This is a genomic window from Amycolatopsis tolypomycina, assembly GCF_900105945.1.
GTDB lineage: Bacteria > Actinomycetota > Actinomycetes > Mycobacteriales > Pseudonocardiaceae > Amycolatopsis > Amycolatopsis tolypomycina.
On sequence record NZ_FNSO01000004.1, the window covers coordinates 171,053 to 226,154 of the forward strand.

Sequence of the window (55,102 nt, forward strand, 5' to 3'; positions counted from 1 at the left end):
TGCACGGGCGCGTGACGCGCAAGATGTTCTCGCGGCTGTGGCCCGGCTTCGACCACGACGAGGTGCCGATCTCGTCGGTGACGAACGGCGTCCACGGCCCGACGTGGGTGGCGCGCGAGCTGAGCACGCTGCTGGGCCGCGAATGGGGGCTCGACGTCGGCGAAGGGCCGCTGCGCGACGGCGTGTCCGACGCCCAGCTGTGGGAGCTGCGGCGCGAGCTGCGCGAGAAGCTGGTGCACGAGGTGCGGCGCCGGGTGCGCGCGGCCTGGCTGCAGCGCGGCGCGTCACCGCTGGAGCTGGGCTGGGTCGACTCGGTCTTCGACCCGGACGTGCTGACGGTCGGCTTCGCCCGCCGCGTCCCGACGTACAAGCGGCTGACGCTGATGCTGCGCGACCCCGACCGGCTGCGGACGCTGCTGCTGCACGAGCAGCGCCCGATCCAGGTCGTCGTGGCCGGCAAGTCGCACCCGGCCGACGAGAACGGCAAGCAGCTGATCCAGCAGATCGTCCGGTTCGTCGACGGCGCGGACGTCCGGCACCGGATCGTCTTCCTGCCCGACTACGACATGTCGATGGCCCGCTACCTGTACCGCGGCTGCGACGTCTGGCTGAACAACCCGGTGCGGCCCCTGGAGGCGTGCGGGACGTCGGGGATGAAGTCGGCGCTGAACGGCGGCCTCAACCTGTCGATCCGCGACGGCTGGTGGGACGAGTGCTACGACGGCAGCAACGGCTGGGCGATCCCGACCGCGGACGGCGTCGCCGACCCCCTGCGCCGCGACGACCTCGAGGCGGCGGCGCTGTACGAGCTGCTCGGCCAGCAGATCGCGCCGCTGTTCTACGACCGTTCGGCCGACGGCGTGCCCACGGGCTGGCTGTCGATGGTCTGGCACACGCTGGAGACGCTGGGCCCGCGGGTCCAGGCGTCCCGCATGGTCCGCGAGTACGTCGACAACGGCTACCTCCCGGCGTCCCGCATGGTGACGGCGGCAACGGGCGACGGCTACCGCGGCGCCCTCTCGCTGGCGGACTACCGCACGAAACTCGAGGTGTCCTGGCCGCGCCTGCGCATCTTCGACTCGGAACTGCTGGTGGCGGCGACCGAGCCCCTGGTGGTGGGCACCGAGGTGACGATCAGGGCCCGCATCGACCTGGCCGGCCTCGACCCGTCCGAAGTGGACATCCAGGCGGTGGTCGGCCGGGTGGCCGACGACGACGAGCTCCGCGACGCCGTGACGGTCCCGATGACGGCCGACGGCATCGGCGCGTTCGCGGCCCGCGTGAAGCTCCCCCGCCCGGGAGCGATCGGCTACACGGTCCGCGTGCTGCCGAAGCACGGCCTGCTGGCGACGCCGGCCGAGCTGGCACGGGTGGTCCTGGCCTGACCTGGAGTGCGCTCCAGCCGGGAAATCACGCCGCGAACAACCCTGAGCGAAGCTAAGTTGTAGGCATGCGCTTCGGAATGTTCGTCCCGCAGGGCTGGCGGCTCGACCTGGCCGGCATCGACCCCGCGGACCACTGGAAGACCATGCTCGGCCTCGCGAAACACGCGGAGGCCGGCCCCTTCGAATCGATCTGGGTCTACGACCACTTCCACACCGTGCCGGTTCCGACCGAGGAGGCCACGCACGAGGCGTGGTCGCTGATCTCGGCGTTCGCCGCCGCCACCGAGACCGTCCGGCTCGGGCAGATGTGCACCTGCATGGGGTACCGCAACCCCGCCTACCTGGCGAAGGTCGCCGCGACCGCCGACCTCATCTCCGGCGGGCGGGTCGAAATGGGCATCGGCGCGGGCTGGTACGAGCACGAGTGGCGGGCCTACGGCTACGGCTTCCCGTCCGCCGGCGAGCGGCTCGGGCAGCTCGACGAAGGCGTCCGGATCATGCGGGACCTGTGGACGACCGGAACGTCCACACTGGACGGAAAGCACTACCAGACCGACGGTGCGATCCTGCGCCCGCTGCCCCCGCAGGAGGGCGGTATCCCGCTGTGGATCGCCGGCGGTGGCGAGAAGAAGACGCTCCGGATCGCGGCGAAGTACGCGCGGTACACGAACTTCTTCCCCGAGCCGGAGACCTTCACGCGCAAGTCGGAGATCCTGGCGGCGCACTGCAAGGACGTCGGCACCGACTTCGACGCGATCGTCCGCTCGGGCAACCTCAGCGTCGTCCTCGGCGAGACCGAGAGCGAAGTCCAGGAGAAGCAGGCCTGGCTGAAGGCGCACTACGCGAAGTACGTCCCGGCCGAAGAGGCCGAGCGGGCGGTCGCCACCTTCGCGAGCGGCCCGACCGCCGGCACGCCGGAGCAGGTCGCCGAGCACCTCGCCGCGCTGGGCAAGCGGGGCATGTCGTACGCGATCCTGAACTTCCCGGACGCCGCGTACGACCGGACCGGCATCGACCTGTTCACAAAACACGTCGCGCCGGCCCTGGCGGACTAAAACTGTCGGTCCCCTCCGGTAGCGTGGAAAACGGGGGCTGCTAAGGCACCGCCGGGCTGCCGCCGTCCTGCACGGGCAGCCCGGCGGCAGCCCACGCGCGGAACCCGCCCTCGAGGTCGGTCGCCCGCGGCAGCCCCAGCCGCTGCAGGTCGGCGGCGGCCAGGCTCGACGAGTAGCCCTCGTTGCACACCACGATCACCGTCGAATCCGGGCCGACCGAGGGCAGCCGCCACTCGCTGTCCGGCGCCAGCCGCCACTCCAGGTGGATCCGCTCGACGATCACCGCGCCCGGGATCTCGCCCTCCGCCGCGCGGTTCGCCAGCGGCCGGATGTCGACCACCAGCGCCCCCGCCTCCTGCAGCTCGCGGGCGCGGGCCGGGCCGACCCGAACCAAAGAAGACCGCGCGGCGGCCAGCAGCGAATCGACAGCGCTCATGACCGGACGATACTGGGCAGCGGCGGGATTTCCGCCGGAACGTCGGCCAGCGACGCGTACTCCCGCGTCGCCACCAGCGGCGGCGAGTACGCGTGGACGCTGGCCGCCGGCTGGTCGCCGATACCCGTCACCTGGTGGGCGCGGCCGGCGCCGAAGCCCAGGCCTTCGCCGGCGACGTGCGTCCGCCGCCGGACCTGGCCGCCCGGGTAGCGGTACTCCTCGCCGAGCTCGCCCTGCAGGACGGTGAACGAGCCGGACGCGCCGCCGTGGTCGTGCGGCTTCGTGTGCTGGCCGGGCAGCCACGACAGCAGCCACAGCTCGACGCCGTCGGTCAGGGCCAGCCGGGCCCACCAGCGGCGGTCCTCGTCGAACCGCAGGATGCCGCGCAGGCCCGCGGTCAGCTCGGTGGTGACGGTGGCGGTCAGCTCGGCCAGCTCCCGCGGCGTCCAGAGCAGCCGCGAGGGGTGCAGCAGCTCGGGCAGCAGCGGGTCGGTCAGCTGCGGGTGGATCTCGACGGGCGGACGAACCAGGGACGTGGTCATCGCGGGTGCTCCTCGCAACGCGCAGGGTGATCGGACACGGGGGCAGCGCGGCACCGCACGAGACAGGTCAGCGAAGCCGCGCCCGCGTACACCCGGCCGAAGCGACGAGCAGCAGGTCGATCGCGCGACGGCGCCAGAACGAGCCCCGGGTCACCGGGGTCACGGGCGCGTCGGCGGACATACGGCGATACTCCCACACGCGAGGCCGCCGGGCCCCGGCGTTCCATGTCGTGGAACACCCGGCGACCTGCGTGTTCACCATCTCACCCGGGCGGGTGCGCACGCGCGCGCGACGGCAGACAGAATGGGCCACGTGAGCGAGCCGATCCAGCCCAGCGAACTTGACGACCTCGTGGTCCGGATGGCCGGTGTCGGCGTCCGCCGGGGGACCAACGACCTCCTCGCCGGCCTCGACTGGACCGTCGAACTGGACGAGCGCTGGGTGGTGCTCGGCCCGAACGGCGCGGGCAAGACCACCCTGCTGCGCCTGGCCGCGGCCGAGCTGCACCCGACCACCGGCGAGGTCGACCTGCTCGGCGAGCGGATCGGCCGGGTCAACATCTTCGACCTGCGCCCCCGCATCGGCTTCACCTCGGCCGCCATCGCCCAGCGCGTGCCGGGCGAAGAGCTGGTCAAGGACGTCGTGGTCAGCGCCGGCTACGCGGTGCTCGGCCGCTGGCGTGAGGAATACGACACCCTCGACATGGCCCGCGCGACCGAGCTGCTCGAAGCGATGGGCATCGGGCACCTCGCCGAACGCACCTTCGGCACGCTGTCCGAGGGCGAGCGCAAGCGGGCGCTGATCGCCCGGTCGCTGATGACCGACCCCGAGATGCTGCTGCTCGACGAGCCCGCCGCGGGGCTCGACCTCGGCGGCCGCGAGGACCTGGTCGCGCGCCTCTCCGACCTGGCGATGGACCCCGACGCGCCCGCGTTGGTGCTGGTCACCCACCACGTCGAGGAGATCCCGCCGGGCTTCACCCACGCGCTGCTGCTGCGTGACGGCCACGCGGTGGTGTCCGGTCTCGTCGACGACGTCATCACCAGCGAAAACCTCTCGAAGACCTTCGACCAGGACCTCGTGCTGGAGCGCTCCGGGGATCGCTTCTTCGCCCGTCGTCGCTAGGCTGTCCCTACCGACCGGTAGCGTGCTGGCAGATCGTCAACGAGGAGGATGGGCGTGGGAGAGTTCGTAACACTGGAGGTCAAGGACGGGGTCGGCACGATCCGGCTCGACCGGCCGCCGGTCAACGCCCTGAACGCCCAGGTCACCGCCGAATTCGCCGAGCTGGCGAAGGAGACGGCCGAGCGTGACGACATCCGCGCGGTGATCCTCTACGGCGGCGAGAAGACCTTCGCCGGCGGCGCGGACATCAAGGAGATGGCCGCCCGCAGCTACCCGGAGATCGCGAAGTTCGGCGCCACCCTCACGGGCACGGTCGCGGCCATCGCGAACATCCCGAAGCCGGTCGTCGCCGCCATCACCGGGTACGCCCTCGGCGGCGGCCTCGAGCTGGCCCTGGCCGCCGACTGGCGGGTTGCGGGCGACAACGTCAAGGTCGGCCAGCCCGAGATCCAGCTCGGTGTCATCCCCGGCGCGGGCGGCACGCAGCGCCTGGCCCGGCTGATCGGGCCGAGCAAGACCAAGGACCTCGTCTACACGGGACGGTTCGTCAAGGCCGAAGAGGCGCTGCAGCTGGGGATCGTCGACCAGGTCGTCGCTCCGGACGACGTCTACGCGGCCGCGCACAAGTGGGCCGCCCAGTTCGCGAACGGTCCCGCGATCGCGCTGCGCGCGGCGAAGGCGGCCATCGACGGCGGCCTCGACATGGACCTGGAGAACGCGCTCAAGCTCGAATCGCACCTGTTCGCCGCCCTCTGGGCGACCGAAGACCAGCAGAACGGCATGAAGTCGTTCATCGAAAACGGGCCCGGCAAGGCCACTTTCGAAGGGAAATGACGCCTTGACCGACGTGAACGACCCGGCGCCGAACCCGCACGCCACCGCCGAGGAGGTCCAGGCGGCCTACGCCGACCCCAAGCTGGCGAACGTGCTCTACCACGACTGGGAAGCCGGCACCTACGACGAGAAGTGGTCGATCTCGTACGACGAGCGCTGCATCTCCTACGCCACCGACGTGTTCAACGCCGTCGCGGGCGAGGACGGCCAGCCCTACCAGCACGCGATGGAGCTGGGCAGCGGCACCGGCTTCTTCCTGCTGAACCTGATGCAGGGCGGCGTCGCCAAGAAGGGGTCGGTCACCGACCTCTCGCCCGGCATGGTCCAGGTCGCGCTGCGCAACGCCGAGAAGCTCGGCCTCGACGTCGACGGCCGGGTCGCCGACGCCGAGCGCATCCCGTACGACGACAACACGTTCGACCTGGTGGTCGGGCACGCGGTGCTGCACCACATCCCGGACGTCCAGGCGGCGTTCCGCGAGGTGCTGCGCGTGCTCAAGCCGGGCGGCCGGTTCGTCTTCGCCGGCGAGCCGACCAAGGTCGGCGACTTCTACGCCCGCAAGCTCGGCCAGTTCACCTGGTTCCTGACGACCCGCGTGACGAAGCTGCCGGCGCTGCGCGGCTGGCGGCGTCCGCAGTCCGAACTGGACGAGTCGTCGCGTGCCGCCGCCCTCGAAGCTGTCGTGGACATCCACACTTTCGACCCGTCGGAGCTGGAGTCGTGGGCCCGCGGGGCCGGCGCCCAGGACGTCCGCGCGGTCACCGAGGAGTTCGCCGCGGCGCTCGCGGGCTGGCCGATCCGGACGTTCGAAGCCGCGGTGCCGTCGGAGAAGCTGACCGTGCGCTGGCGGCTGTTCGCCTACCACCTGTGGCTGCGGCTGTCCGCCGTGGACAAGAAGGTGCTCTCGAAGATCCTGCCGCGGGAGCTGTTCTACAACGTCATGATCACCGGGACCAAGCGGCCGTCCTGAGTTGGGTTATTCGTTCAGCCTCGGCGACGTCGCCTACCTGCGTTCCGGCGCGGGGACGGCGGCGCTCGCCGAGGTTTCGGCGCTGCCGCTGACCGACCCGATCGCGTCGGTCGCGGCCGTCCGCCGTCTCGTGGGCTCGGAGCACGCGGCCGCTGTCCTGGAAACCGTGCTGCTGCGGCGGAAAGCCGTCGGCAAGCTGTCCGGTGTGGACTGGCTGTTCACCTCCGACGCGCTCCAGCAGGCGAGCGCGTCGGTCGTCGCGCGGCACCGGGCGGCCCGGCTGGCGGGTCTCGACGTCCACGACGTCACCTGCTCGGTGGGCGCGGACCTCGTCGAAATCGCGCGGGTGGCGCGGCTCGCGGTGGGGTCCGATGTGGACCCGGTGCGGCTGGAAATGGCCCGGCACAACGGGACTTTGTCGGGTGTCGCGTTCGGACTCGCGCGCGCCGACGCCCTGCGTCCGGTCAGCCGGTCCGGGGTCGTCGTCGCGGACCCGGCCCGGCGCGACTCCGCCGGCCGCCGGGCGTGGAAACCCGCCGACTTCGCCCCGCCGCTGGACGGATTGGTCGAGGCCTATCCGGGGCGGCCCTTGTCCGTGAAGTGCGCGCCCGGCCTCGACTTCGCGCTCACGCCGTGGGCCGAGGAAGTCGAACTGGTGTCCCTGGACGGCCAGGTCCGCGAATCCTGCCTCTGGCGGGGCCTGGGCACCGGCGTCACCCGCCGGGCGACCGTGCTGCGCTCGGACGGGACACAGTGGACGGTCACCGACGCCGAACCGGACGAACTGCCCACCCGGGACCCGGGGGAGTGGATCGTCGACCCCGACGGCGCCGTCATCCGGGCCGGGCTGGTCCGCCACTACGCGGCGCGCCACGGGTTGTGGCAGCTCGACGAACGCATCGCGTACTTGACCGGGGACACGCCGCCGCCGGGCGTGCGGGCGTTCCGCGTCCTGGAGCACGGGCCGTACACCGAGAAGGCCCTGAAGGCCGTCCTCAAGCGACACGACGTCGGACGGCTGGAAATCCTGGTGCGCGGCCTGGACATCGACCCGGACGCGCTGCGGCGGCGGCTGAAACCGCGTGGCGGCGCGGAGGCGTCGGTGGTGCTGACGCGGATCGGCCGGTCGCCCGTCGCGTTCCTGTGCCGCGCGGAAAGAATCAACTGAACGGAAACTTTCGAGGGGTGGAACTCCGGGTGAACGTGACGTAGGTTCCCCGGGTCGTCAAGTTCCACTGGAGGGTTCGCCGTGTCCGGAAAATGGTCAAGTCTCGTCAAGCTCGCCGCCGCCGCGGCCATCGGCGCCACCGTCGCCTCCGGGGCCACCGCGCTGGCCGGATCCGACGAGTCCACCGCCGCCCGCTCGAAGGAGCCGGCCAACATCGGCCAGGTCAAGCTGGACGTCAAGGCGTACTACGGCGACTACCTCGACGCCGCGGGCAAACACCACTATTCGGACACCAGCCAGTTCGTGAAGGACACCACCCGGATCGTCGCGGACGCGAAGCGCTACCTGCAGCAGTCGCTGGGCCGGGTGAAGAACCCGGCGGTCGTGCTGGACGTCGACGACACGTCCGAGGTCACCTACGGCTGGGAGGCCGACAACGACTTCGGCTTCGACCCGGTCAAGCAGCAGCAGGCCATCGACAACGGCACGTTCGTGGCGAACAAGCCGGTGCTGGAGCTGGCCAACTGGGCGGCGCAGCACGGCGTCAAGGTGTACTTCCTGACCGGCCGCAACGAGTTCCAGGGCCCGCAGTCGCTGAAGAACCTGGCCAACGAGGGCTTCCCGGCCCCGGCGGGCGCGTTCTTCAAGCCGAAGACGACCGCGCCGGACTACCTGCCGTGCGGCCTGACCTGCACCACCGTCCAGTACAAGTCGGGCACGCGGGCGCACATCGAGGCGACCGGCGCGAAGATCGTGCTGAACCTCGGTGACCAGTTCAGCGACCTCGAAGGCGGCTACGCGCTGCGACCGGTCAAGCTGCCGAACCCGATGTACTACCTGCCCTGACTTCGCGCGGGCGGAATATCGGGCGGGCCCGGCTTGCTGCTCCTGGTACACAGGAGTCTGAGGGAGCTGACATGGCGAAGAAGGTTCTGCAGCCGGGCCCGGACCACCCGATCACCGTCGAGCCGACCAAGGCGCGCGTGGTGGTCAAGGCGGGTGGGCGCGTCATCGCGGACAGCCGCAATGCGTTCACCCTGCAGGAATCCACGTACCCGGCGGTCCAGTACATCCCCCTGGCGGACGTCGACGCGGCCGTGCTCGAACGGACCGACCACGAGACGTACTGCCCGTACAAGGGCGAGGCGAGCTACTACTCGCTCGACGCGGGCGAGGTGCGGGCCGAGAACGCGGTCTGGACGTACGAGAAGCCGTACGACGCGGTCGCGCCGATCAAGGACCACGTCGCGTTCTACCCGGACGTCGTCGATTCGATCGAGCTGGTCGAAGACTGAGGGAACCGCCGGCGTCACTAGACTGGCGGCGGTGTTGATCACCACGGAGAGGCTCACGCTGCACGCGTGGTCCGAAGATTTCTTCGACGACCTGTTCGCCATGGCCCAGCTCCCCGAGACGGTCCGTTACGTGGGAACCGGCGAGCCGTGGAGCCACGAGTACGCGCTGGCCAAGCACCGCGCAACGCTGGCGCACTGGGCAGAGCACGGCTACGGCTGGTTCGCGGTCTCGGCGGCGCCGGGCACGTTCGACGGAGTGGTGTCACTGGTCCGGCGCACCGCCACGGAATCGGGTCTCGGCCTCCCGGCGGTGGAGATGGGCTGGTGGATCGCACCATCGGGCTGGGGCCGCGGCTACGCAACGGAAGCAACGACGGCGGTGCGGGACAAGGCATTCGAGTCAGGCTGGGCAGACCGGCTACTGGCGGTGTACGAGCCGGTCAACGAACCGTCGGGCCGGGTGGTGGAGAAACTCGGGTTCACACCGCACAGCAGGTTCGTGCTGGACGGCCGGGTGGAGCAGCGAGCGGTCCTGGAGCGCCCCAGCTGACCGGAGTTGCCCACAGCCGGCACCGGTTGTGGGCAACTCCGGCCGCGACCACCGGCAGCGCCGGAAACTGTCAGTGGTCGCCGGTAGCGTGGAAGACGGGGGGCGCCCCCGCGGCCGGGGTGGATTGCGGCGAAGTCGTCACCCGCGGCCGGGGTGGATTGCGGCGAAGTCGTCATCCGCGGCCGGGGCGGGTGGCGGCGAAGTCGTCACCCGCGGCCGGGGTAGGTTTCGGTGAAGTCGTCACGCCGAGGCGGGCACCGGAACATCGCCGACCCACCGGTGCACCGCCTCGGCCAGCCCCGTGTCACCGGAGTCGCGCGTGCCCACCCAGGCGACGTGCCCGTCCGGCCGCAGCAGCACCGCGTCGATGCCCGAAGTGTCCGCAGTATCCAAAGTGGACGCCATCACCACCGCAACCCCCGCCGACCACGCGCCGAACGCTCCCGAGGAAGTCAGGTCCACCAGCACCGGCCGCCCGGCGTGCAGCAGCTTCGCCAGGTGCGTCTCCGCTCCCGACACCCGCAGCGGCACGTCCGGCGCCAGCCGGCCCAGCCACGCGTGCCCGCCCGGCTCGTAACACGCGTCCAGCCCCGTGATGATCTCCGCCAGCGCCCGGTTGCCCGCCGGGTGCGCGGCCACGCGGCGCATCAGGTCCGCCCACGGCTCCGCGCCCGCTTCCTCCAATGCCACCTGCGCCTGCGTGTTCGCCAGGATCCGGGCGCCCGCTGCGTGGCGCTCGTCGTGGTAGGTGTCCAGGAGGCCATCTGGGGCCGTTCCGTGCACCGTGGCCGCCAGTTTCCAGCCGAGGTTGAACGCGTCGTCGAGGGCGACGTTCACGCCGATCGCGCCGGCCGGCGGGTGGATGTGGGCCGCGTCGCCCGCCAGCAGCACCCGGTCTTCGCGGTACCGCGCGGCCAGGCGCGCGGCGTTGCCGAACCGGGTCAGCCAGCGCGGTGCGCGCAGCTCGACGTGCCCGCCGAGCGCCGTGTCCACCTGCTCCTGCAGGCGTTCCAGCGTGACAGGCGTGTCCTTGTCCGACGGCGGGTCGTCCTCGCGGACCACGATCCGGACGTACCCGGGCCGCGGGATGACGAACACGCTCCGCCCGTCCGGCCCGGCCGAAGGCCCGTACGGCAGCTCGCATTCGACGTCCCCGAGCAGCGCGTACCAGCGCGCGTCCACCCCGGGGAACTCGATGCCCGCCTGCTTGCGCACCGTGCTGCGGCCGCCGTCGCAGCCCACCAGGTACCGCGCGCGAATGTCTAGTCCATTGTGGATGGACGCCGTCACGCCGTCGCCGTCCTGCCTGAACGACCGCAGTTCGTGCCCGTGCAGGATTTCCACGCCGAGCTCCCGCGCACGCGCCTCCAGCACCTCCTCGACGCGGGTTTGCGGGATGCCCAGCGAGAACGGGTGGTCGGTCGCCGTGCCGTCGAGCAGGAGCGGGTCGGGCAGGCCGGTGACCGGCGCGATCGGCACCCGGTGGCCCTCGGCCACGAGCCCTTCCGCCAGGCCGCGGCGGGCCAGCAGATCCAGTGAACGCGAGTTGAGGTTGAAGCCGCGGCAGTACGGCGGCCGCTCCGGCAGGCGTTCGACGATCGTGGTGCGGACGCCAGCCAGCGCGAGCTCCGCGGCGAGCAGCAGGCCGGCCGGACCGGCGCCGGCGACGAGGACGTCGGGATCGGACATGGTTTCCCCTCAGGAGTTTTCGGGCCACGGCAGGGAGCCGGACCGGATTTCGGCGGCCGTGCGGCGCGCCCAGTCGAGCTCCGCGCGCCAGGCGTGCTGGGCGAACTCGACCTCGATCATGAACAGCCGCGGCATGCCCTTGCCGACGGTTTCGGCTAGCGCGGTGTCGGCGCCGTCGATGCGTTCGGCGAGGTGGCGGGCGCGTTCCTCCAGCGCGTCGGCGGCCCGCTCCGGGCCGAGCGCGCCGAGGTAGCTCACCGCCGCGACGAACTTCGCGTACTCCGCGACCGGTTCGCGGACGAGCTCGTCGAGCCAGGCGACGAACTCCTGGTGCCCGAGTTCGGTGTGCGCGTAGACGGTCCGCTCCGGCCGGTTGCCGTCCCTGACCGTCTCGACGGGCTCGATCCAGCGGTGCTTCGCCAGCGCCTCCACGGTGTCGTAGAGCGAGCCCGGGTTGATCTTGAACGTCGAGTCCTTGTAGCGCTCGCGCAGCGTGGACGCCATTTCGTACGGGTGCATCGGGCGTTCCAGCAGCAGCCCGAGCAGGGCCAGCGCGAGGGTGTTGCGGATCTTGCGTGACGGCACTAGTCGCTCCCTATTAGTCGGAACCGACTATACGACCGCCGTCAAGCCGGCTAGAAGCGCGTGTGCTCCAGCCAGTGGGTGAAGAGCGCCGCGTCGCCGGACACGGTGAGCCGCGGGTCGTCCGCGGCGATGCGCGCGGTGAGCGCGAGCAGCAGGTCGACGGCGCGGCCCTCGACGACGACGTCGGCATCACCGGTTTCCTCGCTCACCTCGACCCCGGACGGCGTCCGCCGGGCCAGCCAGCCCGCCTCGGGATCGGTGGCGTGGAACAGCAGCGTCTCGCCGGTGCCTCGCAACGGCGTCCGGTCCAGCGCGGGTGCTGCAGCCGCGAGAAGACGGCCACCAGGTCCAGACCCTCGGCGATCCCGTCCGCGGCGAGATCGGCGTCGACGTCGTAAGGCGCGCCCGTCGCGAAGGTGGCGTCCGCGCGGTGGACGACCGTTTCGTGGGTGAGCCGCCGCGTCCAGAACCCGGCGCGCCGGTCGGGCGTCCACGTCGACGTCGGGGTTTCGGGGCCGACCTCGGTGACGGCGGCGACGAGCCGCTCCGCACCGTCGCGCAACCAGGCACCGAGGGTCTCGAACGCGGGCGGTTCGTCGATCGTGACGGCTTCGAAGGGTACGTAGCCCGTGGGCCGGCTCGCGATGATCGCGGCGGACTTGTGGTAGGCGACGCCGACGTGGCGGGTCAGGTCCCGCAGTGTCCACTCCGGACACGTCGGGACGCGCACGTCCGGATCGGCGCCCGCGATCACCACGCTGAACAGGTCCGCTTCGGTGACGAGGGCGACGGCCAGCCGGTCGTGGCTCAAGGACTTCACCCCACCACGGTAGGCCGCACGACGGCGGCCGTGGGGTCATGATCGGCTGCCCCGAAGACGACCTCCCCGGACCTGGACAAGGAGGAAGCCCGCGGCGAAGATCCGTAGGGTGGCGGGGTGACTGGGGAGTTGAAGCGGGCCCGGCTGGGCGTTTCCGTCGTGTTCGCCGTGTGCGGTGCCGCGTTCGCGACCTGGCTGGCGCGGGTGCCCGCGGTGCAGGAACGGCTCGGGCTGAGCACGGGCGAGCTGGCGACCGGCCTGTTCGGGCTCGCCGCCGGCTCGGTGCTGGCGCTGCTGGGCGCGGGCGCGCTGCTGACCCGGATCGGCAGCCGCGCGGCCGTGGTGCTCGGTGCCGTCGTGCTGTGCGCGGGCCTGCCGCTGGTCGCGCTCGCGTGGTCGGCGCCGGTGTTCTGCGCCGCGCTCGTCGTGCTCGGGGTGGGCAACAGCCTGCTCGACGTCGCGATGAACGCCCACGCCGCCCGCGTCGAGGAGGGCTACGACCGCCCGATCTTCGCCGGCTTCCACGCCTTCTGGAACATCGGCGGCCTCGCGGGCTCGGGCGTCGACGCGCTGATGGAAGCCGCGCGGGTCCCGGTGACCGTGCACTTCCCGGTCGCCGGCGCGGTGCTGCTGGCGGTGGCGCTGTGGGCGGCCCGCACCCGGTTCCTCGGCGGCGCCGACCGCGGCCAGGGCGGCGCGGCGTTCGCCTGGCCGAGCCGGGCGCTGGTGCCACTGGGCGTGATCGCCTTCTGCGGGTTCGTCGCGGAGGGCGCGGTCAACAGCTGGAGCGCGGTGTACCTCGCCGACGTCACCGGCGCGACGCCCGCGTTGGCCTCACTCGGCTACTTCGCCTTTTCGGGGACGATGATCGCGGTCCGCCTGGTCGCCGACCGCGTCGTGGCCCGGACGGGCGCGGTCCGCTTCGTCCGCGTCGCGGCGGCGGTCGCGGTGCTGGGCTTCGCCGTGGTCCTCGCGGTGCCGTGGCCGGTCGCGGTGGTGTTCGGGTTCGCGGTGGTCGGGCTCGGCGTGGCCGGGATCGTGCCGATCGCCTGGAGCGTGGCGAGCCGCAAGCAGGCGGACGCGCCGGCCCGCGCGGTGGCCGCCGTCGCGGCCTGCGGGTACCTGGGGTTCCTGGTCGAGCCGGTGCTGGTCGGCGCACTCGCCACCCACGTCGGCCTGCACTGGGCCCTGTCGTCGGCGGTCGCGGTCACCTTCGCGATCATCTTTCTCGCGCCGTCGCTGCGGGAATCCGCCCGCACGCGCGCTGGTTCGGCTTAGCCTCCGACGAGGGGTGCAGTGGGGAAGAAGCCGTTCGGATCGACACTGAATAGGCGGGGGAAGCCGAGTTCGTGGCGATGGTGCAAGAGGTCAGGTCCCGCCGCATCACGGTCTGCCGTCTCCGCGGCGGGGTCCAGCGGGAGGACACTGTGGTCCGGGAGTGGTCCGGCACCGAGCGGCTCCTGCCCGGGGTGACCCTCGTCGAGGCCGGCAGGCACTTCCCCGGCGCCGCGGTCGCCCACGTCGAGAACGCCACCGGCGGCACCCTGCTGGTCGGCGACACCATGATCCCGGTGCCCGCCGGCTCGAACCGTACGAGTTCGACCGGCTCCACAGCCCCCTCGGCGGCCAGGTCCTCGGGGACGCCAAGGGCGCTGTGCGCCGGTCCGCGGAGCGCTACATCGCCTGGGTGAGCGGGGCGAACGACCACCTCGGCCGAGCCGGTGCCATCATCGGCGGATGATCTCCGGTACGGCAGGCACCTGGACGCTCGGCGACCTGACGGTCAACCGCATCGGCTTCGGCGCGATGCGGTTGCCGCAAAACGGCCAGGCCTTCGCCGCCGACGCCGTCCCGCGCGACCGCGACCAGGCGATCGCCGTGCTGCGCCGGGCCGTCGAGCTGGGCGTAAACCACATCGACACGGCGGCGTTCTACTTCTCGCGGCTGCGTTCGGCCAACGAGCTGATCAACCGCGCGCTGGCGCCGTACCCCGACGACCTGGTCATCGCCACCAAGGTCGGCCCGGCCCGCGACCCGGCGGGCGAGTGGCTGCCCCTGGCCCGCCCGGAGCAGCTGCGCGGGCAGGTCGAAGAGAACCTGCGCCAGCTCGGCCGCGACCACCTGGACGTGGTGAACCTGCGCGTCGCCGGGCTCGACTCGATCACCGAGCACTTCGGCGTGCTGGCCGAGCTGCGGGCGGCCGGGCTGATCCGCCACTTGGGCATTTCCAACGCGCGGCCCGAGCACCTCGCCCAGGCACAGGCCGTCGCGCCGGTGGTCTGCGTGCAGAACGCGTACGGCCTGGGGTACCGCCGGGGACAGGACGCGTTCCTCCGCACCTGCGGAGAGCAGGGCATCGCGTTCGTGCCGTTCTTCGCGATCGCCGGCGCCGGGCGCGAGGCGGGCGCGGGCGGTGACGAGCACGAGGAGGTGCTCGCCACCGCCCGGGCGCACGGGGCGAGCCCGGTGCAGGTCCGGCTCGCGTGGGCGCTGCGGCGGGGACCTCACGTGCTGGTCATCCCCGGCACCGGCACCCCTGGTCATTTGGAGGACAACGTCGCCGCCGGCGCCCTCCGGCTCACGCCGGACGAGCTCGCCGGCCTCGACGCCGTCCACGCCGCCTCACCGGAGCGGTGAGCCGAACCAGCGGGCCAGGTGGCCGTCCAGGTCCCGTTGGTCGTCGCCGGCCCAGGCGACGTAGCCGTCGGGACGCAGCAGGATCGCCGGAACGTCGAGGGCCGCGGCCGGGTCAGCGAGGTGGTCGACGCGGCCGGCCCAGCCGTCGGCGGTCAGGCGTCCGGTGCGGTCCAGGAGCAGGCCACGGCCGCGGTGCAGCCGGTCGTAGAGGCGGCCCTGCGCCACGTCGATGTCGCGCAACCGGCGGCCGAGCAGATCGGGGCCTTCGCCGAAATCGTACCGAAGATCGATCGCGGTGATCTTCCCGATGAGGTGGCGGTTGACCTCGCCGAGGTCCATCAGCTCGGTGAGCAGCCTGCGCACGGCCCCCGGGCCCGGTCCGCGCGACGTCAGCTCCTGCTGGGCCCGGGTGTTGTCCAGCACGGCCTCGGCGACCGGACGACGTTCGGCCTCGTAGGTGTCCAGCAGGGGTGCCGGCGCCCAGCCGCGGATCCGGCCGGCCAGTTTCCAGCCGAGGTTGAAGGCGTCCTGGACGCCCAGGTTGAGGCCCTGGCCGCCGAGGGGCGGGTGGATGTGGGCCGCGTCGCCGGCCAGCAGCACCCGCCCGACGCGGTACCGCTCGGCGAGCCGGGTGGCGTCGCCGAAACGCGACAACCAGCGCGGGGAGTGCACGCCGAAGTCGGTTCCGGCGACGGCCCGGAGCTGTTGCCGAAAATCGTCCAGGGTCGGCGGCGTCGCGCGATCGCCGACGCCCGCGGCCGGGACGACGACGCTGTAGACGCCTTCGCCGAAGGGCCGCAGCCAGAACGGCCGATGGGTCTCACCGACCTCGGCGACCTTGGCGGCGATCTCCGTCGGCGGCGCCGTCGCGGCCATCTCGCCCATCAGCGTCTCGGTCCGCGAAGGCTCGCCGGGAAAGCCGACGCCGCTCAGCTTGCGCACCGCGCTGCGCCCGCCGTCACAGCCGACGAGGTAGCGGGCACGCAGTCGTTCACCGTCGGCCAGCTCGACGGTCACGCCCTGGTCGTCTTGCTCGAAATCGACCACGGCGGCGCCGCGCCGGACCTCGGCACCGAGGTCGATCGCGTGTTCTTCGAGGAGCCGGACGACGACCGGCTGCGGGATGCCCAGCAGGTAGGCGTGCGCGGAGTCGAGGTCCGGGGGTGCGGGCTTGGGGATCGCGGCGAAGAAACCGCCGGCCGGACGCTGCCGTCCGTGGGCGCGGAGGCGGTCGAGCAGGCCGCGCATCGCCATCAGCTCGAGGCTGCGGATGTGCAGGCCGACGATCCGGACGGACGACGCGGGCTCGGTGTCCTGTTCGAGGACGATCACCCGCACGCCGTGCAGCCGCAGCTCGGCGGCCAGTGTTGCCCCGGTCGGCCCGCAGCCGGCGATGACGACGTCGAACGGTTCGGTGGTGGAATCCACGGTGGTGCCTTTCGGGAGTGCCTGGGGGCGCTCCCGGCGACACCTACGTCAATCGCCTGGCCGTGACTGGCGGGGGAGCACCCACGTCGATCCAGCGTTCATGGGTCTCACCTCCTCGGGCGGTGTCACGGTCCCGGGCAAGGTACAGCCCAGGGCGTGACCCCGTCCATTTCTTTTGTCGTTTTCGCGACCACGGCTCACGCCGTCGGGCGGCCGGCTCCCGCGTAGTCGTCGCCGGGCCGGCGGTAGGAGTGGACCTGGACCGCCTGGCCGGTCTGCGGCGCGTCGATCATCTGCTGGTTGCCGATGTAGAGACCGACGTGGTGGATCTTCGTCGCCGGCTCGCCGTAGAAGATCAGATCACCCAGCTGCGGGTCGGTCACGTGCGGCACGCTGCGGAACTGCGTGTCGGCCGTGCGCATCAGCTTGATGCCGGCGCTGCCGTACGCCGCCGTCGTCAGGCCCGAGCAGTCGAAGCCCGGGTCGTTGCCGCCGGTGCCGTTGCCGCCCCAGATGTAGGGGAGGCCGATCTTGTCGATCGCGAAGTTCACCGCGCTCAGCACCGCCGGGTTCGGCGCCGCCGTGCCCTGGCCGACCGTGCCGTAGACGTTGACCGTGGCCAGCGTCCGGTGCAGGAACAGCGGCGCCGGCTGCAGCGTGCCGACCGAGTCCCACCACACCTGGCCCTGGGACAGGTCGTGGCCGTCGGCGCACAGCGCGCGGCCCGTGGTCAGCGCGGCGTCGTCGATATTTTGGACATTGGGTTTCCCGCCGGACGCGCTCGCCTGGTACTTGCCCCAGATCGCCGGCGACAGCTGCATGGGCCCGGCGGCGTTCGCCGTCGAGACGACCTTGTTGTAGAAGTCGCGCACTTCGATCGTGGCGAGCGGCTTGTCCAGCGTGCCGGTGGTGCCGAACTGCCCGCCCCGAGCCCGGCCGTGGTCCGTGGTCACTTTTCCGACCGCGGCCAGCGTGACCCACGAAAGGCGGCACCCCGGGATGTCCTTGGTGAGTTTCGCCGTCGCCTTCGCGTAGCCGACCATCGCGCGCAGCGGGATGTCGAGCCACTGGCTGGTCTTGGACGCCCAGGCGTCGAACTCGCTCGGTTCCGGCACCTTGGGCGGCGTCGGGGTCTGCGGCGGCGTGGGCGTCGGCGGCTTGGTGGACGTCGGCGACGGCGACGACGCCTGGGTGACCGTCGCGGCGGCGTTCGTGGTCTCCTGCTGCTTCGGCGCGAGCAGGATGCCGGCGACCAGCGCGCCCGCGACGACGACCACGGCCGCGACCACCACCACGGGCTTCCGACGGCGGGGCGCAGGCGCTGCGGACGACTCGGACGACGCGGCCGGCTCGGGTGATTCGGGTGTGTCGGCCGGGACGACCTCGGGCTCCTCGCTCACCGGGCCGCTCCCGTGAGCCGGTCGAGCACGAAGCCGCGCAGGCCGTCGAGGTCGGTGTCCACGGCGACCTCGATCGGGCGGCCGGGGGAGAACTGCGGATCGTCCTCGCCCAGTCGTCGCCGGTCGACCAGGGTCTGGCCGCGGGCCGGGCCGAGGCCGCAGTCGACGTCGACCCGGTAGGTCTCCGTGCGCAGGATGCCGGGCGAGATCGCCTCGGCGACCGCGACGGCGTCGTGCATGACCATCCGGTCTTCGCCGAACACGCGCGTGTAGTGCTGCCGGTACGTCGACGTCAGGCCTTCGAGGGTGGCGCCGACCGGTCCCGACGCCGCGAGCTTCGCCAGCCATTCGCCGTCGACGGCGCAGCGGTGCGTGAGGTCGAGCGGCACCAGCACCACCGGGACGTCCTCCTCGACGAGCACCCGCCGGGCCGCCTCGGGGTCGCTCCAGATGTTGAACTCGGCGGCGGTCGTGCTGTTGCCGAACGTCACGCCGCCGCCCATGATCACCAGCCGCGCGATCTTCGCCGCCGCGCCGGGGTGGGCCGCGAGCAGCGCGGCGATGTTCGTCAGGGGCCCGATCGGGGCGATGGTCACCGGTTCGTCGGCGGCGTCGAGCAGGTCGAGCATCAGCCGGACGGCGTCCCGCTCCTCCAGCGGACGGCTCGCCTCGGGCAGCGTGTAGGAGTGGCCGGAAAGGCCGTCGCCGCCGTGGACCTCTTTCGCGTCACGCGGCTTGGAGTAGATGAGTGGCCGCGCCGCCCCGGCGGCCACGGGCACGTCGTCACGGCCGAACAACGCCAGCAGCCGCTGCGCGTTCGCCGTGGTGCGGTCGAGGGGGACGTTGCCGAAAACCGACGTCACGCCCAGGAGGTCGACGTCCGGGGACAGCGCCGCCAGCGCGATCGCGAGCGCGTCGTCGACGCCCGGGTCGGTGTCGATGATCAGCTTCGTGCCCATCCAGCTCCCCTTGCCTGCGAACCCGTCCCGCACACAGGTTACGGTCACGGGCATGACGTCGATGTGGGGTGCGCCCGCGCTGTCGCGGGTGCGGGCCTGGCGCCGCGCCCGGCAGGACCCGCGGCAGGCCAAGTTCCTGACCGCCGACTCGCTGCGCTGGGTGCTGCGCAACCGTGCGTACACGCCCTGGTACCTGGTCCGGTACTACCGGCTGCTCAAGTTCCGGCTCGCCAACCCGCACATCATCCTGCGCGGGATGCTCTTCCTCGGGAAGAACGTCGAGATCCACTGCCGCCCCGGCTACGGGCGGCTGGAGATCGGCCGCTGGGTCCACATCGGCGACGGCAACGCCATCCGCTGCCACGAGGGTTCGCTGCGGATCGGCGACAAGTCCGTCTTCGGCCGCCAGAACGTGATCAACTGCTACCTCGACATCGAGCTCGGCGCGGCCACCCTGGTCGCCGACTGGGTGTACATCTGTGACTTCGATCACGTCATTTCGGACATCCACGTGCCGATCAAGGACCAGGGCATCGTGAAGTCCCCGGTCCGGATCGGCCCGGACACCTGGCTCGGCACCAAGGTCAGCGTCCTGAAGGGCACCCGCATCGGCCGCGGCAGCGTGCTCGGCGCGCATGCTGTCGTCCGTGGTGACATTCCGGACTACTCGATCGCGGTCGGCGCGCCGGCGCGAGTGGTGCGTAACCGCGAAGACGACTACGCGGCCGACGCCGCCCGTCGCGAGGCTGTCGCGGACATGGCCCGCAAGGCGAACAAGGCGCTGCAGAAGACCCTCGGCGAGCAGTAGGACTACTCAGGCCGCGTGGTCGGTTTTCACGACATAGTGGCCGTATGGGGGAGTACCGCGAGGTCGTCGTGTCCGCTCTGCTCGCGCTGGTGGCGGCCGGGTGGCTGATCGTCGTCCCGTACCTGGTGCTGCTGGGGGCGCTGGAGAGCATGCCGGCGTTCGGCACGAGCACGCACCGGGGCGACGCCTACCTGACCTGGGCCGCCTGGCTCGGTGCCGGGCTGCCGCTGGCGGGCGTGGTCGTTTCGGCGACCACGCGGCGCCGCGGGTGGACGTGGTTCTTCGGGATCTGCCTGGCGCTGGCGGCCGCGGTCGCGGCGCTGGGTTGGGCGGACGACGTCCGGCATGCACCGCCGCCTCCGCCGGGGCCGCGCCACTGCGTCGAGCGCAGCGGCGGCGACAACGACTGCCCGGGCGGCTGACCCTCACACACGCTGACCTGTGGTTTCCCGGGTGGTCGAAAATCGGCCACGCTCGTTCCCGGCCGTTCGGCGGTGATCATCGGCTGATCGGCCGATCTCCGCCACCCCAGACCTCGGAAGCCTGGGGCCATGTCGATCACCCGGTTCGCCGTCCCGCTGCTCGCTGCCGCGGCGCTGCTTCCCGTCGTCCCCGCGGTCGCCGCCGCGGACGGGCTCTCCTGGCAGCTCTGCGCCACCGTCGCGAAGGGCTGGGACCCCGACGACCGCCGCACCGAGTGCGCGCAGGTCACGGTCCCGGTGGACTACGCCGATCCCGGTGGTCGGAAAATCGACATCGCCGTCAGCCGCATCCGGGCGACCGGGACGCGCACCGGCGCGATCCTGCTGAACCCCGGCGGACCCGGCCAGTCCGGCCTCACCATGCCCGGCAGTATCGCCGACAGCCACACCGGCGGCCTCGGTGTCCACCACGACCTGATCGGGTTCGACCCGCGCGGCGTCGGGTACAGCGCCGACCTGCCGTGCCCGACCGAGCTCCCCGACCCGGGCATCATCGACGAGGAGAAGGCCCGCGAAGCCGCCGAACGCGCCGCCGAGGCGAACCGCAAGTGCGTCGAGGCCCACCCGGCTTTCGTCCGGAATCTGACCACGCCGACGATCGCCCGGGACCTGGACCGCATCCGCGTCGCGCTCGGCGAGGACAAGATCGGCTACTACGGCGTCTCGTGGGGGACCGCGCTCGGCGCGCAGTACCGGTCGCTCTTCGACGACCACGTCGACCGGATGCTGCTGGACTCCGTCATGCCGCCGGACCTCAGTGTCACGGCGATGGACGACGGCCAGGCGACCGCGGGCGAGAACACCTTCCACGAGTTCGCGGCGTGGATCGCCAGGTACGACGCCATTTACCGATTCGGGACCACGGAGCCCGCGGTCGCGAAAGGGCTGCTCGGCCTGCGGGACCGGTACGGCGCGGCCGTCAACGACATGCTCGCCAACCCGCGTCGCGAGTGGGCCGGCCTGGCGAAGCAGCTCGCCGCCATCCGCGACGGCGGACCGCCCGTTGCCGGAAAAGCGACCAAAGACAGCCTGGGCTGGGACGGCGAGCCGCACGCGTTCAACCACTTCCAGCAGACGGCGCTGCTCTGCAACGAGTCGCCGAGCCCGCGCGATTTCGAGACCGTCTGGCAGCACCGCCTCGACCGGATGAATCGCTTCCCGGTCGCCGGCGGCTACGGCTTCTACGAACAGCTCTGCGTCGGCTGGCCACTGGCTGCCCGGCCGTGGTCGTTCGAAAACGGGACAAGCCCCCTGCAGCTGGCCGGCCACCTCTACGAGCCGGTCACGCCCATCGGCTGGGCGCTCGCGATGCGGCAGCGGATCGGCGGCGCGCTCATGACCGTCGAGGACGACGCCCACGGCTCGCTGTCGTCGCTGCCCTGCGCCGACGCCGTGGTCACTTTCTTCGACACGGGCAAGACGACGTCGGCGTCGTGCTCGGGCGCGCCGGTCCCGGGGCCGTGAGTCAGCGGTTCCGCAGCTGGTCGCGGACCTCCATGAGGGCGAAGCCGAGCAGGTTCAGCCCGCGCCAGTAGTCCGGCTTGGTCGCGTTCTTCTCCTCGCGCGCGAGGCCGGTGCCCCAGACGAGGTCCTTCTTGGACGCCTCGACGAGCACCGCGTCCCCGGTGCCGAGCAGAAACCGGCGCAGGTCGCGGTGGGCGCTGAACTTGGCCAGGTTGCCGTCGACGACGATGTCGAACCGGTGCCGCTCCCAGGTGGCGGCGTCGAAGCCGGCGACCTCGCGGCCGAGCACCTTCGCCGTCTTCGGGTCGGGCGTCGACCGGATCAGCTCGGCCTTCTCGACGTCGCCGAACAGCAGCGCCTTGCCCGCCATCATGTAGTGCTCGGCGGTCGGGTACTCGACCCCGTCGGCCTCGAACGGGTCGAGCCACCACTGGCTCAGGCAGCTCGCCGTCACCCGGCCGGACTTCGAGGGCGTGTGCCCGTAGAACAGCAGGTACTCGGGCTCCGCACCCTCGTGGACTTTTTCGCGCAACGCCTCGACACTGCGGACACCGTCGACCTTCACCATCCGCCTAGTGGACCACGCCCTCAGAGCAGGAAGTGGAACAGGGGGCTGCCCGGCTCGATCCGCTCGACCTGCAGGGGGCTCGCGTCCATCCGGGCGAGCAGTCCGGCCAGGTCGGACGGCCGGGCGATCTCGATGCCGACCAGCGCCGGGCCCATCTCGCGGTTGGTGCGCTTGACGTACTCGAAACGCGTGATGTCGTCCTCGGGCCCGAGCACCTGCTCGAGGAACCGCCGCAGCGCGCCCGGCTCCTGCGGGAACCCGACGAGGAAGTAGTGCTTCAGCCCTTCGTGCATCAGCGAGCGTTCGAGGATCTCGCCGTAGCGGCTGACGTCGTTGTTGCCGCCGGAGACCAGGCAGACGACCGTCTGGCCGGGCTCGACCTCGACGACCGTGCCGAGCGACGCCGCGGCGAGCGCGCCCGCGGGCTCGGCGATGATCCCGTCGGACTGGTACATCGCCAGCATCTCGGTGCACACCGCGCCCTCGGCGACCGCGGTCAGCTCGGCGCCGCTCTCGCGGATCAGGGGGTAGGTGACCGCGCCGGCCTCGCGCACGGCGGCGCCGTCGACGAACGAGTCGAGCTCCGGCAGCCGCACCGGGTGCCCGGCCTCGAGGGCCGCGGCCATGCAGGCCGCGCCCGCGGGCTCGACGCCGACGATCCGGACCTCCGGGTGCCGTTCGCGCAGCCAGCTGCCGACCCCGGCGAGCAGCCCGCCGCCCCCGACCGGGACGACCACGACGTCGGGCACGAAGCCGAGCTGCTCGACCACCTCGCACGCGACCGTGCCCTGGCCGGCGACGGTGCGGACGTCGTCGAACGCCGGGACCAGGGTGGCGCCGGTGCGCTGGGCGTCCTCGTTGGCCGCGGCGAAGGCGTCTTCGTACGTTTCACCGACCACGACGACCTCGATGTGCGCGCCACCCAGCGTCGCGATGCGTTCGCGCTTCTGCCGCGGCGTGGTGCCCGGGACGTACACGCGGCCGCGAGCGCCGAGCCGGCGGCACGCGTACGCGACGCCCTGGGCGTGGTTGCCGGCGCTGGCGCAGACAACCCCTCGCGCGCGGACGTCCTCGTCGAGCTGGACGATGAAGTTGTAGGCGCCGCGGATCTTGTACGACCGGACGGTCTGCAGGTCCTCGCGTTTCACCCAGACCTGGGCGTCCACCCGGGACGAAAGCCGGGCGCTCGGCTCCAGCGGCGTCCGGGTCACCACCCCGGCCAGCCGCTCGGCGGCCTTTTCGATGGTCGCCGCGGTCACCGTGTCGATGTCGTGCACCCCGGTGAATCTACGACTCGCGCGTCCCGGGCAACCGTCCGGGCCTCCGGGCGCATCAGAGGGGTGTCGAACGAGATGGGGGGCGCCGATGGACGCCGGATTCACCGAGTACGTGACCGCGCGGGCGGCGTGGCTGCGCAAGGTCGCGTACCTGCTCTGCGGCGACTGGCACCGGGCCGACGACCTGGTCCAGTCGGCGGTCACCCGGCTCTACACGAACTGGCCGCGCGCCTCCCGCGCCGACAACGTGGACGGCTACGCGCGCCGCACGCTCGTCAACACGTTCCTGGCCGAGCAGCGGACGTCGTGGTGGCGGCGGGTGGATTTGCGCGAAAAAGACCACGAGCCGCCCACGCCTGGTGCGGACGTCGAACTGGCCCTCGACCTGCGGGCCGCGCTGGAGCGGCTGCCGGCCAGGCAGCGCGCGACCGTCGTCCTTCGCTACTTCTGCGACCTGCCGGTCGCGGAGACTGCCCGGGCGCTGGGCTGTTCCGAAGGCACCGTCAAGAGCCAGACCGCGAAGGCCGTGGACGCGCTTCGCGAGCTGCTGCGGGAACCGATCCGGGAGGGACGAGCATGACCGACCACGAGCTGGCCACCAAGCTGAAGGAACTGGCCGAAGCACCCGCCCCGCCGCCGCGGATCGACCTCGACCGCGCGCGCCGGATCGGGGGACGTCGTCGTCGTGTGCGGACCACGGCGCTGGTCCTCGGCTGTGCCGCGGTGGTGGCGGCCGGGGGGCTCACGGCGGTGTCGGTGTTCCGGCCGGTGCCGCCCCTGGCGACCGCGCCGGCGGCCGTGGCGCCCAAGCCCGCGCCCGTCGCCCCCGCGCCCACCGACAACCCCCTGGTGACGAAGGCGAGCTTCGGCTGGCTGCCGGAGCCGATCAAGGGCATCGAATACGGCGTCGGCGGTCACGGCGACTACGCGCTCGCCATCGGCCGCGGCGACCTGGCGCCGATGATCTGGCTCGCCGTGTGGGATCAGGAACCGGCGCTGGACCGCCGGCACGACATGGGCGGGAAGGCGGTGCGGGTCCCGGTCCGGGTCGGCGACCGCGAGGGCTACTGGGTCACCGTGGACGCCGCAGACCCGCTCAACCAGGGCAACAGTTACCTGCGCTGGCCGACCGGGGACGGCCGCTGGGCGGAACTCAACGCCTACTACCTCACCCTGCCCGAACTGCAGAAGGTCCTGCTGCGCGTGGCCGGGGACGTCACGTTCGCGAACCGGGCGGTGCCCTTGCCGCTGCACATCACCGGCCTGCCGGAGTCGTTCCGGGTCGCCGACGTCAACCTGTGGCGCCGCCCGGACACCGACGGCGTCCCGTGGCGGGCGGTGCTCCAGTACTCGTCGAACGGCGCGCTGGCGACGATCACCGTGTCCCTTCCCGGCGGCGAGTCGGACGGCCTCGGCACGCCGGTCTGCACGACGAAGAACGGCCTGCAGGCGTGCGTCCGGATCGACCAGCCGTCGGCTGCGGGCATCACCGCGAAGGAACTCCTGAGCCGGATCACGCTGCTCGGCCCGGACGAGGCGAAGTGGACCACGCACGTGATCGGGTGATCAGCCCTTGGGGACCGCCGGGTAGGGGACGAAGGTGCTCGTGTTCTCGTCGACGGTGAGCTGCTTGCCGATCGTCGGGAACGCGCGCTGCGAGCACGCCGGGCGTTCGCAGACTTTGCACCCCATCCCGATCGGCGTCGCCGCGGCGGGCTCGTCCAGGTCCAGGCCGGTCGAGTAGACGAGCCGCCCGGCGTGCCGCAGTTCGCAGCCGAGGCCGACGGTGAACGTCTTGCCCGGGCTGCCGTAGCCGCCGATGTTGCGCGACACCGTGCGCGCGACCCAGAAGTAGCTCTTGCCGTCGGACAGGGTCGCGATCTGGGTGAGGATCTTGCCCGGCTGGGTGAACGCCTCGTAGATGTTCCACAGCGGACAGGCCCCGCCGACGCGGGAGAAGTGGAACCCGGCCGCGGACTGCCGCTTCGACATGTTGCCGGCCCGGTCCACCCGCACGAACGAGAACGGCACGCCGCGCTGCTTCGGGCGTTGCAACGTCGACAGCCGGTGGCAGACCGTCTCGAAGCCGACGCCGTAGTGGTCGCACAGCCGCTCGATGTCGTAGCGGAAGCGCTCGGCCGCGGCCAGGAACGGGCCGTAGGGGAGGATCAGCGCCCCGGCGAAGTAGTTCGCCAGGCCGACACGGGCGAGCGAGCGGGCGGCCGGGCCGGAAAACGCCCACGAGTCGGCCAGCTCGGTGATGAGGTCGTCGTACTCGAGCAGCGCGATCTGCGAGGCCATCCGGAACGCCTGCTGGCCGACCCGCAGGCTCGGCGCCAGCCGCAGCACCCGCGGCACCGGCTCGTAGCGGTGCTGCTGGCCGGTGGCTTCGTCGATGCCCTCGCTGGTCACCTCGACGCCGTAGCGCTGGAACAGGCGGTCCTTCAGCGCGCCGAGGACCTGCCCGCGCTGCAGCGGGATGTCGGCGGCCATCTTCTCGGCGCGTTCGTCCAGTTCCGCGACATAGTTCTCGCGCTCGTAGAAGAAGTCGCGGACCTCCTCGTGCGGCAGCGGCGCGGCGGCGCTGCCGTGCAGGCCGAGGCCGTTTTCCGTGGTCAGCACGGCCGTGTTCTCGACGGCGTTGCGGTAGCTGCGGTGCAGCTTGACCAGCGCCTGGGCGATGGCGGGCAGGTTCGTGGCCAGCTCGTTGAGCTCGCTCGTGGTGACGTCGACGCCGAGGACCTCGTCGAGCAGGGCTTCCTTGACGTCGGCGACCAGCCGGGACGTGTCGTTGTTGGCGAAGAACTCGGTGTCGACGCCGAACGCCTGCGTGATCCGCAGCAGCACCGGCACGGTCAGCGGCCGCGAGTTGTGCTCGATCTGGTTGAGGTAACTGGGTGAGATCTCCAGCACACGAGCGAGATCCGCCTGGCTCATCGAGCGGCTTTCGCGGAGGTGCCGCAGCCGTGCGCCGGCGAAAGTCTTCTCCATTCGTGCCCTCCTTTCCGGAAGGTTTCCGGTCCTGAACGGTTACGTGAACGGTCAAGAACGCGGATTTTCGATCACTTGCGAACCGGCTGATTCGCAACCTTTGCAAAGAGCGTACGTACCCTTCACACAAATTGGCAAATTGGACGACTGGACCGCGTTTTCGCTGGCGTGTCAGGGTCATGCCAAGCAAGGCGAGCAATCGCAAACTTCGCAACACCGGGAGAGTCCGATGACGGAACAGGCCAAGCAGGCGGCCGCGGAGCTGGCCGCGCAGTGGGCGAGCGACCCCCGCTGGGCGGGCGTGCAGCGCTCCTACTCGGCCGAAGACGTGATCAAGCTGCGCGGCAGCGTCGTCGAGGAGCACACCCTGGCCCGCCGTGGCGCGGAGAAGCTGTGGGACCTGCTGCACACCGAGGACTACATCCACGCGCTGGGCGCGCTCACCGGCAACCAGGCCGTCCAGCAGGTCCGCGCGGGCCTGCAGGCGATCTACCTGTCCGGCTGGCAGGTCGCGGCCGACGCCAACCTGGCGAGCCAGACCTACCCGGACCAGAGCCTCTACCCGGCCAACTCGGTGCCGGCCGTGGTCCGCCGCATCAACAACGCGCTGGGCCGCGCCGACCAGATCAGCTGGGCCGAGGGCAACACCGACATCGACTGGTACGCCCCGATCGTCGCCGACGCCGAGGCCGGCTTCGGTGGCCCGCTCAACGCGTTCGAGCTGATGAAGGGCATGATCGCGGCCGGCGCCGCGGGTGTGCACTGGGAAGACCAGCTCGCGTCCGAGAAGAAGTGTGGTCACCTCGGCGGCAAGGTCCTCATCCCGATCAAGCAGCACGAGCGCACCCTGAACGCCGCGCGGCTGGCGTCCGACGTGCTGAACGTGCCGACCCTGGTCGTCGCCCGCACCGACGCCCAGGCCGCGACGCTGCTGACCAGCGACGTCGACGAGCGCGACCAGCAGTTCCTCACCGGCGGCCGCACCGCCGAGGGCTTCTACGAGGTCCGCAACGGCATCGAGCCGTGCATCGAGCGCGGCCTGGCCTACGCCCAGTACGCCGACCTGCTCTGGATGGAGACCTCCGAGCCGGACCTCGAGGTGGCGCGCAAGTACGCCGAGGCGATCAAGGCGAAGTTCCCGGACCAGATGCTGGCCTACAACTGCTCGCCGTCGTTCAACTGGAAGAAGCACCTGGACGACGCCACGATCGCGAAGTTCCAGCGCGAGCTCGGCCACATGGGCTACAAGTTCCAGTTCATCACGCTGGCCGGCTTCCACGCCCTCAACTACTCGATGTTCGACCTGGCGCACGGCTACGCCCGCGAGGGCATGACCGCCTACGTCGACCTGCAGGAGCGCGAGTTCGCGTCGGAGAGCCGTGGCTACACCGCCACCAAGCACCAGCGCGAGGTCGGCACCGGCTACTTCGACCAGGTCGCCACCGCGCTGAACCCGGAGAGCTCGACCACCGCGCTCAAGGGCTCCACCGAAGAAGCCCAGTTCCACTGATCCCGGCCGCGGCCTGACGACGGCAACCCCCTCCGTCGTCAGGCCGCGACCCTCCCTTCATTCCTTCCCTGCACAGCTCGTGGAGGCACCCCATGGTTGATCGGCTGAACTACCGCATCGAGGTCACCGGGCCGGTCGAGGGCCGGTTCGCGGAGATCCTGACCCCGGCGGCACTCGACTTCCTGGCCAAGCTGGACAACACGTTCGCCGGCCGCCGGCGCGAGCTGCTCGACGCCCGCCGCGTGCGGCGCGAGGAACTGCAGTCCGGGGAGAAGCCGCTCGGTTTCCTGCCCGAGACCCGCCGGATCCGCGACGACGAGTCGTGGCACGTCGCCCCGACCGCGCCGGGCCTGGAGGACCGCCGCGTCGAGATCACCGGCCCGACCGACCGCAAGATGACGGTCAACGCGCTGAACTCCGGCGCCAAGGTCTGGCTGGCGGACTTCGAGGACGCGACGTCGCCGACGTGGCACAACGTCATCGACGGCCAGATCAACCTCTACGACGCCATCCGCCGCAACATCGACTTCACCACCGAGGCCGGCAAGCGCTACACGATCGGCGACGACCCGGCGACGATCGTCGCCCGTCCCCGTGGCTGGCACCTGGTGGAGAAGCACATCCGCATCGACGGCCGCCCGGTGTCGGCGAGCCTGGTCGACTTCGGCCTGTACTTCTTCCACAACGCGCGCCAGCTGCTCGCTCGCGGCGTCGGCCCGTACTTCTACCTGCCGAAGCTGGAGAACCACCTCGAGGCGCGTCTCTGGAACGACGTCTTCCTGCTGGCGCAGCGCGAGCTCGGCATCCCGCGCGGCACGATCCGCGCGACCGTGCTGATCGAGACGATCACTGCCGCGTTCGAGATGGACGAAATCCTCTACGAGCTGCGCGAGCACGCCGCGGGCCTGAACGCCGGCCGCTGGGACTACATCTTCAGCCTCATCAAGAACTTCGCCGCACACGGCGCCGACTTCGTGCTGCCGGACCGCGCGCAGGTCACGATGACCGTGCCGTTCATGCGGGCCTACACCGAACTGCTCGTGCGCACCTGCCACCGGCGCGGCGCACACGCCATCGGCGGCATGGCCGCGTTCATCCCGAGCAAGGACCCCTCGGTGAACGAAATCGCCGTCGAGAAGGTCCGCGCGGACAAGGAACGCGAGGCCGGCGACGGTTTCGACGGCTCGTGGGTCGCGCACCCCGGCCTGGTCCCGGTCTGCCGCGAGGTCTTCGACGGCGTGCTCGGCGGCTGGCCGAACCAGCTCGGCAAGCTGCGCGAAGACGTCCACGTCACCGCCGAGGACCTGCTCGACGTGGCCAGCGCCGGCGGCGAGGTCACCGAGGCGGGCGTCCGCGCGAACATCAACGTCGCGCTGCGGTACGTCGACGCGTGGCTGCGCGGCACCGGCGCGGCGGCGATCCACAACCTGATGGAGGACGCGGCCACCGCGGAGATCGCCCGCTGCCAGGTCTGGCAGTGGATCCGCAACGGCACGAAGCTCGAGGACGGCACGGCCCTGACCCGCGAGCTGGCGGTCGAGTTCCTGAACGACGAACTCGCGTCGGTGCGCGCGGAACTGGGCTCGGAAAACCGCCTCGACGACGCGTACGAGATCTTCACCGAAACCGCGCTGGGCGAGAAGCTGCCGAGCTTCCTCACCACGGGTGCCTACGCGCGGTACCTCACGGACGCCCGGTAGCAGGGGCCCCGCCCGCCCCTACCTGACGAGGGGCGGGCGGATTCCACACTGTTGGGATGGTGTGGGTCCGGACCGGTCCCGGTGGCGGCGGCTCCCCGCCACCGGGACCGGTTCATGTTCAGAGCAGGAAGACCCGCTGCGTCACGAGGTTCGCCGGCGGTTCGCAGCAGGTGAAACCCGTGATGCCGGGGATCGCGTTGGTCGTGGTCGGAATAGTGACCAGCCAGTGGATCGTCCGGACGGCATACGCCGCGACCAGCAGCGCAACGGCGGCCAAGAGGATCGTGGCGAGCAGCTGGTGGTTCCGGATGGCGCCGACGCCGCCGTACTGCAGGACGAAGACGACCGAGCCGAGTGACGAGAAAACCGACCACAGCGTGAGGAACGCGGCGCCGACGAGACCGGCCCGGCTCCCGGTGAGCCCCGCTGCTCCGTTCTTGTCCGACGTGGTGCGCTGACCGACGGTGTAGGCGATCGGAGCACAGGCGGCGATGGCGACGTAGAGCGCCGACGCGACCGCGAAGGCCGCCGACGCTCCCGGCGCGATCGCCGTGTCGAGCTTGCCGGAGAAGGCCGCCAGCAGCGCGGCGAAGGCGGCGGTCAACGCCGTGAGGTTGCTGGCCCAGCTGTCGGTGAACTTCCACTGGGCGCCGCCGGGCAGGTCGAGGCCGCTCTTCCGGAACGCGAGCCGCGCGAGGACGAGGGCCACGGCGACGGCCACGATGAACCCGGCGACCAGCCCGTGGCCGAAAACGCGCCAATCGGGGACGATCGGGTCCGCGGCCGCCGCGACGAAGATCTTCATGGGACCGGCTCCTCTGCGTAGTCGCTGCTGGTGGCCGGTAGTCGGCGGCCGCCGACGGCTCGTTACGCAGAGTTGTCACTCACACGGGTGTCTTGAGCAGGACCTTCGCTGCTTCGCCGGCCGTCTCCGCTTCGCGTGGGTCGCCGGTGATGGCGGCGAGCACGGTCGCACCCTCCATGAGCGAGAACAGCTGGTCGGCGACGGTTTTGTCGGAAACGAGACAACGCAGGTAGCGCCGGACTTCGTCCTTGTGCTTCCGGATCGCGGCGGCGATGCCGGGGGTGGGCTCGCCGAACTCGCCGAAGGAGTTGATGAACGCGCAGCCGCGGAAGCCGGGCTCGGCGAACCAGTTCTTCAGCCACGCGAACACGGCCAACGGGTCGTCGCCGCGCGCGTGGACGAATTCGCGCAACGACCGCCGCCAGCGTTCGTCGCGGCGCAGCAAGTACGCCTCGACCAGGTCGTTCTTCGCCGGGAAGCACTGGTAGAGCCGCTTGAGCGAGACGCCGGAGCGTTCACGGACGGCATCCATCCCGACCGCCTGCACGCCGTGGGCGTAGAAGAGGTCTTCGGCGGCCTCCAGTAGCCGGTCGGTCGCCTCCGTGGAATCCATGTCACCTGCCCCTGGCGCTGAGAATGATCGTTCTCTAGTCTAGCGGGAGCCGTGGAGAACGCACGTTCTCCACTTTCGGAAGGAGTTCTCATGACCCCGCGCCCGCCGTTCCCGCCGTTCGACGAGGACAGCGCCCGCCAGAAGGTCCAGGCCGCCGAAGACGCGTGGAACACCCGCGACCCGGAGCGTGTCTCGCTCGCGTACACGGAGGACTCCGTCTGGCGCAATCGCGACCACCACGTCGTCGGCCGCGCGCAGATCGTCGAGTTCCTGACCGCGAAATGGGCGCGCGAGCTGGACTACGCGCTGCGCAAGGAGCTGTGGGGGTTCCGCGGCAACCGCATCGGCGTCCGGTTCCAGTACGAGTCCCGGACCGCGGAGGGCCAGTGGTTCCGCAGCTACGGCAACGAGCTGTGGGAGTTCAGCGACGAAGGCCTGATGCGCCGTCGTGAAGCGAGCATCAACGACGTCCCGATCACCGAAGCCGACCGCCGCATCTTCGGCCCGCGACCGCAGTCCGAGCACGGGGTGCTGTTGCCGATCTTCTAGGTCCGCCCTGAGCGGAACCGGCCACGGCCGGCCGGGCCGACGGGCATGGTCGGAAAAGTGACGACACCGGCGTTCGGCGGCGAAGTGAGCGAGTACTACCAGCGGTTCCGCCGCGGCTACCCGCCCGAGGTGGCGGACAGGCTCGCCGCGACGTTCGCGCTGACCGGCGACGACGTCGTCCTCGACCTCGGCTGCGGCACCGGCCAGCTCACCCGGTCCCTGGCGCCCCGCGTCGGGGCCGTGCTGGGCATGGACCCGGAACCGGCGATGCTGGCGCAGGCCCGGCAGGCGACGGCGGAGCCGAACGTCAGCTGGCTGCTCGGCGCGGACTCCGACGTCGGCGCGCTGACGTCGGCCCTCGGCCCGGGACGTCTGGCCGCGATGACGGTGGCGCAGGCGTTGCACTGGATGGACCACGATCGGCTGTTCGCGTCGGTCCGTCCGCTGCTGCGGCCCGGCGGCGGTGTCGCGGTGGTGACCAACGGCGAACCGCTGTGGCTGCAGGACACGGCGTGGTCGGCTGCGCTGCGGGAGGTCGTCGCCGACTACCTCGGCGCCCCGGTGCACCGGACCTGTGGCACGGACGACGCGAGCCAGGAGCGGTACGCGAAGGCCCTCGCGGCCGCCGGATACGCCGTGAGCTCGACCGTCGTCGAGTACTCCGCGCCCCTGAGCGTCGACGAAATCGCCGGTGGTCTTTTTTCGGCCATGAGCCCGGAGCAGCTGCCCGGCACAGACGCGCGGCCGGCGTTCATCGAGCGCATCCGGGCCGCGGTCACCCCGCACGGCCCGCTGCGGGAACACGTCCGGGTCCGGCTGCTGACCGGCACCAGGTGAATCGGACGAACCATGCACGGCGGACGAAATACGTACCGGCCCCTGCTGTTCCGCTTATTGTTTCCCCGGCAGGCGGCGCGGATGCTCGCTGCGAGGCGCCGATCGCACCGCCGTTCCCCGAGGAGTCCCATGACCATGACCAGCAGGTTGAGAGCTGCCGTCGCCGCCGTCTTCGTCGTGTTTTCGCTCGCGTTCGCCGTGGACGGAATAGTGACCACGGCCGTTTCGGCCGGTCCGGACTGCGTCCGGCCGTGCCGGTTCTGAGGTCCCGGCTCCTTACACTTCCGGGATCTCGGCCGGGACCGGTTCGAAGGCGTTGCCGGTCGCGATCTTCGGCCGCGGCAGCTCGACCGGCTCGCCCGGCTTCGCCCGCCGGTAGACCTCGGCGGTCGCCTCGGCGATCCGGCCCCAGTCGAAGTCCGCGGCCAGCCGGGACTGCGCGGCTCGCGCCCGCTCGGCCGCGGCGTCGGCGTCGGAGAGCACCGTGGTCACCGCGTTGGCCAAGGCCGCGACATCGCCGGGGCTGAACGCCAGCCCGGTCTCGCCGTGCACGACGACTTCGCCGAGCCCGCCGGCCGTCGACGCCACCAGCGGCGCCTTCGCGGCCGCGGCCTCCAGCGCCACGATCCCGAAGGGCTCGTACCGGCTGGGCAGCACCACGGCGTCGGCGGCGGCCAGCGCCGCGCGGAGGTCGCGGTCGGAGAGGTGCCCGACGAAGTCGACGGCGCGCCGCACCCGCAGTTTCCGCGACTGTTCGACCAGCTCGTCGAAGTGTCGTCCTTTTCCGGCAACGACCACGCGGGTGCCCGGGTGGCGGCGCCGGATGCGGGGGAGTGCGGCCAGCAGGTCCTGCACGCCCTTCTCCCACTCGAGTCGTCCGAAATAGAGCAACAGCGGCGCGCCGGCCGGGCTGTAGACCTCGCGGGCACGCGCGATCTCGCCCGCCGGAACCTGCCAGCCGCGCTCTTCGATGCCGTTGTGGATCACCGTGACGTCGGCCGCCTCGACCTCGAAGAGGTGCGCGACCTCGCGGCGCATGGCCTGGGAACAGGTGATCAGCGCGTCGGCGCGGTTCGCCAGCCACCACTCGACCGAGTGAACCTGCTGGTTCAGCGGGTGCGACAGCCAACCGGAGTGCCGGCCGGCCTCGGTCGCGTGGATCGTGCCGACCAAGGGCACGCGCGCGGCCTCGGCGATCGCGATGGCCGGGTGGGCGACCAGCCAGTCGTGCGCGTGGACGACGTCGGGCTGCCAGGTGCGCAGCAGGTCCTGCGCGGCGCGGATCATGGCGTGGCCCATGGCCAGCGTCCAGGCGACGAGGTCGCGTTCGAAGGTCACGTGCATCGGGTCCTCGGCGACCCGGATGATCCGCACGCCCTCGACAACGCGGTCGGTGCGCGGGTGCGTCCCGGCGTCGGTGCCCGCGGCGTGCCGGCAGAGCACGACGACCTCGTGGCCCTGGCGGGCGAGGTGGGTGGCGAGCGCGTGGACGTGCCGGGCCAGGCCCCCGATGGCCACGGGCGGGTACTCCCAGGACAGCATCAGCACTCGCATGCGCAGAGGTTACTCGCGAGTCAGAAGGCCTCGACGCGCCCGTGCTTGCGAAGTGTTCACATGTGATCTCGATCACTGTTGAGCGTGGCGATCTCTGCGACCATCGGCCGGGATGACATCTCCCGGAGACCCTGCCTGGCACCGGCTCGAACCGTCCTTGCCGACCCCCTGGAGCGCCGACGTCGCTCCCGGCAACGCCTTGCCCGAGTACCCGCGGCCCCAGCTGACCCGCCCGCGCTGGCTGAACCTCAACGGCGTCTGGGAGTACGCGGGCTGGCCGTCGTCGCCGGACGAACCACGGCCGTCCGGGTACGCCGAGCGCATCCTGGTCCCGTTCCCGCCCGAATCGGCGTTGTCGGGAATTCGACGACGCGACGAGGTCCTCTGGTACCGGCGCCTGGTCGAAATTCCGCAAGACTGGCGTGACCAGCGGATCCTGTTGCACTTCGGCGCGGTCGACCAGACAGCGAAGGTCTGGGTCAACAACCAGCTCGTCGCGACCCACGAAGGCGGCTACACGGCGTTCAGCGCGGACATCACCGACGTCCTGCGCGCTTCGGGACCGCAGGAGCTGACGGTCCGCGCCGAGGACCGCACCGACATCGAGCCCTTTCCGGTCGGGAAACAGCGCAACGCCCCCGGCGGGATCTGGTACACGCCGTCGTCCGGAATCTGGCAAACGGTATGGCTGGAGCCGGTCCCCGAGACTCGGATCGAGCGGCTGGACCTGACCCCGGACCTGACCGGCGTCACGGTGTTCCCGCAGGTCACGGGCGGTACCGAGGTTGTTGTCGTTATTTCGGCAAAGGGCGTCGAGGTGGCGCGGGCAGCGGGTCCGGCCGGGGCCAAAGTGCGCGTGGACGTTCCTTCGCCGCGCCTCTGGACCCCCGACGACCCGCACCTCTATGCGCTGCGCGTCCAGCTGCTCGACGAGCGTGGTGCGATTTCGGACGAGGTCGGCAGCTACGCCGGACTGCGCACGATCGGCCTGGTCCCGGACCGGGAAGGACGCCCGCGGATCGCGCTCAACGGCCGTGTCACTTTTCTGCACGGACCGCTCGACCAGGGCTACTGGCCGGACGGCATCTCGACCGCACCCACCGACGACGCCCTGCGGTTCGACCTCGAGAAGACGAAGGAGCTGGGCTTCAACTTCGTCCGCAAGCACGTCAAGGTCGAGCCGGCCCGCTGGTACTACTGGGCCGACACGCTGGGCTTGGTCGTCTGGCAGGACATGCCGTCGCTGACCGTGTCGTTCGACGGCCCACCCGGAATCGCGCCGGATCCGGTCCTGCGGGCGCGTGAGCGGTTCGAGGCGGAGCTGGCCGAGATGGTGACGCAGCTGCAGGCGGTCCCGTCGATCGTGGGCTGGGTCCCGTTCAACGAGGGCTGGGGCGAGTACGACACCGCCCGTGTCGCGAAACTGGTCAAAACCCTCGACCCGACCCGGCTGGTGATCGCGAACAGCGGCGTCAACTGCTGTTTCTCGCGGCCGGACAGCGGCGCGGGCGACGTCTACGACGACCACACCTACGTTGGCCCGGGGGCGCCGTCGGTCCGCGACGGCCGCGCGATCGTCGACGGCGAGTACGGCGGCCTCGGCCTGGTATTGGACGACCACCGCTGGCCCGGCCCGCCGAATGCGTACGAGATGACGCCGACGCAGGAACGGCTCACCGAGCGCTACGCCGAGGTCAGCGCCGCCCTCGAACGGGTCGTGGCGGAGCGCGGTTTGTCCGGCGCTGTCTACACCCAGACGACGGATGTGGAAAACGAGGTCAATGGGCTGCTGACTTACGACCGCCGCGTGGTCAAGGTGGATCCTGAGGTGGTCGCGAAGTGCGTGCGTGCGGTGATTGAAATGGGCTCGTCCTGAATTTCGGTTGTTTCCGCGAAAGGCGTGGCGTTGCCGGGGCGGCGGGCCGCCCCGGCACGGCCGGGACCTACAGGTGCAACCAGAGGTGGAGGCCGAGGATGTTGATGTGCCCGTGGTGGTGATGGTGGTGGTGGCCGGCGCACACCAGCAGGCAGTGGCGAGCCTGGACGTCCGCGTCGGAGCGCGGCGCGGCCGAGGCCGTGCCCACCGCGGGCCCGGCCAGGAGCAGTCCGAGTGCCACGGGGAGCGCGGCCAACGCGGCCCGGTGTCTGGTTGTGCTCATCGGTGATCCCTTCTCGCCCGAGACGGCGCCGGAATGGCGCCAGGAGAATTATTCGGGGCGGTCCGGTAAAAACGACAGGCTGATCACCCGGGATTCGACCGTCCGGCTCACGACAATCATTTTCGGTTGCGTTTGCGTGATACCTGAACGGCCGCTGATTTCCTTCGATCCGGTGAATTCCTGCGGCAGACGGGGGACCGGCGTCCCCCGCCGTGCTGTCAGGCCGGGAGCGCGGCTTCGATGGCCTTGACGACCGTCTCGTCCTCGGGCTCGGTGCGCGGCCGGAACCGCGCCAGGACCTCGCCGTCGGCGCCGACCAGGAACTTCTCGAAGTTCCACTGGACGTCGCCCGCCGCGCCCTCGGCGTCGGCGGTCCCGGTCAGCTCGGCATAGAGCGGGTGCCGGCCTTCGCCGTTGACGTCGATCTTCTCGAACATCGGGAAGGTGACGCCGTAGGTCGTCGAGCAGAACGTCTGGATCTCTTCCGCGCTGCCCGGTTCCTGCCCGGCGAACTGGTTGCACGGGAACCCGACGACGGAGAAGCCCTGGGCGCCGAAGCGTTCCTGCAGCCGCTCGAGACCGGAGTACTGCGGGGTCAGGCCGCACTTCGACGCCACGTTGACCACGAGCAGCGCCTTGCCGGCGAACTCGCCCAGCGAGGTGTCCCGCCCGTCGAGGGTCTTGAGCGGAATTTCGTGGATTCCCATCGGGTGAGTCCCTTTCAGTCGTGCTTCAGCGCCCGGGCGTCGAGGTGCCCGAACGGTCCGTCGTCGGCGCGGTAGGCCGCGGCAAGCTCCTCGGCCCGCGCGCGATCGCCGCGGCGCAGCAACCCGGCCAGCGCGTCGAAGCGCTCGGTGTGGACTGCCGCGCGACGACGGGCGTAGTCCGCCGCCGAGTCCTTGGTGACCATGAACGCCCAGTCGCTTTCGAGCGCCAGCATGGCTTCGGCGACGGCCTGGTCGGCGGCGACGTCCCGAGCCGTCCGGTCCAGGTCCCGGACCAGGTCGAGCAGCCGGTCCTGCAGCGCCGCGTTGGCGGCCACCATGTCCTTGACCTGCTCGCCGTCCCAGACGCGCCAGTCCTTGCCCGAGCCCCACGACGACGCGGGCAGGTCGATCGGCGCGCCGACGTGGCCGGCCTCCATCGCGCCCTTCAGGGTCGTCACCCGCACACCGGCCTCGGGCAGCGCGCGCAGCACGCCTTCCAGCCACGCCGGTCCTTCGTGCCACCAGTGCCCGAACAGCTCCGTGTCGTACGCGGCGACCACGAGCGCCTCGCGTCCGTGTCGCTTCTTCAGCGACCGCAGCCGCGCCACGACGGTCTCGACGAAATCCTTGACGTGCGTCCCCAGCACGTCGGCGGCCAGCGCCGGGTCGTAGGGCGCCTTGTCCTGCGGCTCGACCGTCTTGCCGGTGACCCGCGCCGCCTTGAGGCCGACCTCGTGCTGCCAGGTGTGGAAGTCGCGGTAGGCGGCGTGGCCGGGGTAGCCGGCCTTCGGCGACCAGACGCGGTAGGTGACCTCGAGGTCCCGGCCGAACGCGAGGACGTCGGTGTCGCCGACCGGCCGTGCGGCCCAGGTCTCGCCGCGCAGTGACGGGCCGTCGACCAGGAACCGCCGCACGCCCGCGGCGGCGTAGTCGTTTTCCATACCAGGCGCGTAGCCGCACTCCGGCGCCCAGATTCCTTCGGGCCGGGTACCGAGCCGCAGGGCTGTGTCGGCGAGCCCGCCGTTGAGGGCGAACTCACGGACCCGCGGGTCCAGCAGCGGCTGGAACGGATGGGCCAGCGGGCCGCCGAGCAGCTCGATGGTCGAATTGTCGACCAGGGACCGCAGGACCGGGGAGAAGCCGTGCCGCCAGCGCGTGCCGAGCTCTTCGGCCGCGTGGACGGCCGTCCGGTGTTCGGCCGCGGCGAGCTCGCGCAGCAGCGGGTCGCCGCGCCACAGCGTCGCCGCGTGCTGGGCGCGCAGCTGCCAGTGGCCGAGCCAGTCGTGGAACGCGCGGATGCTGTACGGGTCGTCGAGCTGCGCGGCGAGCACCGGCGTGACGCCCAGTGTCAGCACGTCCTGGCGGCCCTCGGCGGCGAAGCGTTCCAGGAGCTCGACCATCGGCAGGTAGGAGTGCGCCCACGCCTGGTAGAGCCATTCCTCGCCGACCGGCCAGCTCCCGTGGTGCGGCAGCCACGGCAGGTGGCTGTGCACGACGAGGCAGAAGGTGCCCTCGCTCATCGGCGCACCGCCACGGCGATCAGGTCGAGGCTGGCGTCGAGGTCGTCGCCGTGGATGTCGAACCCGGCGGCGTCGATCGCGGCGACGTCGGCGAGCAGCGCGTCCGGCCACTCGGCCTGTCCCGGCAGCTTGCCCATGACCACGTCCAGCTGGGCGTCGATGATCGAGCCGCCGTAGCGCTCGTCGAGGGTGCGTACGGCCTCGCCGTGGTGGAGACCGTGCAGCGTTTCGACCTCGAAGCCGGCGTCGGTGAGCAGCCCGGCCAGTTCCGCAGGCGCCAGCTCGCGGGTGTGGAACGGGTTCAGCGGCGTGTCGCTGTCCGGGGTGAAGGTCAGCCGGTTCGGGGTCGTGACCAGCAGTTTGCCGTTTTCCGGCAACACCCGCCGGCACTCGGCGAGGAACCCGGCCTGGTCCCACAGGTGCTCGATGACCTGAAAATTGGCGACGACGTCGACCGCGCCGTCTCGCAGCGGCAGGTACGCCAGGTTCGCCCGCGCGACGGCGACCTCGGGGTAGCGGCGAGCGACGTGCTCGGTGGTCGGGACGTCGTAGTCCAGGGCGAGCACCCGGCGGGCCGTCGTCGCGAGGAGGCTCGCGCCATAGCCCTCGCCGCAGCCGGCTTCGAGCACTGTCGCGTCCACGCAGTGGGGGAGCAGGGCGACGTACGCGGCTTCGTGGCGGCGGAACCAGTAATTCTCCTCGGCGATGCCGGGGACGGTCCGCTCGCCGGTCAGGTGCAGCGCCTCGGCCCGGGTGGCTGGGGTAGTCACCTCCGCGACCCTAGCGGGTGTCACGTCCGGCGCCGCCGTTTCGTTCCGTGGTCATGCAACGAACCATCACCCGCGTCCTGCTCGTCGTCTTCGGCCTGGTCGAGGCCGTGGTCGGAATTTGGCCACTGGTGTCACCAACCGGCTTCTACCAGGACTTTCCCGGCTTCCGCACCGGCTGGGTCGCCATGGACGGCCCGTTCAACGAGCACCTCCTGCGCGACTTCGGCGGCCTCAACCTCGGCCTCGCGGCGCTGCTGATCGGCGCCGCCGTGATCGGCACCACAGCCGTCGCGCGGCTCGCGGCCGTCTCGGCGCTGCTGTTCGGCGTTCCGCACTTCCTCTACCACGTCGGCCACGTCGCGCACTTCGAGCCAATCGACCAGGTGCTCATCAACGTGACCACCGGGCTCGGGGTGCTGCTGCCGCTGGCGATCCTGCTGCTCCCGGCACGGCGGATCAGCCCACCGGCGACACGGTGATGCCGAGCGCGCCGGGGCCGAGGTGCGCGCCGATGACCGTGCTCGCCTCGACGACCATGCTTTCGGCCATCGCCGGCACGCGGCGTTCGATCTGCCTGCCGATCTCCAGTTCGTGGTCGCTGGCGCCGAAGCGGGTCACGGCGATGTCGGCGCGGAAGCCGCCGGACTTCTTCACCGCGAGGTCGACCATCTTCGCCAGCGCGCGACGCGTGCCGGGGACGCGGGCGAGCGGCGCGACCTCGCCGTCCTTGACCGTGAGCAGCGGCTTGATCGAGAACGCGGTGCCGAGCATGGCCTGCGCGGCGCCGATCCGGCCGCCGCGGCGGAGGTACTCGAGGGTGTCGACGTAGATGAACTCGGTGCTCGTGGTGCACCGGCGTTCGGCGGCTTCGATGACACGGCCGGCGTCCGCGCCGGCCGCCGCGGCCCGTGCGGCGGACACGGCGGCGAAGCCGAGGCTCATCCCGGTGGTCCGGCTGTCCAGGACGTGCACCGGGATGCGGATCTGCTGGGCGGCCTCCCGGGCCGCGCGGACGGTGTCGGACATGCGGCCGGAGATGTGGATGCTGACGATGGCGGTCGCGCCGGCGGTGGCCGCCTCCTGGTAGGTCCAGAAGAACGCCCCCGGGTCCGGGGGCGCGGTGGTGATCGTGTGCCCGGCTCTCATGGCGTCGATCACCTCGCCGCGGTCGAAGCGGTTTTCGTCGTCGAAGTGACCACCCAGGTTCAGCTGGATCTGGACGACCCCGATGGCCCAGCGGGACGCGACGAGGTCGGGCAGGCAGGAGCTCGAGTCGGTGATGACGGCGATGCGCGCGGGCATGGTGGGGGAGGTTAATGCCTTACACCCACTGCGAGTAGGCCGTGGTTGGTCCGATCGGACGAACGGCAGTTCGGGTGGGGTAACCGGTCGACTACCGGGACGATCGTCCCAGTAAATTGCACATCCAGGTGAATGGCGTCACCTCGACGGGTCCTCGCGCCGGAATGGCCCTAATCTACCGGCCAGTAGAGCACTGTCCCGTGGTCGACCGCGGGCCACGAACCGGGAGGTCGAAGCAGACCCATGACCAACATCGTCGTCCTGGTCAAGCAGGTACCGGACACCTACTCGGAGCGGAAGCTCAACGGGTCCGACCACACCCTTGACCGCGAATCCGCCGACGCCGTGCTCGACGAGATCAACGAGAAGGCCGTCGAAGAGGCGCTGAAGATCAAGGAAGCCGGCGAGGGCGAGGTCACCGTGATCTCGGTGGGCCCGGACCGCGCGACCGACGCCATCCGCAAGGCGCTGTCCATGGGCGCCGACAAGGCCATCCACGTCTCCGACGAGGCGCTGCACGGCTCCGACGCGATCGCCACCGCCAAGGTGCTCGCCGCCGCGATCGGCAAGGTCGAGGGCTTCGACCTGGTCATCGCCGGCAACGAGTCGTCCGACGGCCGCGGTGGCGCCATCCCGGCCATCCTCGCCGAGCTGCTGGGCCTGCCGCAGGTCACCTACGTGCGTGAGCTGACCGTCGACGGCTCGACGATCAAGGCCACCCGCGAGACCGAAGACGGCCTCACCCACCTCGAGGCGAGCCTGCCCGCGATCGTGAGCGTCGGCGAGAAGATCAACGAGCCGCGCTACCCGTCCTTCAAGGGCATCATGGCCGCGAAGAAGAAGCCGGTCGAGACGTTCACCATCGCCGACCTGGGCGTCGACGCGGGCGAGGTCGGTCTCGCCAACGCGTGGTCCACGGTGACGGAGTCCTCGCCGAAGCCGCCGCGCACCGCCGGCGAGAAGGTCGAAGACGAGGGCGACGGCGGCACGAAGGTCGCCGAGTACCTGGTCGGCCAGAAGCTCATCTGACAACGGCTCTTCGAGGAGGAAGTAGAACCATGGCTGAAATACTCGTCCTCGTCGACCACGTCGACGGTGAGGTCAAGAAGGTCACGCTCGAGCTGCTGACCGCCGCCCGCGCGCTCGGTGAGCCGTCGGCCGTCGTCGTCGGCCCGACCGGGACCGCCGCGAAGGCGAAGCAGGCGCTGGCGTCGCACGGCGCCGCCAAGGTGTATGTCGCGGAGGGCGACGACGCCGCGAACTACCTGGTCACGCCCAAGGTCGACGTGCTCGCCGCGCTGGCGCAGCAGGCGTCTCCGGCCGCCGTGCTCGTCACCGCCAGCGGTGAGGGCAAGGAGGTCGCCGCCCGCCTGGCCGTGCGCCTGGGCTCCGGCCTGATCTACGACGCCGTGGGCGTCAACGGCGACGGCGTCATCGACCAGTCCATCTTCGGTGGCGGGTTCTCGGTGAAGTCCAAGTCCGCGAAGGGCGCGCCGGTCGTCTCGATCCGGCCGGGTGCGGTCGAGGCCGAGCCGGCCGAGGGCGCGGCGGCCGAGGAGACCGTCGAGCTCCCCGCGGTCGACGCGGCCAAGGCAACCCGCATCACGGGCGTGGAGCCGGTGACCGGCGGCGACCGGCCGGAGCTGACCGAGGCGTCGATCGTGGTCTCCGGTGGCCGCGGCGTCGGCTCGGCGGAGAAGTTCGACGTCGTCGAGAAGCTGGCCGACTCGCTCGGCGCGGCCGTCGGCGCCTCGCGTGCCGCCGTCGACTCCGGCTACTACCCGGCGCAGTTCCAGGTGGGCCAGACTGGCAAGACCGTGTCGCCGCAGCTGTACATCGCGCTCGGCATCTCCGGCGCGATCCAGCACCGCGCCGGCATGCAGACGTCGAAGACGATCATCGCCGTCAACAAGGACCCGGAGGCGCCGATCTTCGAGATCGCCGACTTCGGCATCGTCGGCGACCTGTTCAACGTCGCGCCGCAGCTGACCGAGGCGGTCGAGAAGCGCAAGGGCTGATCTTCGCCTGGCGAAGGGCCTTCCGGGATCCCCCCGGAAGGCCCTTCGTGCGTTTTCGGGACAGAAAACCCGCCATTAACTGAACGTGCATTCATCGGTCATCGGATGGCACTCTCCGCGGCCTCCTCCGCGCAGGTACACCTTGACCATGACGACGTCACAGCTCCTCGTCAGCACTGATCAGGCGGGTACCGAACTCCCCGCCGACGCCCCCCGGTACTCGCTTCTCGTCGCGCACGCGAACGACGAAGTGGTCGCCGCGCAGAAACTGCGGCACCGGGTTTTCGCCGAGGAAATGGGTGCGCGCCTCCACTCCCCGCGGCCCGGCCTCGACGTCGACGAGTTCGACGAGTTCTGCGACCACCTCGTGGTCCGCGACGACAACACGGGCGAGATCGTCGGCTGCTACCGCATGCTGCCGCCGGAGCGCGCCGCCAAGGCCGGCAAGCTCTACGCCGACAGCGAGTTCGACCTGACCGCGATCGACGACCTGCGCCCGTCGCTGGTCGAGACCGGCCGGTCGTGTGTGCACCCGGACCACCGCAGCGGCGCCGTCGTGAGCCTGGTCTGGGCCGGAATCGCCCGCTACATGCTGCTGTCCGGCCACCGCTACCTCGCCGGCTGCGCGTCCGTCCCGCTGGTCGACGACGGCTCCCTCGCCGCTGGCGTGTGGGACGTCCTGCGCACCAAGCACTACGCGGGCGAGGCCACGCGCGTCAGGCCGTTGATCCCCTGGGACCCCTCGGGCATCGAACGCCCCGCGCGAGCCACCTTGCCACCGTTGATCAAGGGCTATGTCCGGCTCGGCGCCAAGGCCTACGGGCCGCCCGCGCTCGACGCCGACTTCGGCGTCGCGGACTTCTTCGTCGTGCTGGACCTGCACAACGTCGACGAGCGATACCTCAAGTTCTTCCTCGGGGTGCAGGGATGAGCCATGCCTGGATGCCGTCCTCGCCGTGCGGCGACGGTTGCCTGACCGCCGACGACCCCGTGGTCGGATTTTGGCGACGGGCACTGCGCTTCGCAGCGGCGATCTCGGTCGTCCTCGCGGCGCTGGTGTCCGCGCCCGTGCTGCTGGTCGCCCCGGGCCGCGAACGCCTGCTCCGGCTGATCTTCCGCGGCATGCTGCGGGCGTTCGGCGTCCGGCTGGACGTCCGGGGCGGCGCCGACTTCCTCACCGCGCCCGCCGGCCGTGGCGCGCTGGTGGTCAACAACCACATCTCCTGGCTGGACATCATCGCGATCAACGCGCTGCGGCCGATGCGCGCGCTGGCAAAGAAGGAGATCGCCAGCTGGCCGGTGCTCGGTGGCCTGGTCCGGCGCGGCGGCAGCATTTTCCTCGACCGCGAGCGGCTGACGACGTTGCCCGCCACGATGGCGTCGCTGGCCGACGCGCTCCGGACGGGGTCGCTGGTGAGCGTGACGCCGGAGGGCACGACGTGGTGCGGCCTGGCCTCGGGCCGTTTCACGACGGCGTCGTTCCAGGCCGCCATCGACGGCGGCGTCCCGGTGCGCCCGATCGCGCTGCGGTACCGCCTGGCCGACGGCCGCGAGACGAGCCGTCCGGCGTTCATCGGGCCGGAGTCGCTGATCGCGTCCCTGCGCCGGGTCGCGGCCCTGCGCGGCCTCGTGCTCGAGATCCACATCTGTCCGGAAATCGCCCCCGGCCGCGCGGAAACCCGCCGTGAGCTGGCCGCCCTCGCCGAGGCGGCGGTCCATTCCGCGCTCGGCACGGTGCAGATCCCGGCTCAGCAGCGGCGCCGGGCTCCGCGTCGCGGGCCGATCCCGCTGGCTTCGCCTCCCGCGAAGTGACCCGGGTCTGTCGCCGCGATCCGGCGACAGGCCCGGGCGCACCGGTCAGCCGACGGTGATGGTCAATTTTCCGCCAGGGTGCCCGCTCTCGCTTTCGGCCTGCGCCGCGGCCGCCTCGGCCAGCGGGTAGCTCCTGCCCTGCACGATGCCGACGCCGCGGTCGGTCACCCAGCCGGCGATCCCGTCGAGGACCGCACGGGACTGTTCGCCCCCGCTGGAGAACGGGATCCCCAGCTCGAACGCGGCCGCATCGGCGATGGTGATGATCCGGTCCTTGGTGCCCCGCAGCTCGATCGACCCCGGCAGCACGCCGTGCCCGGTCGCGTCGAACACGGCGTCCACCGGTCCGGCCGAGGCCTCGCGGACCCGCTCCACCCAGCCGTCGCCGTAGAGCACGGGTACGACACCCAGCGACTTCAGGTCGTCGAGGCTCCGGCTTCCCCCGGTCCCGACGACGGTCACCCCCTGCGCGACGGCGACCTGAGCGGCGAACCGCCCGACCGTGCCGCTGGCGCCGTGCAGCAGCAGCGTCTCGCCCTCGCGGACCCCGAGCAGCCCGAGGACGCGGAGCGCGGTCTCACCGGCGACCGGCAGCGCGGCGGCGTCGGCCCACGAAAGGCTCGCGGGCTTGCGCGCGATCGTCTTCGCGAGCGCGTACTCGGCGTAGGCGCCTGTCTCCGACCAGCCGAACACTTCGTCGCCCACGGCGAAGTCCGCGCCTTCGCCGACGGCGTCGACGACCCCGGCGACCTCGAGGCCGGGGATGTGGGGGAATGGGACCTGGAAGTTCTGCTGCATGGCGCCGTTGCGGATCTTCCAGTCGATCGGATTGACCCCGGCGACCTGGACGGCCAGCCGCACCTGTCCCGGGCCCGGCTCCGGCATCGGGACGTCGGCCTGCTCCAGGACTTCCGGCCCGCCGTATGCGGAGAAGGTGATCGCTCGCATGGTGTTGTCTCGCTCCTCGGTTCGTGACCTTCGGTTCGAATGTCCTCTCCTGGAAGTCAACTCGCCCGGCGGGGCGACCGAACCGTCCGGACGAGCAGTGTTCACTAGCCGGACGAGCAGGTCGCCGGACCGCGGACGCGCCTACCTTGGAGGCCATGGACGCTTCCTGGTCGGATCCTCGGCACGTGCTGGACGTCGTCGAGCGGATCCTGTCGGCGCCGCGGCCCCAGCTGCTCAGCCGGTTCACCGCCGAGCTGGGCAGGCTGGTCCCGCACCGCGCGGCCGCAATGCAGACGGGCGACTGCCCCCGCAGCCCGCTCAAGGTCGTCGGCGACGAAGCGATCACGCAGGCAGTGACGAGCGTCGAGCTGCAGCGGCTGGTCGACCGCAGCGAGCCGGGCAAGGCGCTGGTCATCGACGGCGTGCTCGGCGGCGCCGAGCGCCGGCTGGTCCTGCTCGCCTCGACACCGGCCGTCGGCAAGGGCGCGGTGATCGCCGTGGTGCCGGAGGCCGCGGAGCCGCCGTCCGCGGAGCTGGAGCTGGCGGCCCAGCTGTGGCACATCGCCAGCACCGACGCAGGCCAACGGGCGACCGACCCGGGCCCGGACGTCCTGGCCAGCAGCCTCGCCGCGGCGTCCGCGCGCGCCCAGGCGATCACCGATCTCGGCCAGGCACACGCGGCAACCCTGGCCACGATCTTGGCGGTGCTCCGCTCCGGCCGGCTCTCCGACACCGTCGCCCGCCGCACCGCCACCGACCTCGCCGCCGACGCCCTGCTCGAGCTCAAAGGCGTCGTCGACCGCGACGAAGTCCTGTCCGCAGAGCAGGCGGGCGCGGCGTTCGCCGTCCTCAAGACCCAGCTGGCCGACCTGGTGCGGCACACGGAGGTCGACGTCGAGCTCGTCGACCCGGTCGGTGACGCGTCGCTCCCGCAGGACATCGCCCACACGGCACGGACGCTGACCCGCGGCCTGGTGCTCGCTGCCGTGGACCGTTCCGCGACCACGCGCTTGCGGGCATCTTGGCGCCCGGACGGCTCGACGCTGCGGATCACGGTCCGCGACGATTGCCCCGACGTCGCCGACGCGATCCCATCCCGGGGCCTGACCGAGCGGCTCACGGCAATCGGCGGCCACTGGGAGGTCGACGCCGCGCCGGGCTGGGGCACGACGGTCACCGCGGTCCTCCCGCTCGGCGTGGCCGAGCCGCCGGAGCTGCGTCCGCTCGATCGGCTCAATCCGCGCGAGCTGGAGGTGCTGGCCGGCATCTCCCAAGGTATGCGCAACCGGCAGATCGCCGAACAACTGCAGCTCAGCGAGCACACAGTCAAGTTCCACGTCCGCAACATCCTCGACAAGCTGGCTGTGAGTTCCCGCGGCGAGGCGGCCGCGCTGGCGCGCGACCTGCCGGTGGAGCCGGTGACGCACCGCTCCGCCTGAACCGCCTTGACCTCCAGCGGGCTGGAGGTTGCACGCTGCTGATCATGGCCTCGACGATCGACTCGGCACCCCGTCGCAGAAGCGTGCTCTGGAGCGCGGAACACCGGCTGACCACGGTGGCACTCCTGCTCGTGGTCACTTTGGTCGCTTTCGAGAGCATGGGCGTGGCAACGGCGATGCCCACCCTGGTCGCCGACCTCGACGGTGCGTCGCTCTATTCGTGGCCGTTCACGACCTTCCTGATCTCCAGCGTGGTGGCGACGGTGCTGTCCGGCCGGATCGGCGACCGCCGCGGCCCAGCACCGGCCCTGCTGGCGGGCCCCGCACTGTTCGCGGTCGGCCTCGTGGTCGCGGGGACGGCGAGCGGGATGCCGGTGTTCCTCCTCGGCCGCGCGCTGCAGGGCTTCGGCTCGGGCTTGCTCCTGGTCTCGGTTTCGCTCTTGATCGCCCTGACCTTCACCGACCACGAGCGCCCGGTCATCTACGCGGCGAACGCTGCCGCCTGGGTCCTGCCTGCGGTCATCGGGCCGTCGGTGGCCGGGGTCCTCACGGTCAGCGTCGGCTGGCGGTGGGTCTTCCTCGGCTTGGTCCCGCTCGTGGCCGTGGGGGTGGTCATGCTGGTGGTGGTCGTCCGGCGCTTGCCGGCGCACGCACCTGCCACTGATGGCCGCCAGGCGAGTGTGTCCAAGGCGATCATCGCCGCGCTCGGTGTCGCAGCGCTGACGTGGGCGGCCCAGCACCAGTCGTTCCTCGCGCTCGGCTACGGCACGGTTGGGCTCATCGCGCTGGGCTACGCCCTCCGTACGTTGTTGCCGGCCGGGACGTTGACGGCCCGCCCTGGCCTACCAACGGTCATCGCCTCCCGCGCCCTCATCGCCGGCGCGTACGCGGGAATGGAGGCGTACCTGCCGCTGACGATGAGCGCTGTCCACGGTTACAGCCCCGCCCTCGCCGGCCTGCCACTGACGATCACGGCCCTGGGCTGGTCCGCTGCGTCGGCGGCGCAGGGCCGGTTCCTCGACTGGTCGAGGGAGGCATCGCTGCGCTCCGGGTTCTGGCTGGTCGCGGCCGGTCTGGTCGGGTTTGGCCTGGTCTCCCAGCCATGGTTCCCCGGCTGGGTCGCATTCGTGGCGTGCGCGGTCGGCGGTGCCGGCATGGGGATCGCGATGCCCGCCATCTCCGTGCTCCTGTTCCGCTACTCGCCCGAAGGGGAGCGTGGGTTCAATACCTCGGCGTTGCAGCTTGCGGATTGGGTCGGCTCCGCTCTGCTCATCGGCCTGGGCGGTGTTCTGCTCGGCGTTGTCGGCTCCGTTCTCGACCCGTCACCGGCGATGGCCCTGCTCACGGTGGCCTTGGTGGCTCTCGCGATGGTGGGCGTCCGGTTGACCGGGCGGTGGCCGTCAAAGGTGTGACAGCCCACTTCGAGGGCCAGGGTGGGCTTCGTCACGCGCTGGAGCGGACTACCCTGGAACAGCGATGACCTATCTCGACCACGCGGCGACCACTCCGATGTTGCCCGAAGCCATAGCGGCGATGACCGAGGCGCTGTCCACCGTGGGCAACGCCTCGGCGCTGCACTCTTCGGGCCGCCGGGCCCGACGGATGGTCGAGGAAGCCCGCGAAACCATCGCCGAGGCGCTGGGTGCCCGTCCCTCCGAGGTGATCTTCACCGGCGGCGGCACCGAGAGCGACAACCTCGCGATCAAGGGCATCTACTGGGCCCGCCGCGACGAGCAGGAGCAGCGCCGGCGCATCCTCTGCGGCGCCGCAGAACACCATGCCGTGCTCGACACCGTCGAATGGCTCGAAGCTCACGGCGGCGCCGAGGTCGTCCTGCTCGACGTGGACAACCAGGGGCGGGTGTTGCCTGACGTCCTGCGCGCAGCCATCGCCGCGGATCCCGAGACGGTGGCGCTGGCCACCGTGATGTGGGCGAACAACGAGGTCGGCACGATCAACCCGATCGCCGAGCTGGCGGCAGTGTGCGCCGAGTTCGACATCCCGTTCCACACGGACGCGGTTCAGGCCGTCGGGGCTGCTCCGGTCGACTTCGCGGCCAGCGGCGCCGCCGCGCTCACCCTGACCGGACACAAGCTCGGTGGTCCGTTCGGAGTGGGCGCGCTTCTGCTCGGCCGTGACGTGCCCTGTGCGCCCCTGTTGCACGGCGGAGGCCAAGAGCGCAACGTCCGCTCCGGCACCTTGGACGTCCCGGCGATAGTGGGGTTCGCGACTGCTGTCCGAATCAGCGTCTCGACCCGAGCCGAGTACGCGAAACGCGTCGAGGAACTCCGAGACGAGCTCGTCGAGGCGATCCAACGCGAAGTACCTGACGCCGTCCTCAACGGTGGAGACGGCGAGCGGCTGCCCAGCCATGCCCACTTCACGTTCCCCGGGTGCGCCGGCGACAGCCTGCTGATGCTGCTCGACGCCAAGGGCATCGAATGCTCGACGGGATCCGCGTGTACCGCAGGCGTCGCCCAGCCGAGCCATGTACTACTCGCCATGGGAGCGGACCCGGCCGCGGCTCGTGGTTCCCTCCGTTTCTCCCTTGGTCACACAACCACCGCTGCGGACGTCGAGGCCGTGGCCGCGGAGATCGGTGGCGTCGTCATGCGCGCCCGGCAGGCCGGTCTCGCCGGAATGCGCAAGCAGACCCAGAAGCAAGAGGTGTAAGGCAATGCGGGTTTTGGCCGCGATGAGCGGAGGAGTGGACTCGGCGGTCGCCGCGGCACGCGCGGTCGACGCTGGGCACGACGTCGTCGGTGTGCACCTGGCGTTGTCTGCAAAACCGGGAACGCTACGGACCGGCTCGCGCGGGTGTTGCACGATCGAGGACTCGCATGACGCCCGCCGGGCCGCGGACATTCTCGGGATCCCCTTCTACATCTGGGATTTCGCCGAGCGTTTCACCGAAGAGGTCGTTGAGACCTTCGTCGGCGAATACGCCGCCGGCCGCACGCCGAACCCGTGTGTCACCTGCAACGAGAAGATCAAGTTCGAAGCCCTTCTCGAGAAGGCTATGGCGCTCGGATTCGACGCGGTCGCGACCGGCCACTACGCGCGCCTCTCCGTGGTCGACGGCGTACCCGAGCTGCGCCGAAGCGCGGACAGCGGCAAGGACCAGTCCTACGTGCTCGCTTCGCTGACACCGGAACAGCTCAGCCACGCCATGTTCCCCCTCGGCGATTCCTGGAAGACCGAGGTGCGGGCCGAGGCGGAGCGTCGCGGCCTGTCCGTCGCCAACAAGCCGGACAGCCACGACATCTGCTTCATCCCGGACGGCGACACCAAGAAGTTCCTGGAAAACCGGCTAGGGCAGCGCCCCGGCGAGCTCGTGGACGCGGAGACCGGTGCGGTCCTCGGCCGGCACACCGGCGTCCACGGGTTCACGGTCGGCCAGCGCAAGGGGCTTGGGATCGACGCGCCGGCGCCTGATGGCCGTCCTCGGTACGTCCTGTCGCTCGAACCGGTGTCGGGCTCCGTCAAGGTCGGCTCCGTGGCCGGGCTCGGCGTCAAGGTGATCGAGGCTGACCGGGCGATTTGGCCCAGCGGGCGGCCGCTGACCGAGCCCACCGAATGCGTGATCCAGGTCAGGGCGCACGGAGGCATCGTGGAGGCGGTCGCCGACGCGGACGCCGACACCATGACTCTGCACCTGCGGGAGCCGTTGCGTGGAGTCGCTCCGGGCCAGGTCGTCGTTCTCTACCGCCCTGATCCCGATGAAGGTGACGTCGTCCTCGGCAGTGCCAAGATCTCAGGCACTCGCTGATCGCCGGTCGTCCCACGGCTTCCGGAGCTGGTTCGCCCGTCGGCGACCGGGGTGCACCGACGGTGGCTTTGTCGAGTGCACCTGTCCGGACGGTGTCGTGACGTTGACGGTGCCGTCAGGCGTGACTTTGTAGTCCCAGCCGGGCTGTCCCTGTAGCTTGCTGTGCCGCGAACAGAATGTGGCTGGCTCGTCCGAGGCTTCTCCGGTCCCGCCCTGCGGCGGAGCCGCTTTGACTCCGCAGTTTTGGGCGGGACGTGTGCATCCGGGTTGCCGGCACTCTTGGTCGCGAACCCGGATGAACTCGTCCTGCTCGAGCTGGTAACGCGTCGGAGACAGTTCGGCTGCGTGACCGGTTCTCGGATCGGTGAGCACCCGCCGCAGCGTCGTGTTGGCTCCGCCGAGGAGGTGGCGAGCCAGTGCGGCCGCGATGGGTCCACGACCGGCGAGCGCGGCCGGTGACTGGTTGATGCCGACGTAGGTGGCCAGGTCGATGTGCAGGAAGACTTCGGTGCGTGCACTGGGGCCGCCCGTGCCACTGAGCAGCAGATCGATGGCCACATCCGCGCGGAGTTGATCCAGAGTTCGCGGTTCGTCCGGCGTCTTCAACGCCCGCGCGGCCTGGTCGACGCGGGCATAGGCGGCGGTTGCCTTTTCCGTCGGTGCGTTGTTGACCGAAAGGTGAGTCAGGCCGCTGTCCTGATGGTGCAGGGCGAACCGCCGCTCGACGAATTTCCGCTCGGTGCGAAGCGCTGCGCCTTCTGGATCGATCTGCGCCGCCGCATAGGTTGCGGCCCGGCGGACCTGGGTGGCGTTCCGGCCCGGTACCCGGTCTACGAGCGTCTCGTCGACGACGCGTACGTGATCTCCGGAGAGCCACGCCGTCGCGTCGGTGACCTTCATGGCGCGATACAAGTCGAGCTGGCCGTCGTCCATGAGGTTGAGCATGCAGGGAAGGCGGGCGATCAGCGCGTTGGCCGCGGAAACGATGGCACTGGCGCGATGTTCCGTTATGGACAAGGCCAATGCTACCTCCGATGACGCACTGGGCGCCCGTCTCCGGCGTACGCTCAGGTCCGCGATCGCTCTCAGCTGCAGTGCTTGCAGCTTCGAGATCTCCGCGTCGGTATCGCGGATCAGATCGATGATTTGGTCGTCTTTCATGCGCTGCAACGTGTTCGGGTCGTTGCGGACCGAACGCAGCACGAACGGAAGCTCTTCTTCGGTGGTCAGGGAACCTGCGGGGATGAACTTGCCGAGTGGTTGTGAAGTCATGAGCCCGACCGTACGGCGGCTCGCGGGGAAAGTCATCGAAGTTCAGAGGAATGGGTGGTAAAACGTCGCGAACCTTACCTTTCGCACCCTTCGGGGCTTGACGGACCGCAATTGTTTCGGGATCGTTCGCGTGCGTGGAGGTCCGCGTGGTGGTCAGAGGAGGTCAAATGTCTAAAATGGACAATCGTTGGTTCGGTGGGAAGATGTTGTTCCGGCTCAGATCTTGAGCTTGAAACCCGTATGGCTCGGCACGAATCCAAGGCGCTCGTAGAACCGGTGAGCGTCCGTCCTGGAGGTGTCCGACGTGAGTTGCACGAGAGCGCACCCGCGCCGCCGCGACTCGTCGATCGCCCACCGCACGAGGTCGGCGCCCAGTCCGGCGCCTCGATGGCCGGAATGAACCCGGACGGCCTCGATCTGACCGCGGAGGGCACCGCGCCTGGCGAGACCCGGAATGATTGTCAGCTGCAAGGTGCCGACCGGTTCGTCTCCGGAAGCGACGACCATCAGGAGCTGGTTCGGATCCGCCTCGATCTGGTCGAAGGCGCGCAAGTACGGCTCGAGGTCTCCGGGATCGTCCCGGGTGGCGCCCAGTTGGTCGTCCGCCAGCATGTGCACGATCGCAGCGACGTCCTCACGGCGTGCCCTGCGGATGGTGTAGTCGGCCACGACGCCAGTATCACAGGACGCGGGTGAATCCCTGGTAGCTGTATTCGAACCCGAAGCGTGCATAGAAGTCTCGCAGGTCGGCGCGGTTGAGACCCGAATCGAGGTGGACGCGCGCGCAGCCGCGTCGGCGGGCTTCGTCGATACCCCAGGTCAGGAGTGCGCTCGTCACGCCGCGCCGGGCGGCGCGGATGCCCTCCAGTAGCCCGCGGGGCGCGCCGTCCCAGGCGAGACCTCGGAGCACGGTCAGTTGTGCCGTGCCGGCGACGCCGTTGTCGTCCTCGGCCACGACCAGCGTGACGTGCGGGGTGTTGGTGAGCTCCCGGAGGGCGGCTGCCAACGGCTCGCCAGGCGCGCCGAACAGGCGTACCAGCGCCTCGACGTCCGTTGCCCGGGCGCGTCTGATGACCTCCATTTCACCCAGTATGCAGGAGGTCCGGCATTGGACATAACTGCGACGAGGCGGCTACCCGGAGTGCCGGCCGCACGTCTCTCAGGTCAGCGTGTATCGCCGAACGCCATCGACGACCTGGGCGCTCAGTTTGCCTTGCGACACCAGGAGGTCGAGGTGTGCCGCGGTTTCGAGGACTGCCAGCATCTGGTTGAAGGAGTCCATTTCGGACAGTTTGCGGTTGCGGCGGGTCCAGCCGATCCGATGCGCGGCTTCATACGCGCAGCTTGCGCCGGCCACGATTTGCGAGGCAATCGTCTCGAGGCGTTGCCGATGGTGTTCCAGCAGTTCGTCGACCCGGGTGTGCACGCTGTCCGACACGGGGCCGTGGGCGGGGAGCATGCGGCGATCCGGCATCGCGCGCACCAGGCGAAGCGAATCGATGAAGTCGTTGAGCGGCAACTCGGCCGGCACCGGCTGAAACCCGATGGAAGGCGTGATGTGCGGCAGCACGTGGTCGCCGGAGAACAACAGGTCGGCCGTGTCGTCCACGAAGACGACATGCCCGGACGTGTGCCCCGGGGTGGCGACGACCTCGAACTCGCGCCCGGGCAGGATCGGCCGTGGCCCCGGGGTCAGCCATTCGTCGGGCGCCTCCCAGAGGTCGGCTTCCGTGTGTCGCCGGTTCGTGCCGAACTGCCGGGCCAGCGCTTCCACGACTTCGCCGGCCCCGGCCTGGAACAACAGGTCGACCTGGGCCTCCATCGGCAACCGGTCGGGATTGCCGGACGCTTTGAGCGAGGGCTCTTCGTCCTGGCCGAGGGCGATCTTCGAGCCGAAGTCACGACGGAGGACCACTGCTTGCGAGTAGTGGTCCCGGTGAACGTGGGTGACGAGGAACTCGCTGACGTCGGCGAGCTCGGCGCCGATTCCGCCCAGGGCCTCCGCGAGCTGCCGGCGGGCCACGGTCAGCGCCCACCCGGAGTCGACCAGTACCAGCTTCTCGCCGTCGGTGACCGCGTAGACGTTGACCGCGCGCAAAGCGTCGTTGGGCAGCGGCAAAGGGATCCGGTAGACGCCCGCCGAGACCTCGTAGATGCCGGGCTCGGTCCAGTTCCTGTCGCTGCTTTCCGGCAACGGTTCCACGGTGACCTCCGTCCCGGCGAGACTGCGGTGTCCCGGCCTTTCTTCACCCTGAGCTGTGCCGGGCCCGCTGTCCACCGGGAGGAGATGAGACACCGGTCACTCGGTCAGTCGGTGTCCTGCTTCAGGGCGGTGTCGATCGTCAGGGCCGCGGCGACCACCATGCTGGCGAGCGGATCGGGCAGCGGATGAGGGATTTCCACGACGTAGTTGTCCGCCGTGGTGAACGCGGCTTTGAGGAAGCCGCCCCAGGTCTTGGTCACCCGGGCGACCTCGGTGCCGGCGTGGTCGCGAATCGAGAAGTTCCAGGCGCGCCAGTTCTCGGCGAAGATCCCGCCGACCGAGCGGCCGTCGACGACGAAGCCGAACCGGATCTTGCCGAAGACGTTCTCCTGGACGATCTCGCCGATGGGGGTTTCGTCGGCCCTGGTGACCAGGAACCGCGATTTGAACACCTTCGCCGGCCGGGTCACCTTGAGCACGGTGCTGTGGTTGGCGTCGCGGACTTCGAACTTGTGGGTCAGGAACTGGTCGTAGTTGGTCAGGAGCCGGATCGCCTTCTTCAGCGTGCTCTGGCCCACCTCGACGACTCCGCCGAGCTGGTTGCCGTGCTGGTCGAAGACGCCGAACTCGTTGGCCATCTCGATCAGCTTGGCGCGCTGGTTGACCACGAGGACCGGCTCGGTGAACAGGGTCCCGCCCCCGGTGCGTGCGCCGCCTCGCCCGCGCGTCGCGCGATTGACCTGGCTTTGGATCCGCGCCGGGTCGTGGGCGCGTTCGATGTCCAGCTCGATCGGCTCGGAATCGCTGGTCGGCGTGGAGGGGTAAGCCGACCGGGTGTCGGCAGTCCAGGCCTGGCCGTCCCACCATCGGTGCAGACGGGGGTCCCGCGCGTCCGGATACCAGCCCGGCTGCGGTGGCGAACTCGTCATGACCGGTCAGCCTATCGCCGTGGACCCGTTCATGGTGCCACTGAAGGGAAATGCGGTATATGTCCGCATCTCGGCGCCCCGGGCGGGGCTCGCACTCGGGGGTCGACCAGAATCGGTGGTCGTGAGTGAGCGAATCTGGCCCAGCGGAGCCGCGACGGCGATCGGTTCGATGCCGGGCAATGATCCCGCCGAAGCAGCCGCCGTCGTGTTCGGTGAG

The 55,102-nt window shown here is 70.8% G+C and carries 59 protein-coding genes (2 of these 59 cut by a window edge); 33 read left to right on the forward strand and 26 right to left on the reverse strand.

Going from position 1 to position 55,102, the window contains the following annotated elements; genetic code table 11:
- On the forward strand, nt 1-1,385 hold the 3' portion of the coding sequence (gene glgP, locus BLW76_RS11410) for an alpha-glucan family phosphorylase (RefSeq protein ID WP_091306139.1). 1,144 nt of this gene lie to the left of the window's left edge; the window shows 1,385 of its 2,529 coding nt (coding positions 1,145-2,529); its start codon lies beyond the left edge, outside the window; it ends in the stop codon at nt 1,383-1,385.
- Between the two features lie 65 nt (nt 1,386-1,450).
- Entirely contained in the window at nt 1,451-2,440 is a 990-nt protein-coding gene (locus tag BLW76_RS11415) for an LLM class F420-dependent oxidoreductase (RefSeq protein ID WP_091306141.1), read from the forward strand.
- A 40-nt stretch (nt 2,441-2,480) separates the two neighbouring features.
- Here the strand turns inward: BLW76_RS11415 and BLW76_RS11420 are convergent, their stop codons facing one another.
- Together BLW76_RS11420 and BLW76_RS11425 are read right to left on the reverse strand one after the other, a co-directional pair.
- Nucleotides 2,481-2,876, reverse strand: a complete 396-nt coding sequence (locus BLW76_RS11420) for a rhodanese-like domain-containing protein (protein ID WP_091306143.1) — start codon at nt 2,874-2,876, stop codon at nt 2,481-2,483.
- Nucleotides 2,873-3,418, reverse strand: coding sequence for a cysteine dioxygenase (locus BLW76_RS11425; RefSeq protein WP_091306145.1), 546 nt, complete (start codon nt 3,416-3,418; stop codon nt 2,873-2,875). The genes BLW76_RS11420 and BLW76_RS11425 overlap by 4 nt, the downstream gene beginning before the upstream one ends.
- Nucleotides 3,419-3,722: 304 nt before the next feature.
- Between BLW76_RS11425 and BLW76_RS11430 the strand changes: the two genes are divergently transcribed.
- The 7 genes from BLW76_RS11430 to BLW76_RS11460 all read left to right on the forward strand — a co-directional run bounded on the left by BLW76_RS11430 (nt 3,723) and on the right by BLW76_RS11460 (nt 9,361).
- Entirely contained in the window at nt 3,723-4,544 is an 822-nt protein-coding gene (locus BLW76_RS11430) for an ABC transporter ATP-binding protein (protein WP_167384576.1), read from the forward strand.
- A gap of 54 nt (nt 4,545-4,598) precedes the next feature.
- Nucleotides 4,599-5,378 (forward strand): enoyl-CoA hydratase/isomerase family protein, encoded by a 780-nt coding sequence (locus BLW76_RS11435; protein WP_091306146.1) that lies wholly within the window; start codon nt 4,599-4,601, stop codon nt 5,376-5,378.
- A 4-nt stretch (nt 5,379-5,382) separates the two neighbouring features.
- On the forward strand, nt 5,383-6,348 hold the full coding sequence (locus BLW76_RS11440; protein WP_091306148.1) for a class I SAM-dependent methyltransferase: 966 nt from the start codon (nt 5,383-5,385) through the stop codon (nt 6,346-6,348).
- A 1-nt stretch (nt 6,349) separates the two neighbouring features.
- Nucleotides 6,350-7,516, forward strand: a complete 1,167-nt coding sequence (locus BLW76_RS11445) for a class I SAM-dependent methyltransferase (RefSeq protein ID WP_091306149.1) — start codon at nt 6,350-6,352, stop codon at nt 7,514-7,516.
- Nucleotides 7,517-7,597: 81 nt separating this feature from the next.
- Entirely contained in the window at nt 7,598-8,362 is a 765-nt protein-coding gene (locus BLW76_RS11450) for an HAD family acid phosphatase (RefSeq protein WP_091306151.1), read from the forward strand.
- 71 nt (nt 8,363-8,433) lie between these two features.
- The gene (locus tag BLW76_RS11455; RefSeq protein WP_091306152.1) at nt 8,434-8,811 is read left to right on the forward strand and encodes a DUF427 domain-containing protein; all 378 of its coding nucleotides are present in this window, start codon (nt 8,434-8,436) and stop codon (nt 8,809-8,811) included.
- A 31-nt stretch (nt 8,812-8,842) separates the two neighbouring features.
- Nucleotides 8,843-9,361, forward strand: coding sequence for a GNAT family N-acetyltransferase (locus tag BLW76_RS11460; protein ID WP_091306154.1), 519 nt, complete (start codon nt 8,843-8,845; stop codon nt 9,359-9,361).
- Between the two features lie 240 nt (nt 9,362-9,601).
- Here the strand turns inward: BLW76_RS11460 and BLW76_RS11465 are convergent, their stop codons facing one another.
- The 4 genes from BLW76_RS11465 to BLW76_RS11475 are packed head-to-tail and all read right to left on the reverse strand — an operon-like array spanning nt 9,602 to nt 12,455.
- On the reverse strand, nt 9,602-11,050 hold the full coding sequence (locus tag BLW76_RS11465; protein WP_091306155.1) for an FAD-dependent monooxygenase: 1,449 nt from the start codon (nt 11,048-11,050) through the stop codon (nt 9,602-9,604).
- Between the two features lie 9 nt (nt 11,051-11,059).
- Nucleotides 11,060-11,635, reverse strand: a complete 576-nt coding sequence (locus tag BLW76_RS11470) for a PadR family transcriptional regulator (RefSeq protein ID WP_091306157.1) — start codon at nt 11,633-11,635, stop codon at nt 11,060-11,062.
- 50 nt (nt 11,636-11,685) lie between these two features.
- Entirely contained in the window at nt 11,686-11,844 is a 159-nt protein-coding gene (locus tag BLW76_RS49545) for a hypothetical protein (RefSeq protein WP_244170134.1), read from the reverse strand.
- Entirely contained in the window at nt 11,841-12,455 is a 615-nt protein-coding gene (locus BLW76_RS11475; protein WP_244170135.1) for a maleylpyruvate isomerase family mycothiol-dependent enzyme, read from the reverse strand. Before BLW76_RS11475 ends, BLW76_RS49545 begins: the two co-directional genes overlap by 4 nt.
- 117 nt (nt 12,456-12,572) lie before the next feature.
- Here BLW76_RS11475 and BLW76_RS11480 point away from each other — a divergent pair, with 117 nt between their 5' ends.
- From BLW76_RS11480 to BLW76_RS11490, 3 genes are all read left to right on the forward strand, one after another.
- Entirely contained in the window at nt 12,573-13,733 is a 1,161-nt protein-coding gene (locus BLW76_RS11480) for an MFS transporter (RefSeq protein ID WP_091306158.1), read from the forward strand.
- 71 nt (nt 13,734-13,804) lie between these two features.
- Entirely contained in the window at nt 13,805-14,146 is a 342-nt protein-coding gene (locus BLW76_RS11485) for a hypothetical protein (RefSeq protein ID WP_244170136.1), read from the forward strand.
- A 46-nt stretch (nt 14,147-14,192) separates the two neighbouring features.
- The gene (locus BLW76_RS11490; protein WP_091306160.1) at nt 14,193-15,092 is read left to right on the forward strand and encodes an oxidoreductase; all 900 of its coding nucleotides are present in this window, start codon (nt 14,193-14,195) and stop codon (nt 15,090-15,092) included.
- On the opposite strand, the gene BLW76_RS11495 is transcribed toward BLW76_RS11490, so the two are convergent.
- From BLW76_RS11495 to BLW76_RS11505, 3 genes are all read right to left on the reverse strand, one after another.
- Nucleotides 15,078-16,520 (reverse strand): FAD-dependent monooxygenase, encoded by a 1,443-nt coding sequence (locus BLW76_RS11495; protein ID WP_091306161.1) that lies wholly within the window; start codon nt 16,518-16,520, stop codon nt 15,078-15,080. The genes BLW76_RS11490 and BLW76_RS11495 overlap by 15 nt on opposite strands.
- Nucleotides 16,521-16,717: 197 nt before the next feature.
- Entirely contained in the window at nt 16,718-17,815 is a 1,098-nt protein-coding gene (locus tag BLW76_RS11500; protein ID WP_091319297.1) for a C40 family peptidase, read from the reverse strand.
- Between the two features lie 101 nt (nt 17,816-17,916).
- Nucleotides 17,917-18,879, reverse strand: coding sequence for a nucleoside hydrolase (locus BLW76_RS11505; protein WP_091306163.1), 963 nt, complete (start codon nt 18,877-18,879; stop codon nt 17,917-17,919).
- 52 nt (nt 18,880-18,931) lie between these two features.
- Here BLW76_RS11505 and BLW76_RS11510 point away from each other — a divergent pair, with 52 nt between their 5' ends.
- The 3 genes from BLW76_RS11510 (at nt 18,932) to BLW76_RS11520 (ending at nt 21,633) form a co-directional block, all read left to right on the forward strand.
- Nucleotides 18,932-19,687, forward strand: a complete 756-nt coding sequence (locus BLW76_RS11510) for an acyltransferase (protein WP_091306164.1) — start codon at nt 18,932-18,934, stop codon at nt 19,685-19,687.
- A 44-nt stretch (nt 19,688-19,731) separates the two neighbouring features.
- Nucleotides 19,732-20,109, forward strand: coding sequence for a hypothetical protein (locus tag BLW76_RS11515; RefSeq protein ID WP_091306166.1), 378 nt, complete (start codon nt 19,732-19,734; stop codon nt 20,107-20,109).
- A gap of 129 nt (nt 20,110-20,238) precedes the next feature.
- On the forward strand, nt 20,239-21,633 hold the full coding sequence (locus BLW76_RS11520) for an alpha/beta fold hydrolase (protein ID WP_091306167.1): 1,395 nt from the start codon (nt 20,239-20,241) through the stop codon (nt 21,631-21,633).
- Nucleotide 21,634: 1 nt separating this feature from the next.
- On the opposite strand, the gene BLW76_RS11525 is transcribed toward BLW76_RS11520, so the two are convergent.
- Together BLW76_RS11525 and ilvA are read right to left on the reverse strand one after the other, a co-directional pair.
- A complete protein-coding gene (locus tag BLW76_RS11525) occupies nt 21,635-22,201 on the reverse strand; it encodes an NADAR family protein (RefSeq protein WP_091306169.1) in 567 nt (188 codons plus the stop codon).
- Between the two features lie 20 nt (nt 22,202-22,221).
- Nucleotides 22,222-23,478 carry a threonine ammonia-lyase IlvA gene (gene ilvA, locus BLW76_RS11530; protein WP_091306171.1) on the reverse strand — a complete coding sequence of 419 codons (1,257 nt, stop codon included), beginning with the start codon at nt 23,476-23,478 and terminating at the stop codon, nt 22,222-22,224.
- Nucleotides 23,479-23,566: 88 nt separating this feature from the next.
- Here ilvA and BLW76_RS11535 point away from each other — a divergent pair, with 88 nt between their 5' ends.
- On the forward strand, nt 23,567-24,058 hold the full coding sequence (locus BLW76_RS11535) for a SigE family RNA polymerase sigma factor (RefSeq protein ID WP_091306172.1): 492 nt from the start codon (nt 23,567-23,569) through the stop codon (nt 24,056-24,058).
- Entirely contained in the window at nt 24,055-25,044 is a 990-nt protein-coding gene (locus BLW76_RS11540; RefSeq protein WP_091306174.1) for a hypothetical protein, read from the forward strand. Before BLW76_RS11535 ends, BLW76_RS11540 begins: the two co-directional genes overlap by 4 nt.
- On the opposite strand, the gene BLW76_RS11545 is transcribed toward BLW76_RS11540, so the two are convergent.
- Nucleotides 25,045-26,469, reverse strand: a complete 1,425-nt coding sequence (locus tag BLW76_RS11545; RefSeq protein ID WP_091306176.1) for a short-chain fatty acyl-CoA regulator family protein — start codon at nt 26,467-26,469, stop codon at nt 25,045-25,047.
- 229 nt (nt 26,470-26,698) lie between these two features.
- On the opposite strand from BLW76_RS11545, the gene aceA reads away from it, so the two are divergent.
- Both aceA and aceB read left to right on the forward strand, forming a co-directional pair.
- The gene (gene aceA / locus BLW76_RS11550; protein ID WP_091306178.1) at nt 26,699-27,979 is read left to right on the forward strand and encodes an isocitrate lyase; all 1,281 of its coding nucleotides are present in this window, start codon (nt 26,699-26,701) and stop codon (nt 27,977-27,979) included.
- A 92-nt stretch (nt 27,980-28,071) separates the two neighbouring features.
- Complete coding sequence (aceB, locus tag BLW76_RS11555) at nt 28,072-29,679, forward strand: malate synthase A (protein WP_091306180.1); 1,608 nt, start codon at nt 28,072-28,074, stop codon at nt 29,677-29,679.
- 118 nt (nt 29,680-29,797) lie between these two features.
- Here aceB and BLW76_RS11560 read toward each other — a convergent pair whose 3' ends face one another.
- Together BLW76_RS11560 and BLW76_RS11565 are read right to left on the reverse strand one after the other, a co-directional pair.
- The gene (locus BLW76_RS11560) at nt 29,798-30,484 is read right to left on the reverse strand and encodes a hypothetical protein (RefSeq protein WP_091306182.1); all 687 of its coding nucleotides are present in this window, start codon (nt 30,482-30,484) and stop codon (nt 29,798-29,800) included.
- A 79-nt stretch (nt 30,485-30,563) separates the two neighbouring features.
- Entirely contained in the window at nt 30,564-31,097 is a 534-nt protein-coding gene (locus BLW76_RS11565; RefSeq protein WP_091306184.1) for a TetR/AcrR family transcriptional regulator, read from the reverse strand.
- Between the two features lie 90 nt (nt 31,098-31,187).
- On the opposite strand from BLW76_RS11565, the gene BLW76_RS11570 reads away from it, so the two are divergent.
- The 3 genes from BLW76_RS11570 (at nt 31,188) to BLW76_RS50415 (ending at nt 32,747) form a co-directional block, all read left to right on the forward strand.
- Nucleotides 31,188-31,646, forward strand: a complete 459-nt coding sequence (locus BLW76_RS11570) for a nuclear transport factor 2 family protein (RefSeq protein ID WP_091306186.1) — start codon at nt 31,188-31,190, stop codon at nt 31,644-31,646.
- A gap of 57 nt (nt 31,647-31,703) precedes the next feature.
- On the forward strand, nt 31,704-32,483 hold the full coding sequence (locus BLW76_RS11575) for a class I SAM-dependent methyltransferase (protein ID WP_091319299.1): 780 nt from the start codon (nt 31,704-31,706) through the stop codon (nt 32,481-32,483).
- 135 nt (nt 32,484-32,618) lie between these two features.
- The gene (locus BLW76_RS50415; protein WP_279627677.1) at nt 32,619-32,747 is read left to right on the forward strand and encodes a hypothetical protein; all 129 of its coding nucleotides are present in this window, start codon (nt 32,619-32,621) and stop codon (nt 32,745-32,747) included.
- Between the two features lie 12 nt (nt 32,748-32,759).
- On the opposite strand, the gene BLW76_RS11580 is transcribed toward BLW76_RS50415, so the two are convergent.
- Nucleotides 32,760-34,037, reverse strand: coding sequence for a glycosyltransferase family 4 protein (locus BLW76_RS11580; protein WP_091306188.1), 1,278 nt, complete (start codon nt 34,035-34,037; stop codon nt 32,760-32,762).
- 112 nt (nt 34,038-34,149) lie between these two features.
- On the opposite strand from BLW76_RS11580, the gene BLW76_RS11585 reads away from it, so the two are divergent.
- Complete coding sequence (locus BLW76_RS11585; RefSeq protein WP_091306190.1) at nt 34,150-35,913, forward strand: glycoside hydrolase family 2 protein; 1,764 nt, start codon at nt 34,150-34,152, stop codon at nt 35,911-35,913.
- A gap of 67 nt (nt 35,914-35,980) precedes the next feature.
- On the opposite strand, the gene BLW76_RS11590 is transcribed toward BLW76_RS11585, so the two are convergent.
- The 4 genes from BLW76_RS11590 to BLW76_RS11605 all read right to left on the reverse strand — a co-directional run bounded on the left by BLW76_RS11590 (nt 35,981) and on the right by BLW76_RS11605 (nt 39,193).
- Nucleotides 35,981-36,196 carry a hypothetical protein gene (locus BLW76_RS11590; protein WP_091306192.1) on the reverse strand — a complete coding sequence of 72 codons (216 nt, stop codon included), beginning with the start codon at nt 36,194-36,196 and terminating at the stop codon, nt 35,981-35,983.
- A 218-nt stretch (nt 36,197-36,414) separates the two neighbouring features.
- Complete coding sequence (locus BLW76_RS11595) at nt 36,415-36,903, reverse strand: glutathione peroxidase (protein WP_091306194.1); 489 nt, start codon at nt 36,901-36,903, stop codon at nt 36,415-36,417.
- Nucleotides 36,904-36,917: 14 nt separating this feature from the next.
- Nucleotides 36,918-38,423 carry a 1,4-alpha-glucan branching protein domain-containing protein gene (locus BLW76_RS11600; RefSeq protein ID WP_091306196.1) on the reverse strand — a complete coding sequence of 502 codons (1,506 nt, stop codon included), beginning with the start codon at nt 38,421-38,423 and terminating at the stop codon, nt 36,918-36,920.
- On the reverse strand, nt 38,420-39,193 hold the full coding sequence (locus BLW76_RS11605; RefSeq protein WP_091306198.1) for a class I SAM-dependent methyltransferase: 774 nt from the start codon (nt 39,191-39,193) through the stop codon (nt 38,420-38,422). Before BLW76_RS11605 ends, BLW76_RS11600 begins: the two co-directional genes overlap by 4 nt.
- A 53-nt stretch (nt 39,194-39,246) precedes the next feature.
- Here BLW76_RS11605 and BLW76_RS11610 point away from each other — a divergent pair, with 53 nt between their 5' ends.
- Entirely contained in the window at nt 39,247-39,672 is a 426-nt protein-coding gene (locus BLW76_RS11610; RefSeq protein ID WP_167384577.1) for a hypothetical protein, read from the forward strand.
- Here the strand turns inward: BLW76_RS11610 and BLW76_RS11615 are convergent.
- Nucleotides 39,650-40,495, reverse strand: coding sequence for a DegV family protein (locus BLW76_RS11615; protein ID WP_091306202.1), 846 nt, complete (start codon nt 40,493-40,495; stop codon nt 39,650-39,652). The genes BLW76_RS11610 and BLW76_RS11615 overlap by 23 nt on opposite strands.
- Nucleotides 40,496-40,738: 243 nt before the next feature.
- Here BLW76_RS11615 and BLW76_RS11620 point away from each other — a divergent pair, with 243 nt between their 5' ends.
- From BLW76_RS11620 to BLW76_RS11635, 4 genes are all read left to right on the forward strand, one after another.
- Nucleotides 40,739-41,524 carry an electron transfer flavoprotein subunit beta/FixA family protein gene (locus tag BLW76_RS11620; protein WP_091306205.1) on the forward strand — a complete coding sequence of 262 codons (786 nt, stop codon included), beginning with the start codon at nt 40,739-40,741 and terminating at the stop codon, nt 41,522-41,524.
- Between the two features lie 29 nt (nt 41,525-41,553).
- Complete coding sequence (locus BLW76_RS11625; RefSeq protein WP_091306207.1) at nt 41,554-42,513, forward strand: electron transfer flavoprotein subunit alpha/FixB family protein; 960 nt, start codon at nt 41,554-41,556, stop codon at nt 42,511-42,513.
- Nucleotides 42,514-42,661: 148 nt separating this feature from the next.
- Nucleotides 42,662-43,444 carry a GNAT family N-acetyltransferase gene (locus BLW76_RS11630; RefSeq protein WP_091306209.1) on the forward strand — a complete coding sequence of 261 codons (783 nt, stop codon included), beginning with the start codon at nt 42,662-42,664 and terminating at the stop codon, nt 43,442-43,444.
- Nucleotides 43,441-44,325, forward strand: a complete 885-nt coding sequence (locus BLW76_RS11635; protein ID WP_091306211.1) for a lysophospholipid acyltransferase family protein — start codon at nt 43,441-43,443, stop codon at nt 44,323-44,325. Before BLW76_RS11630 ends, BLW76_RS11635 begins: the two co-directional genes overlap by 4 nt.
- Before the next feature lie 45 nt (nt 44,326-44,370).
- Here the strand turns inward: BLW76_RS11635 and BLW76_RS11640 are convergent, their stop codons facing one another.
- Nucleotides 44,371-45,273: an NADP-dependent oxidoreductase gene (locus BLW76_RS11640; protein ID WP_091306213.1), complete on the reverse strand. Its 903-nt coding sequence runs from the start codon at nt 45,271-45,273 to the stop codon at nt 44,371-44,373.
- Between the two features lie 155 nt (nt 45,274-45,428).
- Between BLW76_RS11640 and BLW76_RS11645 the strand changes: the two genes are divergently transcribed.
- The 4 genes from BLW76_RS11645 (at nt 45,429) to mnmA (ending at nt 50,481) form a co-directional block, all read left to right on the forward strand.
- Nucleotides 45,429-46,712, forward strand: coding sequence for a LuxR C-terminal-related transcriptional regulator (locus BLW76_RS11645; RefSeq protein ID WP_091306215.1), 1,284 nt, complete (start codon nt 45,429-45,431; stop codon nt 46,710-46,712).
- A 44-nt stretch (nt 46,713-46,756) separates the two neighbouring features.
- The gene (locus BLW76_RS11650; protein WP_091306217.1) at nt 46,757-48,124 is read left to right on the forward strand and encodes an MFS transporter; all 1,368 of its coding nucleotides are present in this window, start codon (nt 46,757-46,759) and stop codon (nt 48,122-48,124) included.
- A 64-nt stretch (nt 48,125-48,188) separates the two neighbouring features.
- Nucleotides 48,189-49,385 (forward strand): cysteine desulfurase family protein, encoded by a 1,197-nt coding sequence (locus BLW76_RS11655; RefSeq protein WP_091306219.1) that lies wholly within the window; start codon nt 48,189-48,191, stop codon nt 49,383-49,385.
- 4 nt (nt 49,386-49,389) lie between these two features.
- Entirely contained in the window at nt 49,390-50,481 is a 1,092-nt protein-coding gene (gene mnmA, locus BLW76_RS11660) for a tRNA 2-thiouridine(34) synthase MnmA (RefSeq protein ID WP_091306221.1), read from the forward strand.
- Here the strand turns inward: mnmA and BLW76_RS11665 are convergent.
- From BLW76_RS11665 to BLW76_RS11685, 5 genes are all read right to left on the reverse strand, one after another.
- On the reverse strand, nt 50,467-51,753 hold the full coding sequence (locus BLW76_RS11665; protein ID WP_244170137.1) for a DUF222 domain-containing protein: 1,287 nt from the start codon (nt 51,751-51,753) through the stop codon (nt 50,467-50,469). The genes mnmA and BLW76_RS11665 overlap by 15 nt on opposite strands.
- A gap of 216 nt (nt 51,754-51,969) precedes the next feature.
- Complete coding sequence (locus BLW76_RS11670; protein ID WP_091306224.1) at nt 51,970-52,422, reverse strand: GNAT family N-acetyltransferase; 453 nt, start codon at nt 52,420-52,422, stop codon at nt 51,970-51,972.
- Between the two features lie 10 nt (nt 52,423-52,432).
- Complete coding sequence (locus BLW76_RS11675; RefSeq protein ID WP_091306226.1) at nt 52,433-52,834, reverse strand: GNAT family N-acetyltransferase; 402 nt, start codon at nt 52,832-52,834, stop codon at nt 52,433-52,435.
- Nucleotides 52,835-52,912: 78 nt separating this feature from the next.
- The gene (locus BLW76_RS11680; protein WP_091306227.1) at nt 52,913-53,956 is read right to left on the reverse strand and encodes an MBL fold metallo-hydrolase; all 1,044 of its coding nucleotides are present in this window, start codon (nt 53,954-53,956) and stop codon (nt 52,913-52,915) included.
- Between the two features lie 104 nt (nt 53,957-54,060).
- Nucleotides 54,061-54,885: an LURP-one-related family protein gene (locus BLW76_RS11685; protein ID WP_091306229.1), complete on the reverse strand. Its 825-nt coding sequence runs from the start codon at nt 54,883-54,885 to the stop codon at nt 54,061-54,063.
- Nucleotides 54,886-55,006: 121 nt separating this feature from the next.
- On the opposite strand from BLW76_RS11685, the gene BLW76_RS11690 reads away from it, so the two are divergent.
- On the forward strand, nt 55,007-55,102 hold the beginning of the coding sequence (locus BLW76_RS11690; protein WP_091319301.1) for a methionine synthase. It continues 942 nt past the right edge of the window; the window shows 96 of its 1,038 coding nt (coding positions 1-96); it begins with the start codon at nt 55,007-55,009; its stop codon lies off the right edge, out of view.

Bases quoted from the DNA above. Each gene is read 5' to 3' on its own strand.
- BLW76_RS11415 (WP_091306141.1), top strand. From the start codon at position 1,451: ATGCGCTTCGGAATGTTCGTCCCGCAGGGCTGGCGGCTCGACCTGGCC.
- BLW76_RS11420 (WP_091306143.1), bottom strand. From the start codon at position 2,876: ATGAGCGCTGTCGATTCGCTGCTGGCCGCCGCGCGGTCTTCTTTGGTT.
- BLW76_RS11425 (WP_091306145.1), bottom strand. From the start codon at position 3,418: ATGACCACGTCCCTGGTTCGTCCGCCCGTCGAGATCCACCCGCAGCTG.
- BLW76_RS11430 (WP_167384576.1), top strand. From the start codon at position 3,723: ATGGGCCACGTGAGCGAGCCGATCCAGCCCAGCGAACTTGACGACCTC.
- BLW76_RS11455 (WP_091306152.1), top strand. From the start codon at position 8,434: ATGGCGAAGAAGGTTCTGCAGCCGGGCCCGGACCACCCGATCACCGTC.
- BLW76_RS11465 (WP_091306155.1), bottom strand. From the start codon at position 11,050: ATGTCCGATCCCGACGTCCTCGTCGCCGGCGCCGGTCCGGCCGGCCTG.
- BLW76_RS11490 (WP_091306160.1), top strand. From the start codon at position 14,193: ATGATCTCCGGTACGGCAGGCACCTGGACGCTCGGCGACCTGACGGTC.
- BLW76_RS11505 (WP_091306163.1), bottom strand. From the start codon at position 18,879: ATGGGCACGAAGCTGATCATCGACACCGACCCGGGCGTCGACGACGCG.
- BLW76_RS11510 (WP_091306164.1), top strand. From the start codon at position 18,932: ATGACGTCGATGTGGGGTGCGCCCGCGCTGTCGCGGGTGCGGGCCTGG.
- BLW76_RS11515 (WP_091306166.1), top strand. From the start codon at position 19,732: ATGGGGGAGTACCGCGAGGTCGTCGTGTCCGCTCTGCTCGCGCTGGTG.
- BLW76_RS11520 (WP_091306167.1), top strand. From the start codon at position 20,239: ATGTCGATCACCCGGTTCGCCGTCCCGCTGCTCGCTGCCGCGGCGCTG.
- BLW76_RS11525 (WP_091306169.1), bottom strand. From the start codon at position 22,201: ATGGTGAAGGTCGACGGTGTCCGCAGTGTCGAGGCGTTGCGCGAAAAA.
- BLW76_RS11535 (WP_091306172.1), top strand. From the start codon at position 23,567: ATGGACGCCGGATTCACCGAGTACGTGACCGCGCGGGCGGCGTGGCTG.
- BLW76_RS11540 (WP_091306174.1), top strand. From the start codon at position 24,055: ATGACCGACCACGAGCTGGCCACCAAGCTGAAGGAACTGGCCGAAGCA.
- BLW76_RS11545 (WP_091306176.1), bottom strand. From the start codon at position 26,469: ATGGAGAAGACTTTCGCCGGCGCACGGCTGCGGCACCTCCGCGAAAGC.
- aceA (WP_091306178.1), top strand. From the start codon at position 26,699: ATGACGGAACAGGCCAAGCAGGCGGCCGCGGAGCTGGCCGCGCAGTGG.
- aceB (WP_091306180.1), top strand. From the start codon at position 28,072: ATGGTTGATCGGCTGAACTACCGCATCGAGGTCACCGGGCCGGTCGAG.
- BLW76_RS11560 (WP_091306182.1), bottom strand. From the start codon at position 30,484: ATGAAGATCTTCGTCGCGGCGGCCGCGGACCCGATCGTCCCCGATTGG.
- BLW76_RS11565 (WP_091306184.1), bottom strand. From the start codon at position 31,097: ATGGATTCCACGGAGGCGACCGACCGGCTACTGGAGGCCGCCGAAGAC.
- BLW76_RS11570 (WP_091306186.1), top strand. From the start codon at position 31,188: ATGACCCCGCGCCCGCCGTTCCCGCCGTTCGACGAGGACAGCGCCCGC.
- BLW76_RS50415 (WP_279627677.1), top strand. From the start codon at position 32,619: ATGACCAGCAGGTTGAGAGCTGCCGTCGCCGCCGTCTTCGTCGTGTTT.
- BLW76_RS11580 (WP_091306188.1), bottom strand. From the start codon at position 34,037: ATGCGAGTGCTGATGCTGTCCTGGGAGTACCCGCCCGTGGCCATCGGG.
- BLW76_RS11585 (WP_091306190.1), top strand. From the start codon at position 34,150: ATGACATCTCCCGGAGACCCTGCCTGGCACCGGCTCGAACCGTCCTTG.
- BLW76_RS11590 (WP_091306192.1), bottom strand. From the start codon at position 36,196: ATGAGCACAACCAGACACCGGGCCGCGTTGGCCGCGCTCCCCGTGGCA.
- BLW76_RS11595 (WP_091306194.1), bottom strand. From the start codon at position 36,903: ATGGGAATCCACGAAATTCCGCTCAAGACCCTCGACGGGCGGGACACC.
- BLW76_RS11600 (WP_091306196.1), bottom strand. From the start codon at position 38,423: ATGAGCGAGGGCACCTTCTGCCTCGTCGTGCACAGCCACCTGCCGTGG.
- BLW76_RS11610 (WP_167384577.1), top strand. From the start codon at position 39,247: ATGCAACGAACCATCACCCGCGTCCTGCTCGTCGTCTTCGGCCTGGTC.
- BLW76_RS11615 (WP_091306202.1), bottom strand. From the start codon at position 40,495: ATGCCCGCGCGCATCGCCGTCATCACCGACTCGAGCTCCTGCCTGCCC.
- BLW76_RS11620 (WP_091306205.1), top strand. From the start codon at position 40,739: ATGACCAACATCGTCGTCCTGGTCAAGCAGGTACCGGACACCTACTCG.
- BLW76_RS11625 (WP_091306207.1), top strand. From the start codon at position 41,554: ATGGCTGAAATACTCGTCCTCGTCGACCACGTCGACGGTGAGGTCAAG.
- BLW76_RS11630 (WP_091306209.1), top strand. From the start codon at position 42,662: ATGACGACGTCACAGCTCCTCGTCAGCACTGATCAGGCGGGTACCGAA.
- BLW76_RS11635 (WP_091306211.1), top strand. From the start codon at position 43,441: ATGAGCCATGCCTGGATGCCGTCCTCGCCGTGCGGCGACGGTTGCCTG.
- BLW76_RS11640 (WP_091306213.1), bottom strand. From the start codon at position 45,273: ATGCGAGCGATCACCTTCTCCGCATACGGCGGGCCGGAAGTCCTGGAG.
- BLW76_RS11645 (WP_091306215.1), top strand. From the start codon at position 45,429: ATGGACGCTTCCTGGTCGGATCCTCGGCACGTGCTGGACGTCGTCGAG.
- BLW76_RS11650 (WP_091306217.1), top strand. From the start codon at position 46,757: ATGGCCTCGACGATCGACTCGGCACCCCGTCGCAGAAGCGTGCTCTGG.
- BLW76_RS11655 (WP_091306219.1), top strand. From the start codon at position 48,189: ATGACCTATCTCGACCACGCGGCGACCACTCCGATGTTGCCCGAAGCC.
- mnmA (WP_091306221.1), top strand. From the start codon at position 49,390: ATGCGGGTTTTGGCCGCGATGAGCGGAGGAGTGGACTCGGCGGTCGCC.
- BLW76_RS11665 (WP_244170137.1), bottom strand. From the start codon at position 51,753: ATGACTTCACAACCACTCGGCAAGTTCATCCCCGCAGGTTCCCTGACC.
- BLW76_RS11675 (WP_091306226.1), bottom strand. From the start codon at position 52,834: ATGGAGGTCATCAGACGCGCCCGGGCAACGGACGTCGAGGCGCTGGTA.
- BLW76_RS11685 (WP_091306229.1), bottom strand. From the start codon at position 54,885: ATGACGAGTTCGCCACCGCAGCCGGGCTGGTATCCGGACGCGCGGGAC.